This is a genomic window from Agrobacterium sp. NPDC089420 (assembly GCF_044900305.1).
In the GTDB taxonomy this organism is placed as follows: Bacteria; Pseudomonadota; Alphaproteobacteria; order Rhizobiales; family Rhizobiaceae; genus Agrobacterium.
Window position 1 is genome coordinate 114,393 of the sequence record NZ_JBJDMY010000009.1, and the last position, 56,885, is coordinate 171,277.

At 61.8% G+C, this 56,885-nt stretch carries 52 protein-coding genes (2 of these 52 cut by a window edge); 29 read left to right on the forward strand and 23 right to left on the reverse strand.

Annotated elements, in window-relative coordinates; genetic code table 11:
- Positions 1-291 carry the final stretch of a metallophosphoesterase family protein gene (locus ACI2KA_RS15670; RefSeq protein ID WP_404503393.1) on the forward strand. It extends 1,395 nt beyond the left edge of the window, so the window shows 291 of its 1,686 coding nt (coding positions 1,396-1,686); its start codon lies off the left edge, out of view; the stop codon is at positions 289-291.
- Between the two features lie 49 nt (positions 292-340).
- Entirely contained in the window at positions 341-1,984 is a 1,644-nt protein-coding gene (locus tag ACI2KA_RS15675) for a Na/Pi cotransporter family protein (protein ID WP_404503394.1), read from the forward strand.
- Here ACI2KA_RS15675 and ACI2KA_RS15680 read toward each other — a convergent pair.
- Complete coding sequence (locus ACI2KA_RS15680; RefSeq protein ID WP_404503395.1) at positions 1,981-2,967, reverse strand: LacI family DNA-binding transcriptional regulator; 987 nt, start codon at positions 2,965-2,967, stop codon at positions 1,981-1,983. The two genes, ACI2KA_RS15675 and ACI2KA_RS15680, sit on opposite strands and share 4 nt — an antisense overlap.
- Positions 2,968-3,484: 517 nt before the next feature.
- On the opposite strand from ACI2KA_RS15680, the gene ACI2KA_RS15685 reads away from it, so the two are divergent.
- The 7 genes from ACI2KA_RS15685 (at position 3,485) to ACI2KA_RS15715 (ending at position 11,618) form a co-directional block, all read left to right on the forward strand.
- On the forward strand, positions 3,485-5,338 hold the full coding sequence (locus ACI2KA_RS15685; protein WP_404503396.1) for an ABC transporter permease: 1,854 nt from the start codon (positions 3,485-3,487) through the stop codon (positions 5,336-5,338).
- A complete protein-coding gene (locus ACI2KA_RS15690; protein WP_404503397.1) occupies positions 5,338-6,471 on the forward strand; it encodes an ABC transporter ATP-binding protein in 1,134 nt (377 codons plus the stop codon). The genes ACI2KA_RS15685 and ACI2KA_RS15690 overlap by 1 nt, the downstream gene beginning before the upstream one ends.
- A 33-nt stretch (positions 6,472-6,504) precedes the next feature.
- On the forward strand, positions 6,505-7,632 hold the full coding sequence (locus ACI2KA_RS15695) for an ABC transporter substrate-binding protein (RefSeq protein WP_404503398.1): 1,128 nt from the start codon (positions 6,505-6,507) through the stop codon (positions 7,630-7,632).
- Between the two features lie 15 nt (positions 7,633-7,647).
- Positions 7,648-8,796, forward strand: a complete 1,149-nt coding sequence (locus ACI2KA_RS15700; RefSeq protein WP_404503399.1) for an ABC transporter substrate-binding protein — start codon at positions 7,648-7,650, stop codon at positions 8,794-8,796.
- A gap of 50 nt (positions 8,797-8,846) precedes the next feature.
- Positions 8,847-9,962 carry an ABC transporter substrate-binding protein gene (locus ACI2KA_RS15705; RefSeq protein ID WP_404503400.1) on the forward strand — a complete coding sequence of 372 codons (1,116 nt, stop codon included), beginning with the start codon at positions 8,847-8,849 and terminating at the stop codon, positions 9,960-9,962.
- 69 nt (positions 9,963-10,031) lie between these two features.
- Positions 10,032-10,943, forward strand: coding sequence for an inositol monophosphatase family protein (locus ACI2KA_RS15710; RefSeq protein WP_404503401.1), 912 nt, complete (start codon positions 10,032-10,034; stop codon positions 10,941-10,943).
- Positions 10,944-10,991: 48 nt separating this feature from the next.
- Positions 10,992-11,618 (forward strand): dual specificity protein phosphatase family protein, encoded by a 627-nt coding sequence (locus ACI2KA_RS15715; RefSeq protein ID WP_404503402.1) that lies wholly within the window; start codon positions 10,992-10,994, stop codon positions 11,616-11,618.
- 125 nt (positions 11,619-11,743) lie between these two features.
- Here the strand turns inward: ACI2KA_RS15715 and ACI2KA_RS15720 are convergent, their stop codons facing one another.
- From ACI2KA_RS15720 to ACI2KA_RS15730, 3 genes are all read right to left on the reverse strand, one after another.
- Positions 11,744-13,300, reverse strand: a complete 1,557-nt coding sequence (locus ACI2KA_RS15720; protein WP_404503403.1) for a TerC family protein — start codon at positions 13,298-13,300, stop codon at positions 11,744-11,746.
- Between the two features lie 318 nt (positions 13,301-13,618).
- On the reverse strand, positions 13,619-14,272 hold the full coding sequence (locus ACI2KA_RS15725; protein ID WP_404503404.1) for a DedA family protein: 654 nt from the start codon (positions 14,270-14,272) through the stop codon (positions 13,619-13,621).
- A gap of 112 nt (positions 14,273-14,384) precedes the next feature.
- Positions 14,385-15,401, reverse strand: coding sequence for a DUF1402 family protein (locus ACI2KA_RS15730; protein ID WP_404503405.1), 1,017 nt, complete (start codon positions 15,399-15,401; stop codon positions 14,385-14,387).
- A gap of 181 nt (positions 15,402-15,582) precedes the next feature.
- Here ACI2KA_RS15730 and ACI2KA_RS15735 point away from each other — a divergent pair, with 181 nt between their 5' ends.
- The gene (locus ACI2KA_RS15735; RefSeq protein WP_404503406.1) at positions 15,583-16,251 is read left to right on the forward strand and encodes a transglutaminase-like cysteine peptidase; all 669 of its coding nucleotides are present in this window, start codon (positions 15,583-15,585) and stop codon (positions 16,249-16,251) included.
- A gap of 29 nt (positions 16,252-16,280) precedes the next feature.
- Here the strand turns inward: ACI2KA_RS15735 and ACI2KA_RS15740 are convergent, their stop codons facing one another.
- Both ACI2KA_RS15740 and phnF read right to left on the reverse strand, forming a co-directional pair.
- Entirely contained in the window at positions 16,281-16,520 is a 240-nt protein-coding gene (locus tag ACI2KA_RS15740) for a hypothetical protein (RefSeq protein ID WP_404503407.1), read from the reverse strand.
- A 17-nt stretch (positions 16,521-16,537) separates the two neighbouring features.
- Entirely contained in the window at positions 16,538-17,260 is a 723-nt protein-coding gene (gene phnF, locus ACI2KA_RS15745) for a phosphonate metabolism transcriptional regulator PhnF (protein ID WP_404503408.1), read from the reverse strand.
- Between the two features lie 106 nt (positions 17,261-17,366).
- Between phnF and ACI2KA_RS15750 the strand changes: the two genes are divergently transcribed.
- Both ACI2KA_RS15750 and ACI2KA_RS15755 read left to right on the forward strand, forming a co-directional pair.
- Positions 17,367-18,086, forward strand: a complete 720-nt coding sequence (locus tag ACI2KA_RS15750) for an HAD family hydrolase (protein WP_404503409.1) — start codon at positions 17,367-17,369, stop codon at positions 18,084-18,086.
- Positions 18,083-18,763: a pyridoxal 5'-phosphate synthase gene (locus tag ACI2KA_RS15755; protein WP_404503410.1), complete on the forward strand. Its 681-nt coding sequence runs from the start codon at positions 18,083-18,085 to the stop codon at positions 18,761-18,763. Before ACI2KA_RS15750 ends, ACI2KA_RS15755 begins: the two co-directional genes overlap by 4 nt.
- A gap of 76 nt (positions 18,764-18,839) precedes the next feature.
- Here the strand turns inward: ACI2KA_RS15755 and ACI2KA_RS15760 are convergent, their stop codons facing one another.
- From ACI2KA_RS15760 to ACI2KA_RS15785, 6 genes are all read right to left on the reverse strand, one after another.
- The gene (locus ACI2KA_RS15760; RefSeq protein ID WP_404503411.1) at positions 18,840-19,916 is read right to left on the reverse strand and encodes an ABC transporter ATP-binding protein; all 1,077 of its coding nucleotides are present in this window, start codon (positions 19,914-19,916) and stop codon (positions 18,840-18,842) included.
- Positions 19,913-20,740 carry a carbohydrate ABC transporter permease gene (locus tag ACI2KA_RS15765; protein ID WP_404503412.1) on the reverse strand — a complete coding sequence of 276 codons (828 nt, stop codon included), beginning with the start codon at positions 20,738-20,740 and terminating at the stop codon, positions 19,913-19,915. The genes ACI2KA_RS15760 and ACI2KA_RS15765 overlap by 4 nt, the downstream gene beginning before the upstream one ends.
- Positions 20,737-21,639, reverse strand: a complete 903-nt coding sequence (locus ACI2KA_RS15770) for a carbohydrate ABC transporter permease (protein ID WP_404503413.1) — start codon at positions 21,637-21,639, stop codon at positions 20,737-20,739. Before ACI2KA_RS15770 ends, ACI2KA_RS15765 begins: the two co-directional genes overlap by 4 nt.
- Before the next feature lie 113 nt (positions 21,640-21,752).
- Positions 21,753-22,985, reverse strand: a complete 1,233-nt coding sequence (locus ACI2KA_RS15775) for an ABC transporter substrate-binding protein (protein WP_404503414.1) — start codon at positions 22,983-22,985, stop codon at positions 21,753-21,755.
- A gap of 62 nt (positions 22,986-23,047) precedes the next feature.
- Entirely contained in the window at positions 23,048-23,950 is a 903-nt protein-coding gene (locus ACI2KA_RS15780; protein WP_404503415.1) for a sugar phosphate isomerase/epimerase family protein, read from the reverse strand.
- Positions 23,951-23,962: 12 nt separating this feature from the next.
- The gene (locus ACI2KA_RS15785) at positions 23,963-24,997 is read right to left on the reverse strand and encodes a Gfo/Idh/MocA family protein (RefSeq protein ID WP_404503416.1); all 1,035 of its coding nucleotides are present in this window, start codon (positions 24,995-24,997) and stop codon (positions 23,963-23,965) included.
- Between the two features lie 138 nt (positions 24,998-25,135).
- Here ACI2KA_RS15785 and ACI2KA_RS15790 point away from each other — a divergent pair, with 138 nt between their 5' ends.
- Positions 25,136-26,170 (forward strand): LacI family DNA-binding transcriptional regulator, encoded by a 1,035-nt coding sequence (locus tag ACI2KA_RS15790; RefSeq protein WP_404503417.1) that lies wholly within the window; start codon positions 25,136-25,138, stop codon positions 26,168-26,170.
- 3 nt (positions 26,171-26,173) lie between these two features.
- Here the strand turns inward: ACI2KA_RS15790 and ACI2KA_RS15795 are convergent, their stop codons facing one another.
- Entirely contained in the window at positions 26,174-27,220 is a 1,047-nt protein-coding gene (locus tag ACI2KA_RS15795; protein ID WP_404503418.1) for a GlxA family transcriptional regulator, read from the reverse strand.
- Positions 27,221-27,305: 85 nt separating this feature from the next.
- Between ACI2KA_RS15795 and ACI2KA_RS15800 the strand changes: the two genes are divergently transcribed.
- The 5 genes from ACI2KA_RS15800 to purU all read left to right on the forward strand — a co-directional run bounded on the left by ACI2KA_RS15800 (position 27,306) and on the right by purU (position 33,443).
- Entirely contained in the window at positions 27,306-28,559 is a 1,254-nt protein-coding gene (locus ACI2KA_RS15800) for a sarcosine oxidase subunit beta family protein (RefSeq protein WP_404503419.1), read from the forward strand.
- 67 nt (positions 28,560-28,626) lie between these two features.
- Positions 28,627-28,947, forward strand: coding sequence for a sarcosine oxidase subunit delta (locus ACI2KA_RS15805; protein WP_404503420.1), 321 nt, complete (start codon positions 28,627-28,629; stop codon positions 28,945-28,947).
- Positions 28,944-31,934 (forward strand): sarcosine oxidase subunit alpha, encoded by a 2,991-nt coding sequence (locus tag ACI2KA_RS15810; protein WP_404503421.1) that lies wholly within the window; start codon positions 28,944-28,946, stop codon positions 31,932-31,934. Before ACI2KA_RS15805 ends, ACI2KA_RS15810 begins: the two co-directional genes overlap by 4 nt.
- Positions 31,935-31,947: 13 nt before the next feature.
- Complete coding sequence (gene soxG, locus ACI2KA_RS15815) at positions 31,948-32,502, forward strand: sarcosine oxidase subunit gamma family protein (protein WP_404503422.1); 555 nt, start codon at positions 31,948-31,950, stop codon at positions 32,500-32,502.
- Between the two features lie 56 nt (positions 32,503-32,558).
- Positions 32,559-33,443, forward strand: coding sequence for a formyltetrahydrofolate deformylase (purU, locus tag ACI2KA_RS15820; protein WP_404503423.1), 885 nt, complete (start codon positions 32,559-32,561; stop codon positions 33,441-33,443).
- Positions 33,444-33,470: 27 nt separating this feature from the next.
- Here the strand turns inward: purU and ACI2KA_RS15825 are convergent, their stop codons facing one another.
- The 4 genes from ACI2KA_RS15825 to ACI2KA_RS15840 all read right to left on the reverse strand — a co-directional run bounded on the left by ACI2KA_RS15825 (position 33,471) and on the right by ACI2KA_RS15840 (position 38,408).
- Positions 33,471-35,564 carry a mechanosensitive ion channel family protein gene (locus ACI2KA_RS15825; protein ID WP_404503424.1) on the reverse strand — a complete coding sequence of 698 codons (2,094 nt, stop codon included), beginning with the start codon at positions 35,562-35,564 and terminating at the stop codon, positions 33,471-33,473.
- The gene (locus ACI2KA_RS15830) at positions 35,561-36,178 is read right to left on the reverse strand and encodes a ParB-like protein (protein WP_404503425.1); all 618 of its coding nucleotides are present in this window, start codon (positions 36,176-36,178) and stop codon (positions 35,561-35,563) included. The genes ACI2KA_RS15825 and ACI2KA_RS15830 overlap by 4 nt, the downstream gene beginning before the upstream one ends.
- Positions 36,162-37,793, reverse strand: a complete 1,632-nt coding sequence (locus ACI2KA_RS15835) for a SulP family inorganic anion transporter (RefSeq protein WP_404503426.1) — start codon at positions 37,791-37,793, stop codon at positions 36,162-36,164. Before ACI2KA_RS15835 ends, ACI2KA_RS15830 begins: the two co-directional genes overlap by 17 nt.
- Before the next feature lie 219 nt (positions 37,794-38,012).
- Positions 38,013-38,408, reverse strand: coding sequence for a cupin domain-containing protein (locus tag ACI2KA_RS15840; RefSeq protein WP_404503427.1), 396 nt, complete (start codon positions 38,406-38,408; stop codon positions 38,013-38,015).
- Positions 38,409-38,714: 306 nt separating this feature from the next.
- Between ACI2KA_RS15840 and ACI2KA_RS15845 the strand changes: the two genes are divergently transcribed.
- The 11 genes from ACI2KA_RS15845 (at position 38,715) to ACI2KA_RS15895 (ending at position 50,377) form a co-directional block, all read left to right on the forward strand.
- Positions 38,715-39,737 carry a substrate-binding domain-containing protein gene (locus ACI2KA_RS15845; RefSeq protein WP_404503428.1) on the forward strand — a complete coding sequence of 341 codons (1,023 nt, stop codon included), beginning with the start codon at positions 38,715-38,717 and terminating at the stop codon, positions 39,735-39,737.
- Between the two features lie 103 nt (positions 39,738-39,840).
- The gene (locus tag ACI2KA_RS15850) at positions 39,841-41,334 is read left to right on the forward strand and encodes a sugar ABC transporter ATP-binding protein (protein WP_404503429.1); all 1,494 of its coding nucleotides are present in this window, start codon (positions 39,841-39,843) and stop codon (positions 41,332-41,334) included.
- Positions 41,331-42,275 (forward strand): ABC transporter permease, encoded by a 945-nt coding sequence (locus ACI2KA_RS15855; protein ID WP_404503430.1) that lies wholly within the window; start codon positions 41,331-41,333, stop codon positions 42,273-42,275. Before ACI2KA_RS15850 ends, ACI2KA_RS15855 begins: the two co-directional genes overlap by 4 nt.
- A 1-nt stretch (position 42,276) precedes the next feature.
- Positions 42,277-43,245, forward strand: coding sequence for an ABC transporter permease (locus tag ACI2KA_RS15860; RefSeq protein WP_404503431.1), 969 nt, complete (start codon positions 42,277-42,279; stop codon positions 43,243-43,245).
- A gap of 3 nt (positions 43,246-43,248) precedes the next feature.
- Positions 43,249-44,271: a LacI family DNA-binding transcriptional regulator gene (locus ACI2KA_RS15865; RefSeq protein WP_404503432.1), complete on the forward strand. Its 1,023-nt coding sequence runs from the start codon at positions 43,249-43,251 to the stop codon at positions 44,269-44,271.
- Positions 44,272-44,304: 33 nt separating this feature from the next.
- Positions 44,305-45,354 carry a sugar phosphate isomerase/epimerase family protein gene (locus ACI2KA_RS15870; protein ID WP_404503433.1) on the forward strand — a complete coding sequence of 350 codons (1,050 nt, stop codon included), beginning with the start codon at positions 44,305-44,307 and terminating at the stop codon, positions 45,352-45,354.
- An 11-nt stretch (positions 45,355-45,365) separates the two neighbouring features.
- Positions 45,366-46,535, forward strand: coding sequence for a Gfo/Idh/MocA family protein (locus ACI2KA_RS15875; protein ID WP_404503434.1), 1,170 nt, complete (start codon positions 45,366-45,368; stop codon positions 46,533-46,535).
- Positions 46,536-46,664: 129 nt separating this feature from the next.
- Positions 46,665-47,519, forward strand: coding sequence for a sugar phosphate isomerase/epimerase family protein (locus ACI2KA_RS15880; protein WP_404503435.1), 855 nt, complete (start codon positions 46,665-46,667; stop codon positions 47,517-47,519).
- A 147-nt stretch (positions 47,520-47,666) separates the two neighbouring features.
- Entirely contained in the window at positions 47,667-49,352 is a 1,686-nt protein-coding gene (locus ACI2KA_RS15885) for a GMC oxidoreductase (protein WP_404503436.1), read from the forward strand.
- Positions 49,352-49,912: a gluconate 2-dehydrogenase subunit 3 family protein gene (locus ACI2KA_RS15890; protein ID WP_404503437.1), complete on the forward strand. Its 561-nt coding sequence runs from the start codon at positions 49,352-49,354 to the stop codon at positions 49,910-49,912. The genes ACI2KA_RS15885 and ACI2KA_RS15890 overlap by 1 nt, the downstream gene beginning before the upstream one ends.
- 69 nt (positions 49,913-49,981) lie before the next feature.
- A complete protein-coding gene (locus tag ACI2KA_RS15895; RefSeq protein WP_404503438.1) occupies positions 49,982-50,377 on the forward strand; it encodes a c-type cytochrome in 396 nt (131 codons plus the stop codon).
- Positions 50,378-50,496: 119 nt separating this feature from the next.
- Here ACI2KA_RS15895 and ACI2KA_RS15900 read toward each other — a convergent pair whose 3' ends face one another.
- The 6 genes from ACI2KA_RS15900 to ACI2KA_RS15925 form a co-directional block, all read right to left on the reverse strand.
- Positions 50,497-52,410 carry a PhoX family protein gene (locus tag ACI2KA_RS15900; protein ID WP_404503439.1) on the reverse strand — a complete coding sequence of 638 codons (1,914 nt, stop codon included), beginning with the start codon at positions 52,408-52,410 and terminating at the stop codon, positions 50,497-50,499.
- A 129-nt stretch (positions 52,411-52,539) separates the two neighbouring features.
- A complete protein-coding gene (locus tag ACI2KA_RS15905) occupies positions 52,540-53,253 on the reverse strand; it encodes a 4'-phosphopantetheinyl transferase (protein WP_404503440.1) in 714 nt (237 codons plus the stop codon).
- 28 nt (positions 53,254-53,281) lie between these two features.
- On the reverse strand, positions 53,282-54,037 hold the full coding sequence (gene dhbA / locus ACI2KA_RS15910; protein ID WP_404503441.1) for a 2,3-dihydro-2,3-dihydroxybenzoate dehydrogenase: 756 nt from the start codon (positions 54,035-54,037) through the stop codon (positions 53,282-53,284).
- A gap of 13 nt (positions 54,038-54,050) precedes the next feature.
- Positions 54,051-54,920, reverse strand: coding sequence for an isochorismatase family protein (locus ACI2KA_RS15915; RefSeq protein WP_404503442.1), 870 nt, complete (start codon positions 54,918-54,920; stop codon positions 54,051-54,053).
- A gap of 89 nt (positions 54,921-55,009) precedes the next feature.
- The gene (locus ACI2KA_RS15920) at positions 55,010-56,635 is read right to left on the reverse strand and encodes a (2,3-dihydroxybenzoyl)adenylate synthase (protein ID WP_404503443.1); all 1,626 of its coding nucleotides are present in this window, start codon (positions 56,633-56,635) and stop codon (positions 55,010-55,012) included.
- 19 nt (positions 56,636-56,654) lie between these two features.
- On the reverse strand, positions 56,655-56,885 hold the final stretch of the coding sequence (locus ACI2KA_RS15925; protein WP_404503444.1) for an isochorismate synthase MenF. Its footprint extends 945 nt past the window's final position; the window shows 231 of its 1,176 coding nt (coding positions 946-1,176); its start codon lies beyond the right edge, outside the window; its stop codon occupies positions 56,655-56,657.

The following is a 56,885-nucleotide window of genomic DNA, read 5'->3' on the forward strand; positions in this document are numbered from 1 at the left end:
GATGATATCGCAGCATGTTCCGAATTGCCGATGTTCGAGCTGATTGCCGACTGGTATTGCCTGCGTCAGGGCGCGGGTCTGGCGCTGACGCACATCCGGCCGGAACGGCTTTGCCTCTATCGGGCGCTGGCGGCGCGTTTCGGTCGTGAGGCGCATCATCATGATGGGTCCGTCGAAAGTTTTGTCGAAATCTTCTTCGGTGCGCTTGGCCTGTTTCTCGATCGTGCCGAAGGCAGTCCGCGTGATCTCACGCTTCGGCTCGCGCCGCGGCATGAGCATGTAGCGGTCTGATCCGAGATCTCGCGACGGCCGGTGGCAGGGCCGGCAAATGGGGGAGCCGATGGAATCTGTGGTGGTCAGCATCAATCTGTTCGGCGCCGTGGCGCTGCTGCTTTTCGGCCTTGCCCAGATCAAGGACGGCATGTCGCGCGCCTTCGGCGCCAGGCTTCGCACCGGTCTTGCCGCCGGCACGCGCGGCGGGCTTCGCTCCTTCCTTGCCGGTCTCGCGGCGACAATCGCCCTGCAGAGCTCGACCGCGACCGCGCTGATGGTCGCCTCCTTCGTTGAAAAGGACCTGATCGCCCCGGCCATGGCACAGATCGTGCTGCTTGGCGCCAATGTCGGCACCGCGATGACGGCGTGGATCGTCGCGCTCGGGCTTGGCTGGCTGTCGCCTATGCTCATTCTCGCCGGTGTCATCCTGCTGCGGGGAAGATCGGCTGCCCGGCAGGGAGCCGGTGCGGCCCTTGCCGGGGTCGGCCTGATGCTGCTGTCCCTGCATCTTCTTTCGGCCGCGACCGATCCCATCAGGCAATCGCCGGCGCTCAATCTCTTCATCACCATGCTCGGCGATGCCTGGCCGGTGGCGCTGGTGTTTTCCGCCGTATTGGCGGTGCTGGCATCCTCCAGCCTCGCCATTGTCGTTCTGATCCTGTCGCTGGCCGCCGGCGGCGGCATCGAAACGAGCCTCGTCATCGTGCTGGTGCTCGGCGCCAATCTCGGTGGTGCGGTGCCGCCGGTACTCGCCACCCTGAAGGCGCCCGTCGCGGCGCGCCGGGTCGCCCTCGGCAACCTCATTGTCAGGGCCGCGGGCTGTCTTCTTGCCCTGCCTCTTGCCGGATATGGCGCGGCGCTTCTGGATATGTCGCCCGTCTCACACGCCAATCTCGCAGTCGACGCCCATCTGTTGTTCAATCTGGCCGTTGCCGCCATCGCATGGCCGCTTTCGCCGTTGCTTTTGCGGCTCACGACGGCGCTGCTGCCGGAAAAACAGGGGGCTGACAGCGGCCACAGCTATCTCGACAGCCACGATCTCGATCGCCCGGTTGCAGCGCTTGCCGGCGCGAGCCGCGAGGTCCTGCTGGTCGGCGACCTGATCGAGCGCATGTTGCGGCAGGCGAGCGAAGCCATGCGCGACGGCGATGTCGCGAAACTCAACGAGATCAGCACACTCGAAGGCCGGGTCGATCGCATCCAGCATGACATCAAGGTCTATGTCTCGAAGGTGGGACAGGAGGGCCTCGGCCGCAAAGACCAGCGCCGCGCGATGGATATCGTCGAATATGCCATCAATCTCGAACATATCGGCGATATTATCGAGAAGGGCATTCGACCGGAAATCGCCAAGAAGATCGATCTTGGCCTCACGTTTTCCGCTGACGGCAAGAGCGAGCTGGAGCGTCTTTTCGCCGTCACGCTCGACAATATCCGCATGGCGCAATCGGTTTTTTCCACCCGCAATGCCGGTCTTGCCCGGCGGCTGGTGGAGGTGAAGGAAGATGTGCGCCGCCTCGAAAAACAGTCATCGGAGCGCCATCTGCAACGCCTGCGCGATGGCCGGGCCGACAGTATCCAGACCAGCTCCGTGCATCTCGACATGTTGCGTGATCTCAAACGCATCAACGCCCATATCGCCGCCGTCGCTCATCCTATCCTCGATGAAAACGGTCTCCTGATCGAAAGCCGCATCAAACAGGCAGGTTAGCGCGCCGTGATGCGCTCGACCATGGAAACCGGCACGACCTGAAGCCGGGTTTCCGGCTCGTCACTGTCGAGCGCGGTCAGGACCTTCTCGGTCAGCGCATCGAAGGATTGGGCAACGGTGGTCAGCTGATAACTCTTCCATCCGGCCTGCGGAATATCGTCGAAACCGACAATCGAGAGATCTTCCGGCACCCGGCGGCCCATTTCCAGCCGCGCGGCGTCCATGAAGCCGAGCGCGAGAAGATCGGTCACGCAGAAGGCGCCATCGATTGTCTTGTCCACCAGCAGTTCACGACCGGCCAGATAACCGCTGTCATAGCTGGTCGGCCCGCCGGACCAGGGAACGACCTCGATCCCCTCCACCGTCATGCGCTGGGTGAAGGCGCCGGCGCGGCGCAGCTGCGCCGGGGTCTGGCTGCCGCTGGAAATGACCGCGACCTTCCGGCATTTCGCCGCCACAAGCCGCATGGCGGCCAGATCGGCGCCGTGGGAATCGTCGCTCAGCACCATGTTCGTATCGGTGCGGTCGAGACGCTGGTTGATGAGGATGAGGCGCACGCCGTTGGCGATGCATTCGTCGACGATCGAGGCCGGCGGTTCGCCGGAGAGGACGACGATCGCCTGGGCGCGGAACTCGAAGAGAAGTTCGATCAGCGGTGCGATGTCCTTGCGGGCATCCGCCGCATTCAGCAACAGGCATTGCAGGCCACGACGCAGAAGGCCGATACTGAGCAGATCGAGCTGCTTTGAAATGAAGGGCGAACTCAGATTGGCGCCGACGACCCCGATGAGGTTGGAGCGATCATTATTGAGGCCCTGGGCCAGACGGTTGACGCGATAACCAAGTTCCTGCGCGGCTTTCAGCACCTTGCGCCGGACTGCTTTTGAAACGCTGCCGCCGGGAGTGAACGTGCGCGAAACGGCGGAGCGCGAAACCCCGGCTTTTTTCGCCACCTCTTCGGCCGTCACGAACCCTCTCGCCATTCAACTCCCCCGTTGCGAAATCCTATGCCTGATACCACAGGCCATATGGCATCGGCTATTCCAAACGAAATTTTTCGGTTGCACGCCGCTCCTTCACGCAGCGCCGATCATGCCTTGCCTGTGAAAACGCCTCATCCATTCCATTATCTTCGTGCGAGGTAAAACATTCCTCTCGGCAGCCGTGTTCAAAAGTTACAGTTTTGTGACAAAAAACCATTTTAAAACAAATAAATAAGTTAGTGATCACGTGTGCATTTTTTCGTTGACAAAATGCCTTTTAAGACTGATCATGCATTCCAAGGTCGAGCAGGATATGGAATTTTTATTCCACATCCGTTTTGCCGGCGATGTTTTCGGGAGGAGCTGGGATCATCGTTATTGGCGGGTTCGGCACCCGCTTCAGAAGCATTGATGCATTGCTGAAGGTCAACGCACGCGCCGCCTGTTTTGCAGGTTGCGCGAAGGCAGATGCTTGCCGGCGTGCCGGGGCAATGGCGTGGCCATATGGGGAGAGATAATGGCTCTTTTAAGTGAAACAACGAAGACGGAGGCGCTGGGGAGACCCCCGGCGACCGCGCCTTCGGCATGGCAGGCATGGCGATACCGCCTCAAGGTCGCGCTCCGGGAGCCGACGACGCTGATTGGCGTTTTGACGGCTTTGCTTTTTACCTATCTGATCGTCGTTCCGATCATTTCGATCGTTCTTGACGCCGTCCGCGTCCAGTTCGGCCACGAACGGCGTCTCGGCAAGGATGTTGGCGACCTCACGCTTTATTATCTCGACAGGGCGTTTTTCTCGCCGGTCGCGACGGATCTTTTCTGGCGGCCGCTCTTCAACACGCTGACGGTGGCTTTCGGGGCGATTGCGCTTTCACTGGTCATCGGCACCGTGCTCGCCTGGCTTATCAGCCGGACGGACATGTTCGGCCGCCGCTGGTTCGCCACTGCGCTGATCGTGCCCTATATGCTGCCGGCCTGGACCTTTGCGCTGGCCTGGACGACCCTGTTCAAGAACCGCACCGTTGGCGGTCAGCCCGGCTGGTTCGAGGCTATCGGCCTCACACCACCGGACTGGGTTGCCTATGGGCGTTTCCCGATCACCATCATCCTTGCGCTGCATTACACGCCTTTCGTCATCCTGCTGTTCGGTTCGGCGCTTCGCCGCTTCGATTCGCAGCTTGAAGATTCCGCCCGCATTCTCGGCGCCCACCGTTATCAGGTGGCCCTGCAGGTCATCCTGCCGCTGATGCGCCCGGCGCTGCTGTCTTCCATGGTGCTGATCTTTGCAAAATGCCTCGGCGAGTTCGGCGTGCCTTATGTTCTCGGACTTCCCGTGAAGTTCGAAGTCCTGTCCACCTCGCTGTTCCGCAGCATCGCTTCGCGCCAGACCGGTGTTGCCGGTGTCGTTGCGGCCTCCATCATGCTCATCGGCATCATCACGCTGATGATCGATGCCCGCCTCGTTCGCGAAGCGCGCCGGTTCGTAACCATCGGTTCGAAGGGCTCGATGAACCGGCAGAGCCGCCTCGGCAGAATGCGGCTGCCGGCAACCGGCTTTGCCGCCGCCATCTTCATCCTGAGTGTCGGTCTGCCGCTTCTGACGCTGGCGCTTTCGACCATCATGAAAATGCCGGCCAGATTCACGCTCGACAACTTCACGCTCGATTACTGGATCGGCAGCAATCTCAACACCGTGGCTTTGCAGACCGGCGTGCTCCTAAGCCCCGATCTCTGGGCGGCGGCGAAAAACACGATGATGATCGTCGGGCTTGCCTCGCTCACATCGGGTATTCTCGGCCTGCTCGTCGGTTATGTCGTCATCCGCACGCCGGTGCGCGCCCTGTCGGTCTATCTGCGCCAGGTGACGTTCCTGCCTTACCTCGTGCCCGGCATTGCCTTTGCCGCCGCCTATCTGTCGCTGTTTGCCGTTCCGCGCGGGCCGATGCCGGCGCTTTATGGTACGGTGACGATCCTTATCCTGGCGCTGATCGCCGACCAGATGCCCTACGCCTCGCGCGCCGGCATCTCGGCCATGACGCAGCTTGGAAAGGACCCGGAAGAGGCGGCGCAGATTGCCGGCGCCGGCTGGTTCCGCCGCATGATCTCCATCGTCATCCCGATCCAGAAGGGATCGCTGGTGACAGGGGTTCTGCTGCCCTTCATCTCGGGCATCAAGGGCTTGAGCCTCTTCGTGATCCTCGCGGTGCCGAGCACCGATGTTCTGACCACCTATTCGCTGCGACTGGTCGATTACCACTATACGCAGGCCGCCAACGCCGTGGTGCTGATCATCGCCGCCATCGCCTATTTCGGCACGCTGTTGGCCCAGAAGCTGACCCGCACAAATCTTGCAGAAGGACTTGGAAGCTGATGCCTACCATCAACCTGCGCGGTGCGCAGAAAAACTACGGTGTGAATTCCGCAAATGCGGTCTCCGATCTTGATCTTGAAATCCGCGACGGCGAATTCATGTGCCTGCTCGGTCCTTCCGGCTGCGGCAAGACCACGACGCTGCGCATGATCGCCGGTCTCGAAAACCTCTCCGGCGGGGAAATCCGCGTCGGCGACCGGGTGATCGATTCCGTTACCGATGGCATCTTCGTGCCGCCGGAAAAGCGCGAGATGGGCCTCGTCTTCCAGAGCTACGCGCTGTGGCCGCATTTGACCATCGAGCGCAACACGGATTTCGGCCTGCGCCTGCGCAAGCTGCCGAAGGCGGAGCGCGAAGCGCGTGTCGAGCGCGTCATGCAGGCGCTCGACATCGCCAAATATCGCGATCGTTACCCATCGCAGCTTTCCGGCGGCCAGCAGCAGCGCGTGGCGCTTGCCCGCATGCTTGCCGTCAATCCGGGCGTTCTGCTTCTGGACGAGCCGCTTTCCAATCTGGATGCACGGCTGCGGCTGGAAATGCGCGCCGAGCTGAAGCGGCTGCACAAGGAGTTCAAGACTACCATCGTCTTCGTGACGCATGACCAGTGGGAGGCCATGACGCTGGCCACCACCATCGCCGTCATGAACGAAGGCACGCTACAGCAGATGGGCACGCCGAACGATATCTACGACCGTCCGGCCAATCGCTTCGTCGCCGAATTCGTCGGCAGCCCGCCCATCAATATCCTGACCTTCGGCCAGCCCGGCGTCTCTGATATTGCCGACAAGGCGGAAGCCTATTTTGCGGCGCGTTATCCGCAGCTGCGCGGCATCGCCTCGATCGGCATGCGGCCGGAGGCGATGGGGTATGCAATGAAGCCCGAAGATGTGCCGCAGGGCAGCTTTGCCGGCGAAATGACGGTGACGGGCGTGCTGCCGACCGGCGGCAGCTGGATTCTCGAACTGAGAAGCGAAAACCACACGCTGTTCCTGACCACCCATTCGCTGCCGCGTATCGACAGCGGCGACCGCGTGTTTTTCCACGTGCCGCCCGAGGCCCTGCACGCCTTTGACGCCAGGGGTCAGCGGATCACAGAGGCGGACGCCGTTCTGCGCAACAGCACCTACAACTGAATACGCCGGAAAGACGGCTGAAGGAGAAACAGGATGAAGCGGATTATGACGGGCGGTCTGGGCCGGCTGCTATGTGCAACGGCAATCGCCGCAACGCTTGGCGGTGCGGCGAGAGCGGAAGAGCCCTTCGACCTCAATGCCCTGATCGAGGCGGCGAAAAAGGAAAAGCCGATCACCGTCTATGACAGCACGGGCAAGATCGTCGAAATGGCGAAGAACTTCGCCGCAAAATACGGCGTCGGCGCCGAGGGCGCGAAGGTCAAGGCCTCGGCCCAGCTGGAAATGATCATCCGCGAGGCGCGCGCCAACAATATTCAGGGCGACGTTTCGATCATCAGCGACGCGCCCGCAGCGATGGCGCAGCTCATTCCGCTCGGTTTTGTCGAAAGCTGGCTGCCGCCGGATATGGCCGGCAATATTCCGCCGGAATATCAGGACCCGCTTACCGTCGTCACCAGCGCCAATGTCTGGGCCTATAATAGCGAGCTTTTCGACAAATGCCCTGTTTCCAACATCTGGGAGCTGACCGACCCGAAGTGGAAGGGCAAGGTGGCGATGCAGGATCCGCTCGGCAAGGCGTCCTATGTCGACTGGTTCAACCAGATGGCCAGCCACGGCGACGGCGAGGTGAAGGCAGCCTATAAGGCGCTTTACGGCAAGGATCTCGAAACCGGGGAAAAGAGCGCAACTGCGGCCTGGGTGAAGGCGCTTGCCGCCAACGCGCCGCTGTTGACCGATGCCGATGCGGCCGCTGCCGAAGCCGTTGGCGCTCCCGGCCAGAAGGAGCCCTTCATGGGCCTCGTCAGCTCGGCGAAGTTCCGCGACAACGCCGAAAAGGGCATGAAACTCGGCCTCTGCAAGGAGCTGAAACCCTGGGTCGGCTGGCTTTATCCGGGCGTCGGGCTGATCACCAAGGGCACGAACAGCCCGAATGCGGCAAAGCTCTTCATCCATTACGTCATGACGGCCGAAGGCATCGCGCCGCAGGCGATCGACGGCAAGATGTCGACCAACAAGGAAGTGAGCCTGCCCGCCGACGAGCCTTCGGGTATCGGCGCCGTTCTTGATGACATTCTGCCCTACAGCATGGCGACCAGCCTCGACGACTGGGATGCGCGTGAAACCTGGCAGGACTTCTGGCGCGTGAACTACAAAAAATAACGGGGGGACCACTTGGTGACGATCACTACTCAGAACAAGAATGGCGATGAGCGCAGGCGGCGGGGGACCGCCTCCGCACTTTGCCTTTGCTTCTCGCTGGCACTCAGCGGAGCCGCCCATGCGCAGGACGCCTTTAATCTCGAGGCGCTCATCGAAGCCGCGAAGAAGGAAAAGCCGATCACCGTTTATGCGGTGACCGGCAAGATCGTCGATACCGCACAGGCCTTCACCGCCAAATACGGTGTACAGGCGAGCGGCAAGAAAGTGAACGAGGCGACGCAGGTCGAGCTGATGATCCGCGAGCACCGCGCCGGCAATGTCGTCGGCGATGTAAGCGTGGCAACCGATTTCGCCTCCGCCATGGGCGAGCTTCTGCCGGAAGGCATCGCCACCAGCTGGACGCCGCCGGATATCGAAGGCGATATTCCGCAAAGACTGCGCGACCCGCTCGTGGTCGTCTCGGACCCGCATGTCTGGACCTACAATACCGAGAAATACGAGACATGCCCGGTCACCAACATCTGGCAGCTGACGGAGCCGAAGTGGAAGGGCAAGCTCGCCATGCTCGATCTCTTCGACAAGCCGCTTTATGCCGACTGGTTCAACCAGATCGAAACCCACCACGATGCCGATGTCGCCAGGGCCTATGAGGATCTCTACGGCAAGAAGCTGGAAACGGGCGAAAAAAGCGCGACGGCGGCCTGGGTGAAGGCCTTTGCCGAAAACGGCCCGCTGCTGACGGATTCGAGTTCGGTGGCGGATGCGGCCGGCGCGCCGGGGCAGGCCGATCCCTTCTTCGTCATCACCTCGGTGGCGAAATATCGGGACAATGAGGCCAAGGGGCTGAAGCTCGGTCTTTGCAGCGGCGTAAAGCCTTTTTCCGGGTTCCTCTATCCCGGTTTCGGCCTGATTGCCGGGCAGACCAAAAGCCCGAATGCGGCAAAGCTTTTCCTGCATTACCTGATGACGCAAGAGGGCATCGCGCCGCAGATCGCGGACGGCAAACTCTCGGGCAATACAAAAATCGCCCTGCCGGCGGATGAGCCCTCGAAGGTCGCCGATCATCTCGATGAGCTGATGGCGTTCGACGCCGCAACGGCGGCCGACGACCTCGACAAGCGCGAAGGTTGGCAGGATTTCTGGCGGGTGAACTACAAAAAATAAACGGAAGGCGGGCGCCAAGCCCGCCTGTCTTTTCCTTGGGAGGGGAAACGATGGAAAGAACAAACCTGAGAGCGGCGTCAGTCATTGCGGCGGCAATGATCGGATTGTCTGCCATGACTGCTGCGGCCGAAGAGGCCTTCGATCTGGATAAGATCCTGGCGGCGGCCAAGCAGGAAAAGCCGATCAATATCTATGACAGCACCGGCAAGATCGTCGAGATGGCCGATAAGTTCAGCGCCAAATACGGGTTGAAGGCGACGGGGGTGAAGGTTTCGGCCAATAGCCAGCTGGAAATGATCATCCGCGAAAGCCAGTCCGGCAACGTGCAGGGCGATGTGGTCCTGATCACCGATGCGCCCTCGGCGCTCGCCCAGCTTCTGCCGGCGGGTTTTGTCGAGAATTACCTGCCGAGCGACATGGCCGCGAAAATCCCGGCGCAGTTTCAGAACCCGCTGGCGATTTCCACTAACGCCAATGTCTGGGCCTATAATACCGAAGCCTATGACAAATGCCCGGTGACGAATATCTGGGAACTGACCGAGCCGCAATGGAAAGGCAAGGTCGCCATGGTCGATCCCTTGAGCAAGAGCACCTATACGGATTGGTTCAACCAGCTCGAAGCCCATGGCAATGCAAAGGTGGCGGCGGCCTACAAGGCCCATTCCGGCAAGGAAATGGCGGAAAAGGGGGCGGCAGCCGCCTGGATCGGGGCGATGGCCGCAAACGGCCCGCTTGCCACCGAAGGTGATGATCCGGTGGCGGAGGCCGTCGGCGCGCCCGGCCAGAAACAGCCGTTTTTCGGCCTTCTGAGCTCCGCCAAGTTCCGTGACAATGCCGACAAGGGTTACAAGCTCGGCCTCTGCGCCGGCCTCGATCCCTGGGTCGGCTGGACCTACATCAAGCTGGGGCTGATTGCCTCCAGGACCAAAAGCCCGAACGCCGCCAAGCTCTTCATTCACTACGTCCTGACGGAAGAGGGCATCGCCCCGCAGATGAAGGACGGCAAGCTGCCGACCAATATCGACATCCGGATGCCGGCTGACGAGCCTTCGGGGCTGATGAAGGTCGCCGACAGGCTGATGGGCTACGATTCCGCCACCGGCCTCGATGATTTCGACCGGCGTGAGGAGTGGCAGGATTTCTGGCGCGTCCATTACAGGAAATAACCCCCGGCTGGCGCGGCCCGTGCCGCGCCGCCTCCTCTTTTCATGCGAAGAAACAGACTGGATATGCCGATGCAGACATCACGCCCGACCGAACGGAAACCTGAAAATGAGGAGGCGCTTGCCCATTCCGTGCGGCTGATGGAAATCGCCGAGACTGCTGCGCGGGCGGTGCGTGATCCGCTGCTGGCCGCGTTTCGCGCCGATATGGCCGTGGACTACAAGGTCGACCTCCACGATATCGTCACCATTCACGACAAACGGGCCGAAGCCGCCATCCGTGCCGTCATTCTCGAAAGGGAGCCCAATTCGGCGATCATGGGTGAAGAAGGCGGCCAGATCGGCAACGGCGCGGTGCAATGGTATGTCGACCCCATCGACGGGACGGCGAATTTTGCCCGCGGCCTTGCCTTCTGGTGTGTCTCCATTGCCGCCGTCATCGACGGTAAAACCGTGGCCGGCGTGGTCTATGATCCCGTGGCGGATCAGATGTTCTCCGCCGACCTCAGGGCTTCCCATCTAAACGGCGAAAGGCTGCAATCCCGTAGCGTTGCGGAGGAGACCCGCGCGACGCTGATCACCGGCTATCCCGTCTCGCGCGATTTCCGGCTGGATGGGCGGGATGTGGCGCTCGCCAATTTCGGCACTCTTGCCGAGACCTTTTCGACAGTGCGCCGGCCCGGCAGCGCCGCGCTCAGCATCGCCCATGTCGCGGCCGGCTGGACGGATGCGGCGGCCGGTTTCGGCGTCAATGCCTGGGATGTGGCGGCCGCCATTCTCATCCTCAGGAATGCCGGCGGAACCTATCAGCCGCTGACCCTCGGAAAGGTGGCGGAGGGTTCCGCCGATTTCCTCTGCCCCGGCTATATCGCCACGGGCGAGGGGGCCAGCTATCCGACATTGAACCGGGTGGCGCGATCCATATCCGAAGGCCGCATCGCCAATGCCGCGATACGGCTGGACCAAATGACCGCGAAGTTCTGAAGACGTTATAAATGACGGCGGCCATATCGGCGCCGATGGAGAGATGACATGCCGCAACCGCAACAGACCCCAGCCCGAGAGCCGGAAACCGGCGAATTGCCGAAGCTCAGCCGCATCTATGAGCGGCATCCGCTTTACGGCGTCGATCTGTTCATTTCCGGCAAGGAGGGTGCGAGCGACCTTACTCTTCTGCGCCAGAACGGCATCACCACCGTCGTCAATTGCGCGGTCAATCTCGACTTCAATTTCGTGGAGCAGTCACAGGTCGTTTCCGATCATGAAGGCAGCGTCTATGGGCCGGGCGAAATCCGCTATTACAAGATCGGCCTGATCGATGGCGCCGGAAACCCCGATACCCAGATGGTGGCGGCCCATTATATCCTGCGAGCGGCGCTGGAGCAGGTTTTGCCCGACAAGCCGTCCTATCCGCGGCGGGAACGCGGCAACGTGCTCATCAATTGCCGGGGTGGCCGTTCGCGCTCTGTCGCCGTCGTCGCGCTTTTTCTGCATCTGACGCTGCCGGCGGAGTTTCCGACGCTGGATGATGCCATCGGTTTCGTGCGCGTGAAGCGCGAACTGCCGGAAAACGAATGGTACAAGGCGCCGAAACCCGTGCTTGCGGATGCCGCCCGCCGTGCCGCTGGCTGGATCGCGATGATCGACGCCGCGCATTGACGCAAGGTCGCCCCTGGTGCGGACCGACTGGTGCGGGCCGATTTCGTCATGCGCTGAAATATCCATCGGCAAGAAGCCGGGAATGGCGGGAGGTTGCTAAAATCGCATCCTCCCGCCGTTCGGGCTTACACGTCGCCCGCCACATTGTTCCACGCCCGGACCTTTTCGATGTTCCGGTCGGAGCGTGATACGATCTCGAATACGAAGCCGTCGCCGGAGACGCGCTCGCCCACCTCGGGAAGGCGGTTGAGACGCCACAGGATGTAGCCCGCGACGGTGGAGTAGCGGTCGGCGTCATCCACCAGATCGATGTCGAGAAGGTAGGATGCCCTTCTGACATCGACGGCGCCGTCGATAAGCCAGGAACCGTCTTCGGCCTTTTCCGAAATCAGCAATTCTTCGCCCTCGTCCGGGAATTCGCCGGCGATCGCCTCAAGAATATCCGTCGGCGTGGCGATACCCTGCAGCGTGCCGTATTCATCGATGATGACGGCCATCTGCAACGGAGATTTGCGCAGCTGTTCCATGACCTGCAGGGCGGTGGCGCTCTCATGCACCACAAGCGGCTGCCGCAGCGAGCTTTCGAGGTTCAGGCTGCCGTCGCGCAGAAGATCGCGCAGCAGGTCCTTGGTGGCGGCGACGCCGAGGAAGGAATCGAGCCTGCCCTGGGCGAGCATCAGCCGGGAATGATCGAGCGCCAGCAGGCGGTGGCGCAGCGTCTCGGGATCGGCGTCGACATCCAGCCAGTCGATCTCGGTGCGTGGCGTCATGATCGACACGACGGGCCGCTCGGCGAGTGTCAGCACGCCGCGGATCATGTCCTTTTCCTCGGATTTGAACAGGTCGCCGCGCGCGGCCTGTTCCGCGATGACATCGGCCGTCTCGCCAAGCGGCTGTTCGCCGACCCGGCCACCCAGAAGGCGCAGAATGGCGTCGGAGGTGCGCTCGCGCATGTCGCCGGCGGTGATGCGCCTTTCGCGGTTGCGCCTGCCCAGCTGGTTCGCCGCCTCAATGAGAACGGAAAAGCCGATGGCCGCGTAAAGGTAACCCTTCGGCAGATGGAAGCCGAAACCTTCGACGATCAGGCTGAAGCCGATCATCAACAGGAAGCCAAGGCACAGAATGACCACGGTCGGATGTTTCGACACGAAGGTCATCAGCGGTTTCGATGCCGCCATCATCACGGCCATGGCCACGCAGACGGCGGTAATCATCACCCAGAGATTATTGACCATGCCGACGGCGGTGATGACGCTGTCGAGCGAGAACACGGCGTCGAGCACGACGATCTGCACGATGACCTGCCAGAAGACGGCATGAACCACCTTGCCTTCTTTGGGCTTATGCCCGCCCTCCAGCCGCTCGTGCAGTTCCAGGGTTCCCTTGGCAAGCAGGAACGCACCGCCGAGGATGAGGATGAGATCGCGCCCGGAGAAGGAGAAGTCCGCGACGGTGAACAGCGGCCTTGTCAGCGTGACGATCCATGAGATCGAAAACAGCAGCAGGATGCGCATGACAAGCGCCAGCGACAGACCGATGACGCGTGCCCTGTGGCGTTGGTGTGGTGGCAGCTTGTCGGCAAGGATCGCGATGAAGACGAGATTGTCGATGCCGAGGACGACTTCGAGAACGATAAGGGTGACGAGGCCGATCCAGATGTTCGGATCTGCGAGGAATTCCATGTTCAGGAGCCTTTATGGGAATGGGTGCGAACGCGCAAAGCCCCGGACCGAACATCCGAGGCTGAAAGCTGTCGCGTTGAGGGAAACAAGAAAATCCGAGGCTGGCTGCGCGTGACGCGAGCCAGCCTCATTCGGTGTCGACTACTGTCGGTACTGTCGCCTTCGTCAGGCATAGGGTGAATTTATCCCGCTATCCGTGAATTCTTGTGTTGGCCGAACTAGCAGATTTCCGCCGGACAGGAAAGCACTTTCATTCATTATGTGCCGACCCCCGCCACCGTTGCCGCTTCGGGAATGGCCGGTTTGGCCTTCGCGGCATCATTGTCGCGCGCGGTTCGGCCTCTTTCTGGCGGGCGTTGCGCGTCGCGCGATAAAGCCTCCGGCCAATACGATCAGAATGGCAATTGCCGTCGCAAGAACAGCCAGGCCGAGCCAGTGGACCTCGGTGAGTTCGCCAAATTGCCCGGCTCCCTTCGCCGCGATCCAGCCGGGGGCAAGCAGCACCGGCACCCAGAGAATGGCGGACGCGATGTTCGCGGCCTGGAAGCGGCGCTGATCCATCCCGATCATGCCGGCGACGAGGGGAACGGTGCAACGCAGCGGCCCGAAGAACCGGCCGAAAAACACCGCGAGGAAGCCGTATTTCCGGAAAAACAGCCGCACCCGCGCCACGCGTTCGCGATAGTGCCGCAACGGCCATCGATGAACCACGCTCGGCCCCAGCCACTTGCCCATCATGTAGGATACGATGTCGCCGAGCACCGCGCCGATGATCGCCCCGGTAACCACGGGAAAGGGGTCGATGATTCCGCTGCCGACCAGGCCGCCGATCAGAAGCATCAGCGCCGTGGCCGGAATGATCAAGCCCAGAATGACGATCGATTCCCCGAAGGCAATGAAGCCGACAATCGCGCCCGCCCATGTCTGATGTGTGCGAATGAAGGTTTCCGTCGCTTCAAGAAGACTGTCCAAATCGAACTCCGCAGATGTTCACGATGACGACATTGTTATCGCCGGCGAGATTACGGCCAGCAATGTGGCCGGATCAGTCGAATGTTTGACGAGGTCGCGCCATGACGGGCTGCTAGCGCGTTTTCCCGCCTATGTCCGATGTCGTCCGCTGGTCTACGGCCTTGCCGTCGAGAATGCTCTTCAGGATGTCGAGCCGGTCGTTGATCAGCCATCCATAGTAGTTTTCGACCGGCAGGCGGGTTGTTGCGCCGGCATCCACGGCTGCCCGCAGGCGTTCGGCGCGCCGTCGCGGCTGACCGACATTGTACAGCGTGGCGGTAATGCCGGGATTGCCGGAAATGTCGAAGCCTTTTTCCCTGTAGGCATCGATGGAATCCCGGAGGATGGCGGCGATGTAGATGATGCTGCGGTCTGGATCCATGACGTCGCGGTAGATTTCTTTCGGCCTGTCCGCAGAAAGTTTCGGCAGGCCGCTCGTCCTGTTCACGAGATCGGTGACCTGCAGGGCGGTCAAGGGGCTGATCTGGCCAAGCCCGAAGGTCTGGCCGGCATAGAAGGGCTGGAAGAAGGCGCGCTGGAACGAGATGGCCTCGTAGCTCGCGCCATCCACCACCTTGCCGCGGAAGCTCTTGTCCCAGACGGTATCGCGGCAGCTCCATTGTTCGGAGGTGGTGGCAAGCGTCTCGCAGGCGCGGAATTCCGGCCGCTGGAGGAATGTCTTCAGGGAAACGCCATTATAGCTGAACCTGATATCGAGTTCGGCGTAGGAAATGGCTTTGACGTAATAGGTCTGCAGGCGATCGACGGCCGAGACGTTGAAGGTGTGTTCCCCGACGATGGCGCCGACGATGTGGATCGGGTCGATGCCATAGGCGGCGGCGGCTTTCCTGATCTTGCCGACGAGGCCGGGCTCGCTGTTCAGGAGGTCGATCGTCTTGCGGAACTTTTCCTCGTAGGTCGTGTAGAAGGCCTTGGTCCGGATCGCCGACGCTCTCGGTATTTCCGGCTGCTCGGCGGAGCGGTTTCCGGGAGGAACGACAGTCATCTGCTGCGCCGCCGCATGACTGGGAAGGCAGGCCAATGTCAGAATGACGGTGGCTGCGCGGGTGATCTTCGCAAACAGGCTCATGCGGCGTTCTCTGTAATGTCGGTTTATTGCGGAAGGCTCCTTCATAGGCAGGCCTTCCATGCATGGCAAGTTGCCGCCGCTCACATTCCCGTTGCCGGATTATCGGGGTCGTTAAAAGTCGAACGGTTTGTTTTATGTGAAGTCAAGCCGGCAGCGATAGGCATGTCATCAGGAGATGAACATGACCTGGTTCAAAAAAATACTGCAAGCATGTTTTCTGCTGACCGTTGCGGGTCTGCTTTCGCCGGCGGAGGCTTCGCCTTCGATGTCGACGGGTGCGATCACCTCGCAACCGGTGGGGCATTATGAATTCTGCCAGCGGCATTCGGCCGAATGCCAGCCGGTGAAGGCCATGCCGCCGCTTCATCTCACACCCGACAACTGGAAGACCATCGTTTCCGTCAACGGCGCCGTCAATGTCGAGATCGACCAGCGCTCCGACATGGAAGTGTGGGGTTACGAGGATTATTGGGAATATCCCTACAAGGGGGCGGGGGATTGCGACGACATCGTGCTGGAAAAGCGCAAGCGGCTGATGGATATCGGTTTGCCGGCCTCCAACCTGCTGATCACCGTCGTCCGTGACGAGCGGGGAGATGGCCATGCCGTCCTCACCGTCAGGACGGATCGCGGCGATTTCATTCTCGACAATATGAAGCCGCAGATCCTTCGCTGGGACGAAACGCCCTATCGCTATCTCAAGCGTCAATCCACCAACCATGCCGGTCGCTGGGTGGATATTGATGGCTCCGGTTCGCCGGCCATCGCCGCACGGGAGGCAGATCGCGGCACCGCCGTGCCTGCGACCACCACGCGCCGCAACGTCATCGACCTGCTCATGAACCGTTGATCCCGGCGGCTTCAGCGCGAAGCCGCGGCTCAATGCTGCAAAGGTCGGTCCCGGTGTTTCAGGGCGTCGACCGCTGCTTCGGCACGCGCGGCCGCCTCCCTTGCCTCACGGGCCGCGTCGGAGCTTGCCGCAGCATCGGTGGGGGAGCCGTCATAACCGCCCGTGCCGCGTTCCCCTATGCCGATGTGAACATCCTTCAGCTTGAAAACGGCAAAGGCCAGAAGGGCGGCGGCGCCCATGAAAAGGCAGGTCTTTACGTTGAGCCTCACTGGCGTTTCCCTGATGGTCAGTCGGTGATGTGCAATTCGATTGCCTGTGACGAGAAGCAGCCGATGAAGCAGGATATCGGCGCGCCGTCGGCGGCATGGTCGATTGCGGTATAGGCCAGCACCGGCAGCGATTTCGACGATTTGAGGAAATGATGTTCGTGCGGGGCGGGCAGCCTTGCGACGACGATCGTTTTTGCGCGATGATGGTCTTCCACGCCGAACCGTTTCAGCGTCTCGCTGATCGATCCGAGCTCTTCGAAAATTTCCGGAAAACCGGAAAATCGTGTCGCACAACAAAAGCGTGTGCCGATGCCGATGGGGCGGCCGTTGGCGTAAGCGCCGATTTCGAGGGCGATCAGCGGCGCTTTCGCGCCAAGACCAAGGGCCGCCGCGACGTCCTCCGTCGCCGGTTGCAGCCACCAGCGCAGCAGTTTTCGTTCCGGGCGCAGATTCACGGCTTCAAGATTGCGGTCGAAATGGACCCGGCGGCCAACGACGTAAGGGATCGGCGCTTCGCTGACGAAAGTGCCGCTGCCATGCAGAATGCGCAGCAGCCCTTCTTCTTCCAGTGAGGCCAGCGCCCGGCGGGCAGTCATCCGGTTGACGTTGAATTCCCGGGCAATGTCCTGGGCGGAGGGAATTTTTTCGCCGGGCTTCAACTGTCCCTGTTCGATCCTTTGCCGCAGCGCCGCGGCCACCTGTCGCCAGAGCGATTGTGTTTCCGATGTTCCATTGTCCATGCCCGATGTCCGATTGTCTTGCAGATGTCACATTAATGAGATTAAAGGTATATACTTCTTGTGAGAGATTTATATCATATAGAGCTCATCCATACCGGTTGTCCGCATGAATACCAGTATTTCGCCTGATCGCTACATTGTTTGGGATTTTGAGGGCACCCTTGCCGTGCGCAGGGGGCGTTATACCGGCGCTCTGGAGACCGCAGCAGGGATGGCCGATCCCGCCTTCCTCGGCATGGCCGACACTATCCGTCCGTTTCTGTCCGGCACTTTTCCCTGGCATCGGGCGGAACTTGCGCATTCCTTTGCGGGAGATGCGGAAGGGTGGTGGTGCGCCATTCTCACCGCAGCCGAAGGGGCGCTCGTCGCATTGGGCATGGACCGAAGCACAGCCGCCGAGGTCGCGACGCGCTCGCGCGAGATCTATCTCGATCCCGCCGGATGGGAGGTCGATCCGCAGGCCATGCCGGCGCTGGTGCAATTATCCGCCGCAGGCTGGCGCCACGTCATCCTTTCCAATTTTGCGCCGGAACTACCGGCGCTGGTGAATAAAATCGGGCTTTGCGATTGCGTGGATCATGTTTTTTCCTCCGGGCTGATCGGGCTTGAGAAACCCTCGGCCGCGCTTTTTCGTCATGTGGCCAGGGTTCTGGCGCCGCACCGTGCTTGCTGGATGATTGGCGACAACCCCCATGCCGACATCGCCGGCGGCCGGGCCGCCGGTCTTTCGACCATCCTGCTGAGGCCTGACAGCCCAAAGCACGGGCTTTCGGTTCCATGTCTTTCCGCCATTCCACCCCTTATTCTAGAGGAAAACCGACCATGATACGTTCCAACGTCAGTACCCTGCCGATGAAAGACAGGCTGCGCCAGATCCCATCGCTGAAGGCGCCGCTTCCGGATTGTGATCCGCTTGCGCTGCCCGACACCCCGCAGGATGCTTTCGCCCTGTGGCTGGACGATGCCCTGGAAGCGGGCGTCCGCGAGCCGCATGCCATGACCCTATCCACGGTGGATGAGAATGGCTGGCCCGACGCCCGGGTGCTGATCCTGAAAAATGTCGATCATCGTGGCTGGCATTTCGCCGTGAAGGCGGAAAGCCCGAAGGGACGGCAGCTCGACAATGAACCGCAGGTGGCGTTGACCTTCTACTGGCCGGCGCTTGGACGGCAGGTTCGCCTGCGTGGCCCGGCAATCGTGCTTTCCGTTAAAGACTGTGCGGATGATTTCCTCGGACGTCCCGTCAGCTCACGGGTCAGCGCCATCGCGTCGAGGCAGAGCGAGGTCCTTGAAGAAGGCGAGGGCCTCGAAAGCCGCATCGCCGAGGCGCAGGCCCTCATCGCGGCCAATCCGGGCTATGTTTCGCCCGGATGGCGGGTCTATGCGGTTGCGCCGACGGTGGCGGAGTTCTGGCAGGGGGCGTCCGACCGCAATCACAAGCGGCTGCGATATGTTGTCTGCGGGGACGGCAGCGCGTGGGAAAGGTCTGTTCTCTGGCCCTGAAACCGATCCTCCCCCTTGGAAAACCTCCTGGTCCGGCACATAGTCCGGATGTCTCTCTGGCTGAGGTTCACAGGCTTCACAGGCGGGTGCCGGTTTCTTCATCGAAGAGGTGCATGTCGGGCGGGTTGATATCGAGGCCGATGAAGTCGCCGGCCTTGACGGCGCTGCGTCCCTGTACCGCGATGACCAGTTCCGGTGCGGTGCCAAGCGTGAGAAAGGTGGCCGAACCGGTGGTCTCCACGGCGGACACCGGCAGCGTCAATGCCGCCCCATTTGCCGCTGCGGGCCTTATGTGTTCCGGCCTGATGCCGACGGTCACGTGTCGGCCCGGCGGCAGGTCAGCCGGATTTCCGATCGGCTGCCGTGGCTCACCGTCGCCGAACCGCAGCAGAAGCGAAGCGCCGTCGGGGCTGACCACGGCCGGAATGAAGTTCATCGCCGGCGAGCCGATGAAGCCGGCAACGAAGCGATTGACGGGGCGATCGTATAATTCCAGCGGCGTTCCCTGCTGTTCGATGACGCCATCGCGCATGACGACGACATGATCGGCCATGGTCATAGCCTCGATCTGATCGTGGGTGACATAGACCGAGGTGGCATGCAGGCGATCGTGCAGCGCGCGGATTTCCTTGCGCATGTGGACGCGCAGTGCCGCGTCGAGATTGGAAAGCGGCTCATCGAACAGGAAGGCCTGCGGATTGCGGATGATCGCCCGGCTCATGGCCACGCGCTGGCGCTGGCCGCCGGAGAGTTCGCGCGGATAACGTTTCATCAGCGTTGAAAGTCCGGTCGTGGCCGCAACCTCTTGCGCCGCCTTGCGGGCCTCGGCCTTCGCCACGCCGCGCATGCGCAGCGAATAGGTGAGGTTTTCCTCGACCGTCATATGCGGGTAGAGCGCATAGGACTGGAAGACCATGGCCACATCGCGCTTGCGCGGCGGCACGCCGTTCATGAGCGTGCCGGCAATGCGCATGTCACCCGCCGATATGGTCTCCAGCCCGGCGAGCGAGCGCAGAAGGGTGGACTTGCCGCAGCCCGACGGGCCGACAAGTGCGACGAAGGTGCCCTTCTCGATGGAAAGGTTGATGTTCTTCAGCGCATGGAAGGCGCCGTAATATTTGTTGACGCCGGAAAGTTCGATCTGAAGTGTCATTTGAGCGCTCCTGAGGTCAGGCCGGAAACGATGCGGCGCTGCAAGAGAATGAAGAGAGCGAGAATGGGCGTCACATACATGGTCGCATAGGCCATGATATTGTTCCATTCGCTGGTATTGGGACCCATGAAGGAATTGAGGCCGACGCTGGCGGGCTGCAGTTCCGCCGCCTGGATCATCGATTTCGAATAGACGAATTCGCCGAAGGCCTGCATGAAGATGAGGATGGCGCTGACGAGAATGCCGTTTCTGGCGAGCGGCAGCACGATGTTGAAAAACGCGCCGACCCGGGAGTTGCCATCCACCAGCGCGGCCTCTTCCAGCTCCTGCGGCACGGCCATGAAGGTGGCGCGCACCAGCACGACGAAGAAGGGCATGCTTTTCGCCGCAATGGCGAGGATGACCGACAGGCGCGGATAGTCCAGCAACCCGAACTGCGAGAAACCGACGAAGATCGGCGTGATCATCAGCGATGCCGGCAGAACCTGCAGCATGAGGATGAGGAACAGGCCGATATCCACCCAGACATTGCGATAGCGCGCCAGAACATAGGCGCAGCCGACGCCGAGAATGGTGATCAGAAATACCGCGCTCGACGCGATCAGCACCGAATTCCACAGGTAGCGCCCCATGTTGCGGCTTTGCCAGACATAGGCATAGGTCTGCCATTGCGGATCGCCGGGCCAGAAGGCGGGCGGATTGGCGAACATTTCCGAACCGCTTTTGAGCGATGTCAGATACATCCAGTAAAGCGGGAAGAGGTAGATGATGGCGAGCACGATGGCGATGGCCAGCATCAGGCGATTGCGGCTGGTGATGCTCATCCGCGCACCTCATGCCGTGTGGAACGCACATAAACCACGGAAGCCAGCATGACGAAAACGATCATGATGACGGAGATCGTCGCGCCCTTGCCGAAATCATATTGCCGGAACGACAGATCCCAAGCCCAATATTGCGCCACGTTGGAGCTGTTGTTGGGGCCGCCATCGGTAATGGCGGCAAAAAGATCGAATTGCTGCAGCGTGAAGATGAGGCCGAGAGAGACGATCGCGCCGATGGTGGAGCGCATCATCGGCAGGGTGATGGTGTAGAAGCGCTGCCAGGCGTTCGCCCCGTCCAGCTCCGCCGCTTCGTAGAGATCACCCGGAATGGCGGCGAGGCCGACGGAAAGCAGGATCATGTTGAAGGAGGTGCCGAGCCAGATATTGGCGATGACAACGGCCCAGAGCGAAAAATTCGCATCCGAACGCCAGAAGATATTGCCGGATATCAGGCCGCTCTCCCGTAGGAAGAAATTCAGGACGCCGAAATCGCCCGACAGGATCCAGTTCCAGATGGCGCCGACGACGAGGCCGGGCATGACCCATGAGACGAGGAACAGGCCGCGCAGCCAGGTGGCGCCGGGAAAATTCACCCAGAAGAACAGCGCCAGACCGAAGCCGATGGCGAATTGCCCGGCAATGGAGGCGACAACGAAGGTGACAGTGTTCATCAGGATCGGCAATGTTTCCGGCTGCCGGAACAGATCGACATAATTCCTGAAGCCGACGAAGGGGCGCACGAAGGTGCCCAGGCTGAACATGTCGACTTCCTGAAAGCTCATGACGATGTTGTAAATGAGCGGCAGGCCCGCCATGACGAACAGGAAACCTAACGGCAGGGCGACAAGGACGATGTCGAAACCGCGACCGTCACTGACGCTGGAAAACAGTCTTTTCATGAAACATCCTCGCAAGCTCCGCTTGGGGCCGCCGCCGCATTTAGCGACAGGCGACCCCACCGGGAGGAACCCTGCGGAGGGGCGAGTCACATTCCGCTCGCCCCTCCATCCAATCAGCCTTCGACCAGCTTTATCTTTTCAGCGGCCTGGTCGAGCGCGGCTTTCGGCGTCATCTGTCCCGACAGGGCGCCCTGGATCGCGTCCTGGATCGCCTTGGAAATCTTCGGCCATTCGGGTGAGGGGCCGCGCGGCTGTGCATATTTCAGCTGTTCCACGAAGGTTTTCAGCGCCTCGTCCTTCAGCGCATTGCCGGTGGGCGGAACCGGAATATCCGAGCGCGCCGGCAACTGGCCGAAATTCTTGAACATGTCCTTGTCCTGCGAGGCGAAGAACTCGATTGCCTTGAAGGCTTCTTCAGGATGTTTGGTCTTGGAGAAGATCGCCCAGTTATAATCGCCCATGGCCGAAGACCGGGGGGCGTCGGGCGTGGGCACAGGCAGCAGGGCAACACCCCAGTCGAATTTGGCGTCCTTCAGCATGCGGTCGATTTCCCATGGGCCGGAAATGACCATGGCGGCATTGCCGGCATTGAAGGTGGCGGTCGAATCCCACTGGCTGCGCGTCAGCGTGTCCGGTGACGCAAGCTTTTCGTCCAGCATCAGCTTCCAGGTTTCAAGCGCCTTCACCGCGCCGTCGGTATTGATGTTCTTGTAGGTGGCGCCCGCCATCTGCGCCCAGGGCAGGAACTGGAAGGTGCCTTCCTCGTTCGCCTTGGCGCTGAAGCTGATACCATAGACGTTCTTCGAAGGGTCGGTCAGCTTGCGCGCCGCCTCCACCAGCTCGTCCCAGGTCTGCGGCGGTTTTGTCGCATCGAGCCCTGCGGCCTTGAACAGGTCCTTGTTGTAATAAAGCGCAATGGTGTTTGTCGCCTTCGGCACGCCGAAATATTTGCCGTCCCACATCACCGATTTCAGCGGCCCGGGAAAATAGTTTTCCGTCTTGATGACATCCGATTTGGCGATCATGTCGGTCACGTCCAGAAAGGCGCCGCGGGCGGCGAACATGGCGTGGTTGGGATTGTCGATGGCGATGATGTCGGGCGCATTGCCGGTCGAATAGGCGCGCATGGCTTCGCTCACCACATCGTCGAACTGCAATTGCCGGTACTCGATCTTGATGCCGTTATTGAGTTTGTTGAACTCGTTTATGAGGTTCGGTGCCGGCTGGATATCTCGATCCAGCGACCACAGGGTCAATGTTACGTCCTCCGCATGGGCGGCAATTGCGCCGGCGGATACGCCCGCCAGCACAAATGCGCCGGCCATCATGCATTTCGCGATACCCATAATCTCCTCCTCTTGGTTATCGTCGCTGCAATTTTCGGCAACCTTCTCCCCAAAGGTTGCCGTTATGTCGGGTCGACGACGAAATCGCCGCCGCGGCATTTTTTCAGATAGTTGAGGCCATGCACCTGGCCGGTCATTTCCAGCGCGTCACGATAGACGGGGTCATGCCAGCCTTCGATGTCGATCGAGCCGGACCAGCCGGCAAGACGCAGTTCGGAAATAATGTCCGTCCAGTTGCTGTCGCCGAAACCCGGCGTACGCATGAAGACGAATTTTTCCCTGCCGAAAATGCCGTGTTCGCGGATGACGTCCCAGCGGATGGTCGCGTCCTTGCCGTGCACGTGGAAAATCCTGCCCGCCCATTTGCGGATCTGCGGCAGCGGGTCGATGAGATAGACCATCTGGTGGCAGGGTTCCCATTCGATGCCGATATGCTCGTCCGGCGTTTCGTTGAAGATCAGTTCCCAGGCGTCGGGATTGTGCGCGATGTTCCAGTCGCCGGTCTGCCAGTTGCCGTCCATGGCGCAGTTTTCAAAGGCGATCTTCACGCCCTTGTCGGCGGCGCGCCTGGCAAGCTCGCTCCAGATTTCCTTATATCGGGGCAGGCTTTCCGGCAGCGGCCTGCCGCGCAGCCGGCCGGTGAAGCCCGCCACGCAAGTGGCGCCGAAATGATGGGCGTTGTCGATGCAGTCCTTCCAGCCCTGCAATGTCTCAAGGTCGATCCCGGTTTCTTCCAGCGGATTGCCGAACATGCCGAGCGTGCCGATGGTGATGTCACGGTCACCGATCGCGTCAAGGCAGCGTTTGCCCAGTTCGGCAAGGTCCTGGCCGTTGGTCGTCTGCCAGAAGAACGGCTCGAAGCTTTCGAAGCCGAGATCGGCGATCTGGCCGATGCGCTCAGCCGCCTGCCCCTTGGTGGCGCTGACCATGGTGCCGATGCGGATGGATTTTGCCGGATTGCTCACGTCTTTCAGTCCTTATGCTGCAATGGAAACACGCTGGCCGAGGCGGGCGCTTTCGATCGCGCCGATCACCATGGCAAGGCTGTTGATGTTGTCGAAGGAAGCCGTTTCCGGCATCTCACCCGTGCGGATGGATTGAAGGAACGAGAGAATGACGCTGGCGTGGCCGCGTGTATCCCTTTCGGAAATCGCATCGGAAACGTTTACGGTTCTAAATCCCCGTAACAGACCTTGGTCGTCCCCGGCGACGGAGGCGGAGAAATTGTCCTCTCCGTCCCAGAGGATCATGCCCCTGGAGCCGATCAGCCGCCAGCGCGCTTCCCAGCTGGTCCGCTCGCCTTCGGCGCACCACGAGCCGCGATAGGTGAAGACGACATCGTTGGAAAACTCGAAAATGGCGTTGGCGCTTGCTCCATGCGCATACCAGGAGCCGGACGGGTTCTTTTCCAGGCAGAAGACGGAGAGGGGCTTTTCATTGGCAACGAAACGGGCTGCATCGAAGGTATGGATCGCCATGTCAAGCAGCAGGACGTTTTTCATCTCCTCGCGGAAGCCGCCGAAATGAGGCCCGAGGAAAAAATCGCAATGGATGGCGGTCAGATCGCCGATGACGCCGTCTTCCACGGCACGGCGCAGACGCCGGATACCGGCGACAAACCGCCTGTTTTGCACCACGGCATGGACTTTCCCGGCCTTTTGGGCCAGTTCCACCAGGCTGGTGGCCTCTTCCATCGAGGCGGCCAGCGGTTTTTCGCTGAGCACGTGGCACCCGGCCTCAAGCCCGGCGGCGACCACGGCAAAGCGTGCCTGCGGGATGACGATGTCAAAAAGGATGTCGGCCCTGGTTTGTGCGAGGACATCGCGAAGATCGGTGCCGATGACCGCGCCGGAGAGCGCGAATTCTTCGGCAAGCGCGCGGGCGGCGCCCGCGTTCAGATCGACAAGCCCGGCGATCCTGATCGCGCCGGCGATATCCGGCGTGGATTGAATGGCGCGCAGCCAGCCTTTGGCCATGGCTCCGCACCCGCATAAAACGGCGTTGAATGTCATCTCATCTCCCCGGACTCTTTGCAAACTCCTCTTTGCGCAGAGCGTCGTAAACGTTTACGAGACTATGACGATGATGTTAGATATGTCAAGACCGTTAAGGGGCGCGTTGATGGCGCGCCGGGCTTTGGAGGGGAGTGCATGAAAGGAATTCGCCAGCTTGCCGATTATCTGGAGATATCGATAGGCACCGTTTCCCGTGCCCTGAACGGCAAGCCCGACGTGAACGACGAAACGCGCCGCCGTGTTCTGGAAGCGGCGGAAAAGCTTGGTTATGTCGCCAATCAGTCGGGCCGCAGCCTGCGGCAGGGCACCACCAATGTCATCGGCCTGATGACCGGCAGCGATGCGCAGACGGTGGAGAATTCCGACAACTTCTTCATGGGCGTGACGGATGGCCTGCAAAGCGTGTTTTCCGGCCACAATCTCGACCTCATCGTTCTTCCCTGTCCGGGGGAGGAGGATCCGGACGAATATCTGAAGCGCATGGTGGCGCGCCGCATGGTCGATGCGATGATCATTTCCTCGACCCGACGGATCGACCGGCGTTTCGATTTCCTGAAACAGACACGTCTGCCCTTTGTGGCGCTCGGCCGCACCTCGTCCAGCACGGACCATGCCTGGATCGATCTCGATTTCGAGGGCGTGGCGAAAAGCGCCGTCGACCGGCTGGTGGCCGCGGGCCATCGTTCCATTGCGGTGGCCGCGCCCGATAACGACATCAATCTCGGTTACGTCTTTCTGGATGCCTATAAGCGTGCCCTTGAGGAAAACGGCATCGCTTACGATCCTTCTCTGGTCATCCGGGCAAAATCGAGCGAGCAGGGCGGATATCATGCCGCCAGCGAATGGCTGCAGATGCGGCCCCGGCCAACGGCCATCGTGCTGATCTATGAGCTGATGGCGGTCGGTCTTTACCGCCGGCTTGCGGAAGTGGGCCTCAAGCCGGGGCGGGATCTCGCCGTCATCGGTTTCCGTGATGGTCCGCGCGGCCAGTTTCTGGAACCGCGCCTGACCAGTTTCCGCATGTCGCTGCACGATCTCGGCGTAACGGTCGCCCAGACATTGTTGTCGACCATGCCGGCCTATGCGCCCTTTTATCCCGACCAGGCCCGCCACTGCATCTGGCCGATGCTGCTCGTACCGGGGGAGAGCGACCTGGCGCCCGCCGAATGATCGCTACGGCTGCGGCAGGAGCACGCCGACGGCAAATTCCTCGTCCGTCGCCACGTGGCCGATCTGCGTCTTGCGGTATTCGCTGGGGCTGAAACCGCGCTCGGCCCGCAAGCTGCGCGAAAGATGCGGGGCATCGCAAAACCCGGTGGCAAGCGCGATCTGGGTGATCGTGTCTTCCGTTTTGCGTAACAGGGAAAGCGCGCGGTCCAGCCGCAGTTCGAGATAGACTTTCGACGGCGTCGCCTTCAGGTCGCCCAGGAAACGCCGCTCGAGGCTGCGGCGGCCAAGGCCGAGGTCGCGGGCAAGGTCCAGCACGCTTCTCGGCACCTCGATATTCTGCTGCATGCGCAGCAGCGCCTTCTTGACCACCGGGTCGCTGGCTCTGCGTGCGCTTTGCTGGCCGGGTTGGGGCTTTTCGCCGCTCAGGGCGCTGTCGATCATCATGATGTTGAGGCTCTTGATGGCGGCGGACTGGCCGACATGGCGCTCCACCAGGAAGGCCGCCAGATGCGCGGAGCCGTGGCCGCCCGAACAGGTCAGCCGGTCGCGATCGATCACGAAAATCTGGTCGGAGATCATCTGCACCGTGTCGAAACGGTCGAGAAAATCCTGATGGTGGAACCAGCTCACGCAGCAGCGATAACCATCGAGCAGGCCCGCTTCGTGCAGGATGAAAACGCCGGTGCAGAGCCCGATAATGGGGGTGCCGGCCGCGGCGCGCTGTTTGAGGAACCGCAACGCGTCCGGCGGCAGGGCGCTGTGATCGCTGATCAACCCGCCGGCAACGACGATATAGTCGTAATGCCCGGCGTCGATCAGCCGCGTATCGGGCTGCACCTTCACACCGCAGCTCGATTGTACGCTGCCCATGGTCGCCGACAGCACCGACCATTCGCAGAGAATTGGCCGCGAACGGTCGGCCTCGTCGGCGGCAAGGCGCAGCACATCGACGAAATTGGCGAAGGCCGACAATGTGAAACGGTCGGCGAGCAGGAAAGCGACGCTGAGGCGTTTCTTGGCGCGGGGAGAGCTCATGGCGCAAATATTCATGCAAAGAGACGCGATTGTCCAGCCGTCGCAACGCAAATCTTCATAGCCTTTGCGACACGAGATTGTCCAACCATCGGGTCCGCTCATGACGCGTTTTAATGCCTTCAACCTTTTGCGGAACGCCCTGACCGGCCACAAGAACTGGGATGAGCAATGGCCCGACAGCCAGCCTAAGGCCGAATATGACGTGGTTATCGTCGGGGCCGGCGGCCATGGCCTGGGTGCGGCCTATTATCTGGCCAGCCAGCACGGCATCACCAATGTCGCCGTCATCGACAAGGGCTGGCTCGGCGGCGGCAATACCGGCCGCAACACCACCATCATCCGCTCCAACTATCTCTATAACGAAAGCGCCCGTCTTTACGATCACGCCGTGGATCTGTGGGAAAACTTGAGCCAGGAGCTGAACTACAACGTCATGTATTCAAGGCGCGGCGTGCTGATGCTGGCCCACAACGTGCATGACGTGCAGAGCTTCAAGCGCCACATCCATTCCAACCGCCTGAACGGGGTCGACAATCGCTGGCTGACGCCCGAGGAATGCAAGGACTATTGTCCGCCGCTCAGCATTTCCGCCAATGCCCGCTATCCGGTCATGGGCGGCGCATTGCAGGAGCGGGCCGGCACGGCCCGCCACGATGCGGTCGCCTGGGGTTATGCGCGCGGCGCGGCCGCCCGCGGCGTTGATATCATCCAGAACTGCCCCGTTACCGCCATTCGCCGCAATGCCGACGGTTCCGTTGCCGGCGTCGAAACCGCGCGCGGCTTCATCAAGGCGAAGAAGGTGGCCGTTTCCGCCGCCGGCCACACATCTGTCGTGATGGACACGGCCGGTGTCCGCCTGCCGCTCGAAAGTTATCCGTTGCAGGCGCTGGTATCGGAACCGGTCAAGCCGATCTTCCCCTGTGTGGTCATGTCCAACGCCGTCCACGCCTATATCAGCCAGTCCGACAAGGGCGAACTGGTGATCGGCTCGGGCACCGACCAATATACCTCCTATTCGCAGCGCGGCGGCCTGCCGCTGATCGAACATACGATCGCGGCCATTGTCGAAATCTTCCCGATCTTCAACCGCATGCGCATGCTGCGCAAATGGGGCGGCATCGTCGATGTCACGCCGGATCGTTCGGCCATTCTGGGTAAAACGCCCGTTTCCGGTCTTTACGTCAATTGCGGCTGGGGCACGGGTGGTTTCAAGGCGACGCCGGGCGCGGCCCATACCTTCGCCTGGACCATCGCCAAAAACGAACCGCATCCGATCAACGCGCCGTTCACGCTGGACCGCTTCCGCTCCGGCCGCCTGATCGACGAGGCCGCCGCCGCTGCCGTGGCGCATTAATTCACGCATTGCCCGGACGAAAAACCGCTTCGCACTTTTACTGGAAATGCTCCGAGGAGCCGACCCCATGCTTTTGATCCGCTGCCCCTATTGCAACGAAACGCTGCCCGAAGCCGAATTCACCTATGCCGGACAGGCCCATATTGTCCGCGCCGCCGACCCGTCGTCGCAGACGGATGAGCAATGGGAAGAGTTCCTGTTCATCCGCGAAAACGTGAAGGGTCCGCATTTCGAGCGCTGGCGGCACCTGCATGGCTGCGGCCGCTTCTTCAACGCCGTGCGTGACACGGTGAGCGACCGGTTCCTCACGACCTATCGTGCGGGCGAGCCGCGTCCCGACCTGTCTTCGCTGACCCGTGCACCAGTAAGCTCAAAGGTGTCGAAATGAATTCCTATCGCGTTTCCGGCCGTGGCCGCGTGGATGCCGCAAAACCGGTGAGCTTCACTTTCGACGGCAAGACCTATCGCGGCGTGAAAGGCGATACGGTCGCCTCGGCACTTCTTGCCAATGGCGTACATCTCATGGGCCGCTCGTTCAAATACCACCGCCCGCGCGGCCCGGTGGCGGCGGGTTCCGAGGAGCCGAATGCGCTGATCGGCACCCGCCGCGGCGGCGGTCAGTTCGAGCCGAACACCCGCGCCACGGTGCAGGAGATCTGGAACGGGCTGCAAACCACCTCGCAGAACAGATATCCGAGCCTGAAATTCGATATCGGCGCGGTCAACGACGTGGCCTATATGCTGTTTTCGGCCGGCTTTTATTACAAGACCTTCATGTGGCCGAAGAGCTTCTGGAACAAGGTCTATGAGCCCTTCATCCGCGCGGCGGCTGGTCTCGGTGTTTCGCCGACGGAGGAAGATCCCGACATCTACGCCTCGCGCAACCTGCATTGCGATGTGCTGATTGTCGGCGCGGGTCCTGCCGGCCTCGCAGCCGCGCGGGCGGCGGCGGTCGATGGTCTGAAGGTCGTGCTGGTCGATGAGAATGCCGAAGCCGGCGGCACGCTGCTGTCCGAGCCGCAGGCGAAAATCGACGGCAAACCCGCATGGGATTGGCTAGCGGATGAATTGAAGGCGTTGAAGCAGCGTGGCGTCAGAATCATGACCCGCACGACGGCGATAGCCTATTACCACCAGAACATGATCGGCCTTTGCGAAAAGCTGACAGACCATCTCGAAACCGTACCGAAGGACACGCCGCGCGAACGGCTTTGGCGGGTCAGGGCGCGTCAGGTGGTGCTGGCGCAGGGCGCGCTGGAAAAGCCGCTGGTGTTTCACGGCAACGACCGGCCGGGCGTGATGCTGGCGGGTGCGGCCCAGACCTATCTCAACCGCTATGGTGTCAGGGTCGGCGACAACCCGGTGGTGGTGACGAGCCATGACAGCGCCTGGTATGCGGCCTTCGATCTTCACGGCGCGGGCGCTCGTGTTCAGGCCATTGTCGATACGCGCGCGACGGTGCGGGAAGAGCTGGTGAATGAGGCGCGTGCGCTCGGCATTCCCGTCAAGCTGTCGCATACGGTGACGGCGACCTCCGGGCGGCTGCGGGTCAAGTCCGCCCGTGTCAACCCGGTGAATAGTTCGACAGTCGCTGCGGGACAGGAGATCGCCTGTGACGCGGTGCTGATGTCCGGTGGCTGGACGCCGTCGCTGCATCTCTTCTCCCATACGCAGGGCAAGCTTGCCTGGGACGATGAGCGCACCACCTTTCTGCCCGCCCTCACCAATGAGGATTGTGTGATTGCCGGTGCCGGACGCGGGCTGTGGGGCATCGAGGCCGCGTTGAAGGATGGCGCGGAGCGCGGTCGCGAAGTCGCCGCGGCACTCGGCAAGGCTGCCAGTGCCTCCAGCCATGCGGTGGAGCATGACCGCACCGGCAGCGGCGTCTCGCATACGGAGCTGCCGAGCGACCGCGAGGCCGGCAAGGCCAAGGCCTTTGTCGACTACCAGAACGATGTGACGGCCAAGGATCTGCGGCTTGCCGTGCGCGAGGGCATGCGCTCCATCGAGCACGTCAAGCGTTATACGACCAACGGCATGGCCACCGATCAGGGCAAGATGTCCAACATCAACGGGCTGAACATCGCGGCGGAGGCGCTTGGCAAGCCCCAGCCGCAGGTGGGGCTGACCACCTTCCGGCCGCCCTATACGCCAACGACCTTTGGAGCCTTTGCCGGCTATCATCGCGGCGCGCATTTCGAAGTGACGCGCAAGACGCAGATCGACGGCTGGGCCGAAGCCCATGGCGCGGTCTATGAGCCGGTCGGCCAATGGCGCCGTGCCTGGTATTTCCCCAAACCGGGCGAAGACATGGATACGGCCGTCGGGCGTGAATGCCGTGCGGTGCGCCAGAGTGTGGGCATTTTCGATGCCTCGACGCTCGGCAAGATCGAAGTGGTCGGGCCGGATGCGGTCGAGTTCATGAACCGCATGTATACCAATCCCTGGACGAAGCTCGCCCCCGGCCGCTGCCGTTACGGCCTGCTGCTCGGCGATGACGGCTTCATCCGCGACGACGGTGTCATCGGCCGCATGACGGAGGACCGTTTCCACGTTACTACTACCACCGGCGGCGCCGCCCGGGTGCTGAACATGATGGAGGACTACCTCCAGACGGAATGGCCGGACCTCAAAGTCTGGCTGACCTCGATCACCGAACAATGGTCCACCATTGCGCTGAACGGGCCGAATGCGGCGAAGTTGCTCACACCGCTTGTCGAAGGCATAGAACTGACGGAAGAGGCCTTCCCGCATATGTCCTGCGTGGAATGCAGGGTCGCAGGCATGCCGGCGCGCCTGTTCCGCGTCAGTTTCACCGGCGAGATCGGCTTCGAGGTCAATGTGCCGGCCCCGCTCGGTCGCAAGCTGTGGGAAATCCTGTGGGAGGCGGGCCAGCTATACGGCATCACGCCTTATGGCACGGAAACCATGCATGTGCTGCGCGCCGAAAAGGGTTACATCATCGTCGGCCAGGATACTGACGGCACGGTGACGCCCTATGATGCCGCGATGGGCTGGGCCGTCGGCAAGGCGAAGCCAGATTTCGTCGGCAAGCGCGGCCTTGCGCGCCCCGATCTTGTCGCCAGCGGCCGCCGCCAGCTCGTTGGCCTCCTCACCGAAGACCGTTCGAAGCTGGAAGAGGGCGCGCAGATTGTCTTCGACCCGAAACAGCCGATCCCGATGACGATGGTGGGGCATGTGACCTCCTCCTATCATTCGGATGCGGTCGGCCAGCCGATTGCGCTGGCGCTGGTCGAGGGCGGACATGAGCGGATGGGCGAGACCGTCTATATTCCGATGCCGGACCGCACCATTGCCGCGAAAATCACCGGGATGGTGTTTGTCGATCCCGAAAACACCCGCCTGAAAATCTGATCCGGAGATGACAATGAACATGCGTGTTTCTTCCCCCATGTCCGGCACCCTGGCCGAAAGCAAGGCGGCGCGGGTCAGCATCCTGCCGGAGCAGGCGCGCCTGTCGCTGCGCGCGCGTGGTGATGTAACGCCACTCAGCGCGGCACTCGGCCTCACCCTGCCGGAGCGGATCGGCGCCCGCGTCACCGCCGGCCAAAGGCAGGCCGTGCGCCTTGGTCCCGATGAATGGACGATCCTTGCCCCTGCGGGCGACGTCGGCGAACTGACCGCGGCCTGCGCCGGCATTTATGCCGGCCATCCGCACAGCCTCGTCGATATTTCCGGCCGGGAGGTGACGCTGCTGATCGAGGGGCCGCGAGCCGGCGAACTTCTGACGCTCGGCTGCGCCCGCGATATCGACACGATTGCGGTGGGCGAGGCACGCCGGACGATCTTTGACGGCGCGACCGTGGTGCTGTGGCGCGATGCGGAGGACCGTTTCCGCATGGATGTCTGGAACAGTTTCGCATCGCATCTCGGCCATTTGCTTGAAACCGGCTGCAGGGAACTTGCCGCCGAAATCGCCTGAACTCGCCACGGTTTCAAAACTGTCCGAGTGCCGATCCATCAAGGGGGAGCAGGATTTTGACCATCTATGTCATGACAGTCTCGTGCCCGGCGCGGAGCGGCATCGTTGCCGCCGTCTCCGGATATCTCGCGCGGTCCGGCTGCAACATCAACGACAGTTCGCAGTTCACCGACCAGGAGACCGGCCGTTTTTTCATGCGGCTGAGCTTCGTTTCGGAACAGGGGCTGGAGCGGGATGCTCTTTTCGACGGCTTCGCTGCGATCGCGGCCGATTTCGACATGGATTACGATTTCCATGATCTCTCCCGCAAAACCAGGGTGGTGATCATGGTCTCCCGCTTCGGCCATTGCCTCAACGATCTGCTGTATCGCTCCCGCATCGGTGCCCTGCCGGTGAAGATCGTGGCGGTGATCTCCAATCATCTCGACTACCAGAAGCAGGTTGTGAACGACGACATTCCCTTCCACCATATCCGCGTCACCGCCGAAACCAAGCCGGAGGCCGAGGCGGAGATCCTGCAGGTGGTGCAGGATACCGGTGCGGAACTCGTGGTTCTGGCGCGCTACATGCAGGTTCTGTCGGACCGGCTCTGCCAGGAGATGTCGGGCCGCATCATCAACATCCATCATTCCTTCCTGCCGTCCTTCAAGGGCGCCAACCCCTACAAGCAGGCCTATGAGCGCGGTGTGCGGCTGATCGGTGCGACGGCGCATTACGTCACCGCCGATCTCGATGAGGGGCCGATCATCGAGCAGGATACGATACGGGTGACCCATGCCCAGAGCGGTCTCGATTATGTCTCGCTTGGCCGCGATGTCGAAAGCCAGGTGCTGGCCCGCGCCATCCACGCCCATATTCACCATCGGGTTTTCCTCAACGGCAACAAAACCGTTGTTTTTCCGGCATCGCCGGGGGAGCACGTGTCCGAACGCATGGGGTAAGCGCAGCGGAGCGGGAAGGCCGAACTCCTACTCTTCGGGCGGCGGTCCCGTCTCGCCGTCTTTTTCATGTTCCGGCGGCCGCGGGGATCGTGCGGATGCGGGATAGGCGCCGGCCATGCTGGCGAACTGGATGTCGTTTTGCGCAAAGGCGTCCTTCAGCATCGAATAGGCCTTGCGCCGTACCATCGAGGATTGTCCGCCGGCGCGCAGCATCATGCCGAAGCCGAGCGTCATGCCATATTCGCCAAATTGCTCGACGCCCTTCAGCTTGACCGTTTCGATCAGGAACGGCCCGAATTCCGGATCCTCCTTCAGCGCCTTGCCGATCTCCTTGGTGATGGCCTTGACCTTGGCGATATCCGTATCGAAGGCGACGGTGACCGTGAACTTGTCGATCGACCAGTCGCGGCTCATGTTTTCGACGGCGCCGAGCGAACCGAACGGCACGGTGAAGATCGGCCCGCGATGGTGACGCAGCTTGACCGAGCGGATGCTGAAGGATTCCACCGTGCCGCGATAGGAGCCGCTCTGAATATATTCGCCGACACGGAAGGCGTCGTCGATCATGTAAAACACGCCGCTGATGATATCTTTCACCAGCGTCTGCGAGCCGAAACCGATGGCGATGCCGAAAATGCCGGCGCTTGCCAGCAGCGGCCCGATATTGACGCCGAGTTCCGAAAGCGCCGTCATGACGGCGACGGCGGCGATGATGATGCCGAGCATGTTGCGCAGGATCGGCAGGATGGTCAAAAGCCGGTCGTCCTGTGGCTGGCCGCCGGCGTGACCCATGATCGGGTCGCTCGCAGGGGCGCTCAGTTCCAGCCGCCGGGCGATCATCGACTTGATGGCGATCCATATGAGATCGGCAAGCAGCAGGATGAGCGCACCGTGCAGGATGCCGACGACAACGGAGGTGAGCAGGGCGCCGTCGGGCAGGGAATCCGGATGGGCGCGGACGAGGAAGATCAGCCACACGATGGCGGTCCCGACGATGGCGAGCCGCACCCCGCGCTCGGCGAGAACCGGGCGAAGGTCGCTTTCGCCATACCCGCCCATTTCGGTTGCGAGCTTTCGCGCGGCGATGCCGAGGGTCGAGGCAAGGCCGGGCAGGACAAGTGCATAAAGCCCGATCCAGAACAGCACGCCGGCGCCCGCGAGCCGCAGCCCGAAGAGGATGATGAGGCAGAAGATCAGCGCGACATCGATCGCCCGCGTCCGTTCGGAACCCGGATCGCCGCCGGGCCGCTGCCATATCCAGAGGCCGGCGAGCAGAAACAGGAGGCCGACCATGCCGGTGGAGAGCAGCCCGAGCGTATCGCGCGGGACGCCGAGATTTTCGAATGTCCGAAGCAAGGCCCAGAAAATGCCGGCAAGCGTGCCGAACCACGTCCAGCGGACGATCCAGAAATCGCGCCGTGCGCTGGCTTCCCGGCCGACGACCTGCCGCAACAGGCCGCAAACGGCAAAAAGCACCGGCAGGAGAATGCTCATAACAAGCCAGGGCAGCAGAACGGCGCTCAGGAGGGGCGGCCACTGGATGCTGAGGAACATGGCGGTTGCGACAAGGCCGTATCCGAAAAGGGGCAGGAGCCGCCGTGAGACGACCGCCGAGGCATATTTGCCGATATCGCCGCCGTTCCTGCGGGATGCGTGCATGACGATGATGCGGTTGGTGATGATGCCGCCGGCAAGGCCAGCGCCGAACAGGACGAGCACATGCAGCAGGAAAAGAGCGGGGCCATAGGCGCGGACGGCATCGCAGAGCCTTGCCGATGCGGCGGCAATCTGCGCGGACATGGTCGGCAGGTCGGCCATGATGCGGGCAAGATGCTCGCGCCGCTTGCTTGCCCATTGGTCGAGATCGCCCAGCTGACTTTGCGGGGTCAGCTGCGGCGCCGGCTGCGCGCCGGTTGTCGCAAGTTTCTGTGCCAGCAGGGCGCGAACGTCGTCCTGCCCGAGAAGTTGCAGCAACTGGTCGACCTTTTCTTCCGTCGTCTGCCCGGGGGAGGCTGCCTTCGCCGGCGGTAGCTCCTGTGCGGAAAGGCCTGCCGCCCCGAGTGCGACAAGCGCGATGGCGACGGCTGAAATCCTTCTGAAAAGGCGTTGAAGGCTGGTCATACGGCTCTCCCGCACCAGCCGGGAAGATGCCGCGCTTCATGCGAGCGCGCCAGTTCCACGGCTTTTTCTATCGTCTCGTCAAAGGAATGGCGCAGGTCCTTGCCGCTCACCCGGCGGCGGAAAAAATCCGCCCAGAGAAATTCGGTGAAAGGCGCGTCGATCTTGGCGAAGCCGCCGGCATCGCGAACCGCGCCGGCCAGCGAGCGGAAGGGATCGTCCTCGAGATCGACGATCCGCTTTGGCAGCGCATCGATCGGACAACGTTTGCCGTCCGCATTGAAAGGATAGACGAGACTGCGGTGATCCATCACCGACCAGAATTCCTGCCGGCCAAGATGGGAGAGATCGGCAACGATGCTGGTCAGGACGTGTTTCACGCCCTCGTCATGCAAAGCCAGTGCAAGATGGTGATGGTCGACCAGATAGAGGCGCTGCTTGTAGCCGATGACGACGGGCACCATGTGGTGGCCGAGAAAATCCGGGCCTTTTTCATCGCGGATGGCGGCCCATTGTTTGCGCTTGTTTTCCACCTCGCGCAGGCCGACCGTCATCTGGGTCGGTCTGAGCGCGGTGATCGCAATCGGGCTGAGGTGCGGTTCAAGAGACTGTGGCATGGCTGTTCTCCCGGCCCATGGCCGTGGTTACGGCATCATCGACGCTGAAACTGCTGCGCGCCACCAGATTGTCTCCGCCGCCGGCGAGCAGCAGGTCCCGGACATGGTCGTGCATGCGGGCATAATAGACCGTGGTGCCGCCGCGCCGCATGGCCGCGTCGAATTCCAGCAGCGCATCGAGCGCCGTCGAATCCAGTTCGAAGCTTTCCTCAAGGCTGATGATCGCGACATGCAGTTCCGGCCTTGCGGCGATGCGTTTGCTGACGGCGGCAAGGATCGGTTCGGCATTGCCGAAAAACAGCGGCTGCGCCGGGCGCAGAATGATCATGCCCGATACGTCCTTCGCATCCGGGTGGCGCTCCATGTCGACGAAATCGTGGCTGTCGCCCAGCCGGCCGAGATGCATCACATGCGGCAAGGAGAGCCGGCGGACAAAGACGGCAAAGGAGAGCGCCACGGCAACGAGCATGCCGTTCAGCACGCCGAATGCCAGCACGCTTGCGGCGGCGGCAAGTGCCAGCCAGGCGTCGTTGCCAAGCCGCCACAGGCGGATGATCGGTGTCGGATCGAGCGCGTGCAGCAGCGCCACGGCGATGACGGCCGCCAGCACCGCCTGCGGAATGAAGGCGAACCAGCCGGAGGCAAGCAGGCTGAAGACCGCAAGGCCGATGGCGGCGATTGCCGAGGCGAACCGGCTCTGCGGCCCGACCGCCTCGCTTGCCGCGCCGGCGGAAAACCCGGCGCCGACAGGCATGCCCTGCACCGCGGCGCTGGCGATATTGGCAAGCCCGAATGCCCGCAATTCGCGATTGGAATCGACGTTTTCGCCATGGCGCAGCGAAAAGCTGCGGATCGTGCCCCAGGATTCCGCAAAGAGAATGAGAACCAGCGGCGGCGCGAAGCGGGCGACATGGGCGACGTCGTCGAGCGATAGCGAAAACGGCCCGGCCCATATTCCGGCAAGGTCGATCGGGCCGACAATGGCGACGCCGCGACTTTGAAGGTCGAGCAGTATAGAGGCGCAAATACCCGCCAGGATGACGACAAGGCTGCCGGGAATGGCCGGGCGTCTGCGCAGGACGAGGAGGACGGCAAGCGCCGTGAGGCCGACGGCGATGCTTGCAAGGCTCCAGTCCCGTGGATGGGACAGGACCTGCAAGAGGATCGCCAGGGGTTCTCCGCTCGCTTCCCTTACTCCAAAAAGGCTCGGCAATTGCTTGATCGTGATCAGGATGGCGAGGCCGAACGCAAAACCCCGCAATACCGGTCGTGAAATGACGCTCGACAGCGCCCCGAGCCGCATGGCGGCCGCCAGGACAAACAGCAGGCCCACCAGCGCGACCGAAATGGCGACGAGCAGAATCTTCTGCGCCGGTGTGACGGAAAGCGTGGCGAGCATGGCCGCCAAGATTGCGGCCGAGGACGATGTGGGTGACACCACCGCAAACCGGCTCTGGCCGAAAACGGCGTAAACGATGCAGCCCATCACGGCCGCGAGAATGGCGTGCTGGGCCGGAACGCCGGCAATGCCGGAATAGGCTATGGCTTCCGGCAGCATCAGGCCGGCGATCGACAATCCCGCAATCACGTCACGCCGGTTCAATGTCACTGACATGCGGTTTCGGCCGCATTGGCGCCACTGGAGGCGATAGAAATTTCACCCGGCAAGATCACGATTCTCCACCCTGTTACCGCGATGATATCAAGGTTTCACCCATTGCGGATACAAGTCAAAGTTTAAATGACGCGGCTGAAATATTTCCGCCTGTCCGCCTCCGGCCATCGGGGGAATACCGGCTTCCCGGCGGGCAGAAAGGCGAGCGGAAGGGCGATTTCAGCTGCCATATTGCTCGTCGGTAACATGCTCCAGCCAGTCCACCACCTTGCCGTCCTTGACCTCCTGAAGCGCGATATGGGTCATGGCGACATTGGGTGCCGCGCCGTGCCAGTGCCTTTCGCCGGGCGCGAACCACACGACGTCTCCGGGGCGGATGTCCTCCACCGGGCCACCCTCGCGCTGCACGCGGCCGAAGCCGGAGACGACGATCAGCGTCTGGCCGAGCGGGTGGGTGTGCCAGGCTGTGCGGGCGCCGGGCTCGAAGGTGACCTGGGCGCCCTGCACCCGTTCCGCATCAAAGGGGTTGAACAGAGGATCGAGGCGGACCGTGCCGGTGAACCAGGCTTCGGGGCCTTTCGTCGAGGCTCGGGTTCCTGCGCGCAATATTTCCATGGTCATTCTCCTGTCTGGTGTCGTGCCGCGATTGGACGCGGGAATTTGTGTGTTGTCCACCTGGGGCGTGAAAATCCGATCAGGCGACAGGCTCCGAAGCATTTTCCAAAGCCCGGCATTTTCCTGTTTCTCAAGGTTATCCCATTCTTTCGCGAGCATTTTTCGACACCGGAAACGGTCGTTCCATGCCCTTTCAATCGTCGTGACAAAAATTATTCTCAGGATTGACTCAGCAATGAAAACGGTTACATTCGCCGATGTAAACGGTTTCATCGTTGAAAACCGTGCTTGGAGGAGCAAATTTTCATGTTTAGACATTTGATGGCTGCCGCTGCGATGGTGCTGGCGGCCGGCACGTCCGTGCACGCGCAGGAGCATAGCTTCAAGATCGGTCTCTCCAATTCATTCGTCGGTAGCGAATGGCGCACGCAGATGATCGAAGAGGCTCAGGCTGCGGCGAAGGCATGGGGCGAAAAGGGCGTCAAGGTCGAGGTTGTTGTCCAGAGCGGCAATGTTGATGTGCAGGGTCAGATCGGCCATATCCGCAATTTCATGAACCAGGGCGTTGACGCGATCCTCATCAATCCCGGCAGTCCGACCGCTTTCGATCCGATCTTCGCGCAGGCAAAGGCGCGCAACATTCTCGTCATCGCCACCGATGCGGAAGTGTCCTCCAAGGACGCGATCTATGTCGGCATCGACCAGAAGGCCTGGGCGGCGCAGTCGGCGCAATGGCTTGCCGATGCGCTGAAGGGCAAGGGAAGCGTCATCGCCATCAATGGCATCGCCGGCAACCCGGCAAACGAAGCCCGCGTCGCCGGTTACCGCGAAGTGTTCAAGAAATATCCCGATATCAAGGTGCTGAATGAAGCCAATGCAAGCTGGGATCAGGCGCAGGGCCAGCAGGCCATGCAGAACCTGCTCGCCACCTATCCCGATATCAGCGGCGTCTGGGTGCAGGACGGCATGGCGGACGGTGCATGGCGCGCCATCGAGGCGGCCGGCAAGACCAAGGACATTGCCGCAACGGGTGAGATCCGCAAGGACTTCATGACCCGCTGGGAAAAGGAAAAGTTCAATTCCGGCGCTTCTGTCAACCCTCCGGGCGTCATGGCCAGCGCACTCAACGTCGCGGTCTTGAAGCTGCAGGGCAAGGAATTCAAGGACGGCGTCTTCGGCGGCACCTATGGCAACGCCATCTATATTCCGATCCCCTTCGTCAGCAACGACAACCTTGCCGACAATATCAAGGCCGCCGATGGCAAACCGGGCTACTGGTCCGTCACGGCAGCGGTGACGCCGGAGCAGGCCGGCGAGTTCTTCAAGTAAGGCCGGTCCCGGGCTGGCGGCGAACGCCGGCCCGAACCACAATTTCGAGTGCGGAGAGGGCCTTGGCCATCCGCCTGTGACAAGCATTATTCGGGGACATGCGATGGCGAACGCTTTGGAAGCGGCCGGCATAACGAAGAATTTTGGCGCCGTGCGCGCGCTTTCCGCTGGCAGGCTGACCGTCGGCCGCGGTGAAATTCATGCGCTGCTGGGCGCCAATGGCTGCGGCAAGAGCACGCTTTGCAAGATCGTTGCGGGCGCGGTCGCGCCGACCAGCGGTACTATCAGGTTCAATGGCGAAGATGTGCGCTTCAAAAGCCCGCGTGACGCCGAAAATGCCGGCATTGCCCTGTTTTATCAGGAGCTGAGCCTCATTCCGCAGCTTTCCGTCGCCGATAATATCTTTCTCGGCCGCGAACCGAAACGCGGCATCTTTGTTGACGGCAAAGCCCTGAAAGCCGAAGCGGCCAGGCTGATCGCGCTGTTTGACGGCGTGGCCGGCGAGGGGCTGGAGCCGGATGCGATCGTCGGCAATCTGCCGCCCGATCAGCGCCAGCTGGTCGAAATCCTCAAGGTCTTCGCCCAGAATGCCAGCCTGATGATCATGGACGAGGCGACTGCGGCGCTCGATGGCCGCCAGTCCCAGCGCTTTTTCGAGATACTCCGGGCCAAGAAGGCCGACGGTGTCTCCACCATCATGATTTCCCACCGTCTCGACGAGGTCTTTGCCGTCTGCGACCGCATCACCGTCATGCGCAACGGCGCGACCATTTCCGAACTCGATACGGCAGCCACCACCCGTGAAGCAGTCGTGCACGACATGGTCGGCGATGTCCGCGCCGCACCCGCCCGCCAGCAGGGACGCGCCGCCGCAGTCCCCAGCCTCAAGGTGACGGATGTTGCGGGTGATGGCGTTCGTGGCGTTACCCTGGAAGCCTATCCGGGCGAAATTGTCGGTCTGGCAGGCTTGCAGGGGCAGGGGCAATCGGCCTTGCTGAAGGGTCTCTTTGGTGCGATGCCCTTTGCGACAGGCCAAGTCCGGTTTGAGGGCCGTGAAATCACCATCGGCAAGCCTTCGCAGGCGGTTCACAACGGTTTTGCCTATGTCTCGGGTGACCGTGGGCGCGACGCCTCCCTTCAGGGCCGGTCGATCTTCGAAAATCTCGTTGCCGCGCTGATGGTGCGCGAAAAGATGCGGCTGGTTCGGCCCGCAACTTTGAAGCCGCGGGTGCAGAAGGTCGCGGATGACATGAAGACGAAGTTTGCCGGCATGGACATGCCGATCGGCACGCTTTCGGGCGGCAACCAGCAGAAGATCTTCATTTCCCGCTGGCTTGCGACATCGCCGAAACTGCTTCTGCTTGATGATCCGACCAAGGGTATCGATCTCGGCGCCAAGGCCGATCTTTTTGCGCTGATGCGGCAACAGGCCGACGCCGGCGCGACCATTCTTCTCTATTCCTCCGAAGATGCGGAAATCCTCGAATATGCCGACCGCATTCTCGTCTTCAATGGCGGACGCATCGCTGCGGAACTGACCGGAGCCGAGATGACGTCCGTCAACATGACCCGCGCCGCCTATGGAGACGCCGCATGAGTTCGTCCGGTTTTCTGCGCAGGCAACCCTGGATCATCACCCTCGTCGTTCTGGCCGTTCTCGTCGCCGTGAACACGTTTCTGCAGCCGTCCTTCGTCCAGCCCTCCGTGCTGCAATCGAACCTGACGACGTTTCTGCCGCTGATCCTGGTCGCCATCGGCCAGACCTATGTCATTCTGGCCGGAGATATCGATCTGTCGGTCGGCAGCATCGTGGCGCTCGCCAATGTCGTCACAGTCAGCGTCATCGCCGCGCTCGGCGGCACGCCGGGCGCTGTCTTCGCCGGCATGGCGGCGGGTGCGGCTGTCGGGCTGCTGTGTGGACTGGTCAATGGTCTCTTCATTTCCGGCCTGCGCTTCCAGCCCATCGTCACCACCTTCGCAACCGGCATCGTCTTTGCCGGGCTGGCGATCTGGGTACTGCCGCAGGCAGGTCTTCCGGTACCGGAAGCCTATTGGCAGACCTATTCCGGCAGCTTCATCGGCTTGCCCTTCGTGCTGTGGGTGCTGATTGGGGGCATCGCTTTCACGCTCATCGTGTCGCGCATTCCTTTCCACACCCATCTGCTTGCCGTGGGTGGCAATCGCACCGGAGCGTTCCAGACGGGCCTGCGCCTCTCCGGCATCCGCATCGGCGCCTACATGATCTCCGGCCTGTTCTCGGCGCTGGCGGCGCTGTGCCTGACCGGCGAAACCGCCTCGGGCGACCCGCTGCTCGGCGCAAGTCTGGCGTTGTCTTCCATCTCGGCGGTGGTTCTGGGCGGCACCGCACTTTCGGGCGGTTTCGGCAGCTCGACCGGGTCGATTGCCGGCGCGCTGGTGCTCGGCATGATCGGCAACGTGATTTTCTTTGCGGGCCTGCCCTTCGAGTACCAGACGCTGGTGCAGGGTTTGATCGTGCTGACGGCGCTGGCCGGCGGCGTTCTGGTGACGAGGCGTTGATATGACCAATCCCGGCTTGCAAATCAAAACCCTCCTTACCGATCCGCTCACCATCGCCATTGGCGCATCGGCCTTCCTGCTGCTGGTCGGCGAATTATTGTCGCCCGGCTTCGCGCAAGGCTCGCAGATCGTGCGGCTGCTGACGATTGCCGCCATTCTCGGCATCGTCGCGGCGGGCCAGAACCTCGTCATCCTCGGCGGCCGTGAAGGCATCGACCTTTCCGTCGGCGCGATGATCTCGCTCGGCGCGGTGCTCGCCGGCAACATGATGAACGGCCAGAATGCCGGCATTCCGCTTGCCATTCTCGTTGCGGGCGGCATCCCCTTCCTGATCGGCCTCATCAACGGCCTCGGCATCACCTTCGTGCGCATTCCGCCGCTGGTCATGACGCTCGGCATGACGGCCGTCATTCAGGGCGGGCTGGTCGTTTATTCGCAGGGCGTTCCGTCCGGTGCGGCGGCCCCGCTGCTGGCGGGTTTCATCAACCGTCCGCTTTTCTTCGGCATTCCGGGCGTCTTGTTCGTCTGGCTGGGCATCGCCGCGGTCATGCTCTTCGTCCTGCGCCGCACGGCCTTCGGTTTCGCCATCTATGCCATCGGCTCCAACGAGCGGGCGGCGACGCTCACCGGTTTGCCGGTCTCTTTGATCCGCACGCTGCTTTACGGCCTTTCCGGCCTGTTTGCCGGGCTCACCGGGGTGTGCGTCATCGGTTACACCGGCACCTCCTTCATCTCCGTCGGCGACCAATATGTGCTTCCGTCGATCATTGCGGTCGTCATCGGCGGCACCTCGCTTGCCGGCGGTGCGGGCGGATATGTCGGAACCATGGCCGGGGCAGTTGCGCTCACCATTCTGCAAAGCGTACTGATAACGCTCAACCTCGATGTATGGGCACGGCAGATCATATTCGGTGTCACGTTGCTAGCGCTGATGCTGCTTTATGGCCGCCAAAAGCAGTTGCGTGTGTGACAGATGAGCAAAGACCAAGGTTCGAATATCAGGGAAGTTGCAGCTCTCGCGGGCGTTTCCATCGCGACCGTATCGCGGGCGCTGCAGCAACCCGACAAGGTTCGCCCGGAAACCCGAAAGAAGGTTTTCGACGCGGTGCGGCAGGCGAACTTCGTTCCCAATGCGCAGGCGGCAAGCTTCCGCCGCCAATCCAACAACACCGTCATTCTTCTCGTTCGCGATATCGGCAACCCGTTTTATCTCGAAATCTACAAGGGTGTGGAGGAAGCGGCGGGCGAAGCGGGCTTCAAGGTGCTGATGGGCGACGCCCGCAACGACGAAAACCGCGTGGCGACCCATATCGACATGGTGCGGCAGAAACATGCCGACGGCCTGATCCTGATGACCGGCCAGTTCCCGTCCGAGCTTCTCGATCAGGGCGACGCGCTGCCGCCGATTGTCATCGCGTCGGAGATCATCGCCGGCATCGCGCTGCCGACGGTCAAGGTCGATAACCGCGCCGCATCCAAAGACGCTGTCCGCCACCTCATTGAGGCGGGGCACCGGAAAATCGTGCATCTCGCTGGTCCCTTTCCCGAAAGCCTGGCGCAGGAGCGTTTCGACGGTTATCGCGCGGCACTTGCCGAGGCCGGCATTTCTTACGCCGACGAACTGGTGGTGACGGGCGATTACAGCATCGAGGCCGGTCGTCAGGCAATTACAGGTCTTCTCGAAGATGGCATCGCCTTCACCGCGATCTTCGCATCGAGCGACCAGATGGCGATTGGCGCGATCAGCGAATTGCGGGCGCGGGGGCTTTCTGTTCCGGCCGACGTGTCCGTCATCGGCTTCGACGACATCATCTTCGCCAATGCGTTTGAACCGCCGCTGACGACGGTGCGCCAGCCCCGGCAGGAAATGGGCCGCAGGGCCATGGCGCTGATGGTGGACCGGCTGAACGGCAAACGCACGGCCGAGACCATCGTGCTGGATACGGAACTGGTGCAACGCGGCTCGGTCGCGCCCTGCCGCCCGCCGCATCGCTAGCGGCCAGACTGTGAATGCAAGGAGTGTAAGGACATGAAGACGATCAAAGGCCCGGCGATTTTCCTCGCGCAATTTGCCGGAGACGAGGCCCCTTTCGACACGCTCGACAATCTCGGCCAATGGGCGGCTTCGCTCGGTTACAAGGGCATTCAGGTGCCGACCGATCCCAAACTCTTCGATCTGGAAAAGGCCGCCGCCTCCAAGACCTATTGCGACGAGATCAAGGGTCGTCTGGCTGAAATCGGCATCGAGATCACCGAGCTTTCGACGCATATTCAGGGCCAGCTTGTTGCCGTTCACCCTGTCTATGACGAGATGTTCGACGGTTTCGCACCGGCCGAACTGCGCGGAAAACCGCAGGCGCGGCAGGAATGGGCGGTCAATCAGCTGAAATATGCGGCGAAGGCGTCGCAGCATCTCGGCCTCAAGAGCCATGCGACTTTCTCCGGCGCGCTTGCCTGGCCGTTCGTTTACCCATGGCCGCAGCGGCCGGCCGGCCTTGTCGACATGGCCTTTGCCGAACTTGGCAAGCGCTGGACGCCCATTCTCGATATCTTCGAGGAGAATGGCGTCGATCTCTGCTACGAGCTGCATCCGGGCGAAGACCTGCATGACGGCGTCACTTTCGAGCGTTTCCTTGACGCCACCGGTCATCATGCACGCGCCAACCTTCTCTACGATCCCTCGCATTTCGTGCTGCAGGCGATGGATTATCTCGATTTCATCGATATCTACCACGAGCGCATCCGTGCCTTTCACGTCAAGGATGCCGAGTTCAATCCGACCGGCCGTTCCGGCGTTTATGGCGGTTATCAGAGCTGGGTCGACCGGCCGGGACGTTTCCGCTCGCTGGGCGACGGGCATGTCGATTTCGGCGCGGTGTTTTCCAGGCTCACCCAATATGATTTCGACGGCTGGGCGGTGCTGGAGTGGGAATGCGCGCTGAAACACCCGGAAGACGGCGCGCGTGAGGGCGCGGGCTTCATTGAAAACCACATCATCCGCGTGACCGAGCGGGCTTTCGACGATTTCGCCAAAAGCGGCGTTGATGATGCCGCCAATCGCCGCCTTCTCGGACTTTGAAAGGAATAGCCATGTCCTCCGCTGCAAAAAAATTCGATAGCCACCGCATCCGTCTCGGCATGGTCGGCGGCGGTCAGGGCGCCTTTATCGGTGCGGTGCACCGCATCGCGGCCCGGCTGGATGACCGTTACGAGCTGGTGGCCGGTGCGCTTTCCTCCGATCCCGCGCGCGCGGCCGCTTCGGCAACCCTGCTCGGCATTGCGCCGGAGCGCTCCTATGCTTCGTTCGAGGAAATGGCGGCCGCTGAGGCCGGTCGGGAAGGCGGTATCGAGGCAGTCGCCATCGTCACCCCCAACCATCTGCATTTTACGCCTTCCAAGGCATTTCTCGACGCCGGCATCCACGTCATCTGCGACAAGCCTGTGACCGCGACGCTGGAGGAAGCGAAGGCGCTGGCCGAGATCGTCAGGGCATCCGACAGGCTGTTCATCCTGACGCATAACTACACCGGCTATGCCATGCTGCGGCAGATGCGCGAGATGATCGCTGATGGAGCCATCGGCAAGCTGCGGCATGTCCAAGCCGAATATGCGCAGGACTGGTTGACGGAAGCCGTTGAAAAGACGGGTGCAAAGGGTGCGGAATGGCGCACCGACCCCAGCCGCTCCGGCGCGGGCGGTGCAATCGGCGATATCGGCACCCATGCCTTCAACGCCGCTGCCTTCGTCACCGGCGAAATTCCGACAAGCCTTTATGCCGATCTGACGTCCTTCGTCCCGGGCCGGCAGCTGGATGACAGCGCCAATATTCTTTTGCGTTATGACAGCGGCGCCAAGGGCATGCTCTGGGCGAGCCAGATCGCCGTCGGCAATGAAAACGAGCTGTCGCTCAGGGTCTATGGCGATAAAGGCGGGCTGGAATGGCATCACCGTGTGCCGGACGAGTTGTGGTTCACGCCTTATGGCGAACCGAAGCGGCTCATCACCCGCAACGGTGCAGGCGCGGGTGCTGCCGCCAACCGCGTCAGCCGTGTGCCATCCGGGCACCCGGAAGGATATCTCGAGGGTTTTGCGACGATCTACCGCGAAGCCGCAGATGCAATCATCGCAAAGAGGGAGGGAAAGACAGCAGCCGGGGAGGTGATTTACCCCGGCATCGAGGACGGCCTTGCGGGTCTCGCATTCATCGATGCGGCCGTCCGGTCCAGCCGGACCTCGTCCTGGGTCGGGATCGACATCTAGCTCGCCCATATCGAGGACGGACGACGCAGGGCATTGGAGGCGGTGCCCCGGCATGACCCGGCCAGAGGGCCGGGAAAGGCGAGGGCATGCGTGTCGTCATATTGATCAAACGGAAAGGGAGTTACGCGTTTGAAAACGTTGAAGTCAAAATTCGCAGGCATGGCATTTGTCGTCGCATTGGCGGCCGGTTTTGCAAATCCGGTTTTTGCCGAGGACAGCAAGACGCTGCCGATCGCCGCGCAGATGTTCACGCTGCGCAATTCCGGAACGCTGGAGGAGCAGCTCGCGATCCTCAACCGCGCCGGCGTTTCGGCCGTGGAAACGGTGGACATGCAGAAGGTCAGCGCCAGCGAGCTGAACGCGCTCTTGGAAAAGCACAAGATCAAGGTCATTTCCTCGCATGTGCCGATCGACAAGCTGCGCGGCAACCTCGATGAGGTCATCACCGAGCAGAAGGCCGTCGGCAATCCTGTCGTGACCGTGCCGTTCCTTAAACCCGAAGACCGCCCGAAGGACGCCACCGGCTGGACCGCCTTCGGCAAGGAACTCGGCGGTTATGCCGACAAGCTATCGGCCGCAGGCCTCTCGATGGCCTATCACAACCACGACTTTGAAATGGTCAAGTTCGACGGCAAGACGGCGCTTGAGCTGCTGCTCGATGCCGCCGGTCCGAAGCTGCAGGCCGAAGTCGATGTCGCCTGGGTGGCGCGCAGCGGCAATGATCCGGCCGAATTCCTCGGCACCTTGAAGGGCAAGGTTTTTGCCATCCACGCCAAGGACAACGCACCTGCCGGCACGGCGGAAAACGAGCGCGGTTTTGCCACACTCGGCGCCGGCACGCTCGATTGGAAAACGATCCTGCCGGCGGCCAAACAGGCCGGCGTAAAATGGTTCATCCTTGAGCACGATCTTCCGCTCGATGCCGAAGCGGTGCTGACCAAGGGCAATGCGTTCCTCAATGAGCACCTGCCGACCATTCAGTAAACACTGCCAGTAAAACCAGAACCGCTCCCCGGCGGCCGGTTTCGCCGGGGCGCATGAGGTTCGACGGACGCATATGCATTTTCCGCCGCATCGCGACGGGAAGCGCCTTGTCTCGTCGTTTTTCCACGTCACTTCGGAGGAGTTATCATGGCAAACAATCATTATGATGCGATTGTTGTCGGCTCGGGCATCAGCGGCGGCTGGGCCGCAAAGGAACTCACGCAAAAGGGCCTGAAGGTCCTGATGCTGGAGCGCGGCCGCAATATCGAGCACGTCACCGACTATCAGAATGCCGACAAGGAAGCTTGGGATTACCCCCATCGCAACCGCGCCACGCAGGAGATGAAGGCGAAATATCCTGTCCTCAGCCGCGATTACCTGCTGGAAGAGGCAACGCTCGGCATGTGGGCGGATGAGCAGGAAACGCCCTATGTCGAGGAAAAGCGCTTCGACTGGTTCCGCGGTTATCATGTCGGTGGCCGCTCATTGCTATGGGGGCGCCAGACTTATCGCTGGTCGCAGACCGATTTCGAGGCCAATGCGAAAGACGGCATCGCTGTCGACTGGCCGATCCGCTATGAAGACGTCTCCCCCTGGTATGACTACGTGGAGCGTTTCGCCGGTATTTCCGGCAGCCGCGAGGGGCTGGACATTCTTCCCGACGGCGAATTCCTGCCGCCGATTCCGCTTAATTTCGTGGAACAGGATGTCGCCGGCCGGTTGAAGAAAGCCTTCAATGGTACGCGCCACCTCATCAATTCGCGCTGCGCCAACATTACCCAGGAACTCCCCGATCAGGACCGCACCCGCTGTCAATTCCGCAACAAGTGTCGGCTGGGCTGTCCCTTCGGCGGCTATTTCAGCACGCAGGCCTCGACCCTGCCTGCGGCAGTCGCCACCGGCAATCTCACCCTTCGGCCTTTCTCCATCGTCAAGGAAATCCTCTACGACAAGGACAAGAAGAAGGCGCGGGGCGTCGAGATCATCGATGCCGAGACGAACCTGACTTATGAATATACCGCCGACATTATCTTCCTGAACGCCTCGACGCTGAACTCGACCTGGGTGCTGATGAATTCGGCCACCGATGTCTGGGAAGGCGGGCTTGGCAGCAGCTCCGGCGAACTCGGCCACAACGTGATGGATCACCATTTCCGCATGGGCGCCACCGGCGAGGTGGAAGGTTTCGAGGACTTCTATTTCAAGGGCCGCCGTCCGGCCGGTTTCTACATTCCAAGGTTCCGCAATACCGGCGACGACAAGCGCAAATATCTGCGCGGTTTCGGCTATCAGGGCTCGGCCAGCCGTTCGCGCTGGGAGCGGGAGATCGCCGAACTCAATATCGGCGCCGATTACAAGGAAGCCCTGACCGAGCCCGGCGGCTGGACCATCGGCATGACTGCCTTCGGCGAAATGCTGCCCTATCATGACAACCGCGTGAAGCTGGACCATGAAAAGAAGGACAAATGGGGCCTGCCGGTGCTCTCCATGAATGTCGAGATGAAGCAGAACGAACTCGACATGCGCGAGGACATGGTCAATGACGCCGTCGAGATGTTCGAGGCGGTCGGTATCAAGAACGTCAAGCCGTCGCGGGGCAGTTACGCCCCCGGCATGGGCATTCACGAAATGGGAACGGCCCGCATGGGCCGCGACCCGAAAACCTCCGTCATCAACGGCAACAACCAGGTCTGGGATGCGCCGAACGTCTTCGTGACGGATGGCGCCTGCATGACCTCGGCCTCCTGCGTCAACCCGTCCTTGACCTACATGGCGCTGACGGCGCGTGCAGCCGATTTTGCCGTTTCCGAACGCAAGAAGGGGAACCTGTGATGAACAGACGCGAACTCTTGAAACTGATAGCCGTAGCCACGGGCCTTCCGCTGATCGGGGCGGATGTTCTCACGGCCGCGGAAAACGCTGCCAGGCCCGCCGGGGATGCGCATGTCTTCACGCCGGAGGAAATCCGGTTTCTGGACGAGGTGGCGGAGACCATCATTCCGCGCACCTCCACGCCGGGTGCGAAAGATGCTGAAGTGGGTGCATTCATGGCCGTCTATGCGACGGATTGTTACACCGACGAACAGCGGACGCTCTTTCTCTCGGCAATTTCCGACATCGAGAAGCGCAGCCAGGCCGAATACAAAAAGGGCTTTCTGGATCTGACGGCGGAGCAAAAGCAGGCGCTGCTTTCCGCGCTGGACAAGCAGGCCAGGGCGGAGCAGACGCCGGCAAAGCCGCATGCCTTCACGCTCGTCAAGCAGCTGACGCTGCTCGGCTTCTTCACCTCGAAGATCGGCGCGACGGAAGTGCTCGTCTACGACGAGATTCCCGGCGGTTTCGAAGATCGTGTGCCCTACAAGAAGGGCACGCCAGCCTGGGGCACGACCTGAAGAGAGAACTGTCGGCCCGTCCGCATTTGCGGGCGGGCCGTATCTGTGCGGCAAGACAAGGATGACATGATGCGCAATATATCGATCATCGCGGCGGCAATGCTGACCGCAAGCGCCATTCCCGCTCTCTCGGAGGGCGATGTCGCCAAGGGGGAGGCGGTCTTCAAGCGCTGTTCCGCCTGCCACGCCATAGGCGAGGGCGCGAAAAACAGGGTCGGCCCGCAACTTAACGGCATCATCGGCCGTGCGGCAGGCGGTGTGCCTGACTATACTTATTCGGCTGCGATGAAAAAAGCGGGTGAGGACGGTCTTGTCTGGACGCCGGAAGAATTGCGGGATTTCATGAGTACGCCAAAAAAGAAAATACCCGGAAACAAGATGGCGCTGGCCGGCATCAGCAAGCCGGAAGATCTGGACAATCTCATCGCCTATATCGAGAGCGCGGCTTCCAAGCCGGCTGAATGAAGGCGGGGATCGGCGTTTCCTACCGGTAAGGGCAGCCCCGAAAAGCGTCGGGACTGCCGATATTCAACCGTGGAACCGGGTCCGCTTCAACAGAGAGCGGTTCCATTCATGCCGTTACCTCAGCCGATCTGCGCGTTGTCATCGCGCTTGATGGCGATGAGGGCCGATCGTGGCAACTTGCCTTCGCCGTCCGGGAAGGGAGCGTCGGGGTGCTGGATGCCGACGAAGTGGGTGCGCTTGTCGCCGGACCAGGTCTGGCCGGTGACTTCGGAACCCTTCGGCGCGGTGAGGAAACGCTCGATACGGCCGGTGGCCGGATCTCCCGCCAGCATCTGGTTGTTGCCCTGGCCGGCGAAGGCGCCTTCATTGCTGTCCTCGCCGTCGGTCTGGATCCACAGGAGGCCGGTACTGTCGAACATCATGCCGTCGGGCGAGTTGAACATGTTGCCTTCGTTGATGTTCGAAGAGCCGGCATAGGTGTCTTTGTGAACCTTGGGGTTGCCGGCCATGCAGAACAGGTCCCACTTGAACTTGCCGTCCGCATGGTCGTCATTTTCCGGATACCAGCGCACGATCTGGCCGTATTCGTTCTTTTCACGCGGGTTGGCGGCATTGACCGCCATGGCGTCGCCGCCGGCATTGGCGCGCAGCTTGCCATCCTTGACTTCGCCACGGCGGCTGTTGTTGGTCAGCGCGCAATAGGCTTCGATGGCGACCGGGTTGATGGCGACCCATTCCGGGCGATCCATGGTCGTCGCGCCCACCTTGGAAGCGGCCTGACGGGTGAAGACGCAGATTTCGTCGATCTTCATGCCGGTCGTTTCCGGCGTCAGGGCCACCCATTCGCCGGCGCCGTCATCGGCGAACTTGGCGACGGAAAGCGTGCCTTCGTCGAGCAGCTTGGAGGTGTCGCCGCCCGGCACGTAAATGCCGTTGGAGACGAATTTATAGAGGAATTCGCCACGCTCGTCGTCGCCCATGTAAACGACGACGCGGCCGTCACGGGCAATCACCACGGCGGCGTTTTCGTGCTTGATGCGGCCGAGCGCGGTGCGCTTGACCGGCGTGGAGGAGGCGTCCGAAGGATCGATCTCGACCACGTAGCCGGCGCGGCGCGGTTCGTTCGGGTTCTTGGCGACGTCGAAACGCTCGTCGAACTTCTCGTAGGCGTAGCGCGTTTCGGCAACGATGCCGTAACGCTTGTAGTCGTCCGGCAGTTTGAAGGCGGCGTCGGTGGTGCCGAAATAGCCGTTGAAGTTTTCCTCGCAGGTGAGGTAGGTGCCCCAGGGCGTGCGGCCGGCGCCGCAATTGTTGAAGGTTCCGAGACAGTCGATACCTTTCGGATCGGCGGCGGTCTTGACGAGATCGGAGCCGGCGGCAGGGCCGGAAAGCTTCATCGGCGTGTTGTTGTGGATACGGCGGTTGAACGGGCTGTCGAGAACGATTTCCCAGCCCTCGTTGCCTTCGGCCACTTCCATGACGGTGACGCCCTGCATGTTCTGCAGGATCTTCACGTCGTCGGCCGTCTTCGGAACGCCCTTTTCGGTATGCGGCAGGTTGATTTCCGGGTTCACATATTCATGGTTGACGGCGATCAGCTGGTGGCTGCCGACCATGAACAGTTCCATGCCGTCGGTGTTTTCGCCGAAGACCTTGTCGGAATGTTCGACGCTGACGGCCTTGGCGTGGTCGAGATCGGGAATGTTGGAAAACAGCGGCTGGCCCCACTTGGCGACCGGCTTCCAGCTATACCCTTCCGGAACGTGGATGGTGTGGTCTGTCTTCGCCGCGACGGGCTTGAAGGGGAAACGGCCGGCTGCGGCTTCCTGCGCCTCGGCCGAGGTGCTGCTCATCAGGCTGCCGAGCGTGCCCATGGCGGCCGCGGCCGAACCGAAGGCAAGCACGCCGCCGAGAAAGCCGCGGCGGGAAATCGCGCTTTCGACCACGCGGTCGAAATCGGTTTCGGCCGGCGGCGGGTTTTGCAGCTCGTCCCATTCGTCCCAGGACAGCTTGCTCGTATCGATGTCGGTCATGTCGTGTCTCCACCGTTCAATGTTTGGAATCATTCCAGCAAGCTGCGTATCGCCCGAGTGTTTCACACGGATGACGGGAGGAGAGCCTTAAAATATGAGTATATCAGGACAGAATTTGCCCTTTTTCCCTCAATACGGGAGAAGGATGCGCGTGAGCAGGAAATCTTCAAAGCGGCAGACGCGGAGGGGAATTTCCGTTCCCCTGCGCCACCTGCCGCCGAGGTCCTCGGTCAGCCGCAACGAGGCCGAACCGTCTTCGCTGTAATCGGATAATTCCGCCGCCTCGAAAAAGAAGAAACGTCTCACGCTCGGATAAAGCGCCTTGAACAGGCTTTCCTTGGCCGAAAAGATCAGCCCGGTCATGAAGGGATCGATGGCGTTTCCAAGGCTGTGGCGTTCGCTTGCCGTCAGTGCCTGCGAGGCGATATCGCGGGCTTCCTCCTCGTTCAGAACTTTTTCGATATCGATGCCGATGCCGCAAAATTGCTGGTTCGAGCCGGCAAGGGCGATGGCCCGGTCGCGGCTGTGGGAAATCGCGCCGACCACGCCTGCGGGCCAGATCGGGGCGCGGTCCTCCCCCATGCCGGGAAAGGCGGTGCGGGCGGTGAGACGGCGGATGGCTTCAGCAGCGCATCGGCGTCCCGCGATGAATTCCGCCTTGCGTCTGGGCGTGGCGCGTAGAAGCTGCGGCGGCAAGGGAGGGACCTTGCCGCCGCAGCCTTCGTCGGCGCTGTAACGAAGGGTGACGCAATGGCAATCGCGCACGTCGTCCGGCCAGGGCCAGATGGCCACAGGTGGATCGTCGGAGACGGGTTCGTAGTGAAACGCCGGTGCAACTGCCATATCCGTCACTCTCATCAGGCGGCCGAAGTCATGCCGCAAGCGTGGCGCCGCCGTCGACCACGATCTGCTGCATCGTCACATGGCCGGCCTGGTCGGAGGCGAGAAACAGCACGGTGTCGGCAATATCGTCCGGCCTTGCGATCTTGCCGAGCGGAATGCCGAGCTTGAACTGCTCGGGCAGGCCGGCGACCAGCCGCTCCCTGCCGGCGGGATCGTTCAGCATGCCGGCCAGCATCGGCGTATCGGTGGAGCCGGGTGAGACCACGTTGCAGCGCACGCCGTGGGGCGCAAGTTCAAGCGCGGCGCAATGGCTGAAACTGACCAGCGCCGCCTTGGACGCGCAATAGGCCATCATGCCGATGCGCGGCACGACGGCGGCGTTGGAGGCGACATTGACGATGGCGCCGTGCCGCTGCCGCTTGAAGACGCCGCTCCACTGCCGCAACAGGTAGAACGGTCCTGCGGCATTGACATCCATGCAGGCTTTCCAGTCGTCCGGCGTCAGGCTTTCGCTGTCGCCGAGCCGCAATATGCCGGCGGCGTTGACCAGAATGTCGAGCCCGCCCCATTCGCTTTCGATTGCCTTGCACACCCGCTCCACCGCCGTCGCATCGGTAATGTCGAGGGCGATCTGGCGGAAGGGGGCGGTTGCCGTATCGGCCAGCAGGTCGAGGCCGATGACCTCGGCCCCTTCCTCGATGAAACGTTCGGCGATGCGGCGGCCGATGCCCTGGGCCGTTCCCGTCACCAGCACGCGCCGTCCGGTAAATCTCTGTTGCGTCATCGTTTCCGTCCGCTCAGGCTGCCAGCCGCTTTTCTTCGATCAGCGCCCACCAGGCGGAGAGCGTGGGCACACGTGCAAGCTCGTCGAAGCCGACGGTGACGCCGCGTTCCTTCAACTCGCCGGCAAGCTTCATTACCTGCAGGGAATCCAGCCCGTAGAAGATCAGGTTTTCATCGGGGTCGATGTCGCTTTCGTCCTCCACCATTTGCAGGACGCGGGCCTTCAGCCATTCGCGGGTGCCGGTGGCCTGTTCGCGGCCCGCAAGGCTTGCCGTGTCGATCACCACGCCGCAGCGCGTCGCCACATATTGCAGCGCCATGCGATGTTCGCCTTCCGAAAAATCGGCGACGGCATCCCCGACCATGAAGGGCTGGATATCCTTCATGAAGGCTTCCACCGCCGTCATCATGCAGCCGATATGGGCGTAGACGCCGCCAATGATGATCTGGTCGCGGCCCCAGCCCTTCATGCGGTCGGCAAGATCGGAGCGCTGGAAGGCGCTGTAGCGCCACTTGGTCAGCACCACGTCGTCAGGCGTCGGCGCAAGCTTGTCCACCACCTTCTGCAGTTCCGGGTCAACGACGGTGAGGCCCGGTCCCCACATGTCGTTCAGGAGCGCCCGGTCACCCGGCGGCTGGTCATGCGGCTGGGCGGTATAGATAACGGGGACGCCGTTCTCAACGGCCCATGCCTTCACCTTGGCGAGATTGTCGATGAGGGTTGTCATCAGCTTGCCGTCGGCCTCGTAGAACCGCAGGAAATAACGCTGCATGTCGTGGATGAGCAGCACGGCGCGCTTTGCGTCTGGCTGCCATTTTGTCTTGTTGGCCGGGAAGCTTGCGGCAACCGGCATCGGATAGTCGGAAATGGCGGGGATTGTCATGATGACCTCGGTGTTTGCTGCGCCGCATGGCGCGTAATCCTGGAGTTCGGGACGCTCCTTCAAGCGTCTCTTTCGATCTGGAGCCTATCTCAGGCGCTGATGGCGACGGGTGCCGTCAAAAGGTCGCGCAGCCGTTTCTTGTCGATCTTGCCGACGGCGGTGAGTGGCATGGCGTCGATGAAGCGCACGCGGTCCGGCAGCTTGTAATCCGCGACGCCGAGACCGGCGAGATGCTGACGGATTGCGGGCGCCTTGAGCGCCGGATTGCGGGAGACGACGAAGACGCAGCTTTTTTCGCCGAGCAGCTCGTCCTGCATCGCCACCAGCGCGGCATGCGTCACATCCGGATGCCGCAGGATCAGGTTTTCGACCTCTTCCGAGGCGACCTTTTCGCCGCCGCGGTTGATCTGGTCCTTCACCCGGCCGACGACGCGGAGATAACCTTCCGGCGTGCGCTGCACCACGTCGCCGGAATAATAGAACCCATCCTTGTCGAAGACCCGGGCGCTGTGTTCAGGCGCACGGTAATAACCCCGGAACGTATAGGGGCCGCGGGTGGCCAGCATGCCGGCTTCGCCCTCGGGCACGTCGTTGCCGTCCTCGTCGACGATGCGGATTTCGTCGTCGGGGCTGATCGGCCGTCCCTGCGTGGTGAAGACGATATGGTCCGGGTCCCCGGCGCGGGTATAGTTGACCAGGCCTTCCGCCATGCCGAACACCTGCTGCAGGCCGCAGCCCAGCACTTCCGGCACCTGGCGGGCCAGCGCTTCGGCAAAGCTTGCACCGCCGACCTGCAGGAGCTTGAGGGATTTCAGCCTTTCACGATGCGCAGGGGCCACCTGCAGCCACAGCGCCACCGCCGGCGGCACCAGCGGCACGATATCGACGCCGTGTTTTTCGATGAGGTCGAAGCAGGCGAGCGGCTCCGGGTTGGCGGCCATGACCACCGTTCCGCCGGCATGGAACACGCCAAGCGCGCCGGGTGAACTCATCGGGTAATTATGCGCCACCGGAATGGCGCAGAGAAAACGGGTTTCAGGCGAAAGTTCGCAAATCTCCGCGCTGGCCCGGGCGCTGTAATCATAGTCGTTATGCGTCCGGGGAATCAGTTTCGGCGTGCCGGTGCTGCCGCCGGAAAGCTGGAACAGGGCCACCTCGTCGGCTGCCGAGGGGGCGTAAGCCGGTGGATTTTCGGCCGGGACCGCCAGCTGCTGTTCCAGGCTGCGCTGCGGATCGGTTTCGCCGAGCAGCAGGGTCACGGCAAGCCCTGGAGAGGCCGCCTTCAGCGCGTCGACAAATGCGTCATCGGCGAAAAGCTCGTGGCTGCGCGAGGCAATCACCAGTTTCGGTGCGATCTGCTCGGCATAGGAGGTCATTTCCAGCCGGCGGTGGCTGAAAAGGGCGTTGACGGGTGCCGCGCCGATCTTGATGAGCGCGAAAAAGACGAGATAGAACTCGGCAATATTCGGCAATTGCACCAGCGCGGTATCGCCTTTGCCGATGCCGGCGGCGGCGAGATGGCCGGCAAGATTGGAAGACTGCCGGTCGAGATCGGCATAGGTGAAGCGGCGGTCGCCGCAGATCAGCGCCGTCGCATCCGGCCGGCGCGCCACCTGTTCGGCGAGAATGCCGCTCAGCGGCCTGTCGATCCAGTAGCCGCGCTCGCGGTATCGGCGCGCCAGATCGTCGGGCCAGCGTTCAAATTCGATTGTCATGGTTTATCCCCGGGGAAATTTAGGCTGCAAGACCGCAGGCGTTCAGCATGGTCTTGAGCTTGGTCTGCACCTCGGCCCATTCGGATTCGGGCTCCGAGGCCTCCACGATGCCGGCGCCCGCAAAGAGCCGCACGGTTTCCCGCTGCACGGTGCCGCAACGGATTGTCACCACCCATTCGCCATTCCCCTGCGCATCCGTCCAGCCGACCATGCCGGTGAACAGGCCGCGCTCGAAGGGTTCGACGAAACG

Excerpts from the sequence above, each read along its gene's own strand:
- ACI2KA_RS15675 (WP_404503394.1), top strand. The coding sequence starts at position 341 with ATGGAATCTGTGGTGGTCAGCATCAATCTGTTCGGCGCCGTGGCGCTG.
- ACI2KA_RS15680 (WP_404503395.1), bottom strand. The coding sequence starts at position 2,967 with ATGGCGAGAGGGTTCGTGACGGCCGAAGAGGTGGCGAAAAAAGCCGGG.
- ACI2KA_RS15685 (WP_404503396.1), top strand. The coding sequence starts at position 3,485 with ATGGCTCTTTTAAGTGAAACAACGAAGACGGAGGCGCTGGGGAGACCC.
- ACI2KA_RS15690 (WP_404503397.1), top strand. The coding sequence starts at position 5,338 with ATGCCTACCATCAACCTGCGCGGTGCGCAGAAAAACTACGGTGTGAAT.
- ACI2KA_RS15695 (WP_404503398.1), top strand. The coding sequence starts at position 6,505 with ATGAAGCGGATTATGACGGGCGGTCTGGGCCGGCTGCTATGTGCAACG.
- ACI2KA_RS15705 (WP_404503400.1), top strand. The coding sequence starts at position 8,847 with ATGGAAAGAACAAACCTGAGAGCGGCGTCAGTCATTGCGGCGGCAATG.
- ACI2KA_RS15710 (WP_404503401.1), top strand. The coding sequence starts at position 10,032 with ATGCAGACATCACGCCCGACCGAACGGAAACCTGAAAATGAGGAGGCG.
- ACI2KA_RS15715 (WP_404503402.1), top strand. The coding sequence starts at position 10,992 with ATGCCGCAACCGCAACAGACCCCAGCCCGAGAGCCGGAAACCGGCGAA.
- ACI2KA_RS15720 (WP_404503403.1), bottom strand. The coding sequence starts at position 13,300 with ATGGAATTCCTCGCAGATCCGAACATCTGGATCGGCCTCGTCACCCTT.
- ACI2KA_RS15730 (WP_404503405.1), bottom strand. The coding sequence starts at position 15,401 with ATGAGCCTGTTTGCGAAGATCACCCGCGCAGCCACCGTCATTCTGACA.
- ACI2KA_RS15735 (WP_404503406.1), top strand. The coding sequence starts at position 15,583 with ATGACCTGGTTCAAAAAAATACTGCAAGCATGTTTTCTGCTGACCGTT.
- phnF (WP_404503408.1), bottom strand. The coding sequence starts at position 17,260 with ATGGACAATGGAACATCGGAAACACAATCGCTCTGGCGACAGGTGGCC.
- ACI2KA_RS15750 (WP_404503409.1), top strand. The coding sequence starts at position 17,367 with ATGAATACCAGTATTTCGCCTGATCGCTACATTGTTTGGGATTTTGAG.
- ACI2KA_RS15755 (WP_404503410.1), top strand. The coding sequence starts at position 18,083 with ATGATACGTTCCAACGTCAGTACCCTGCCGATGAAAGACAGGCTGCGC.
- ACI2KA_RS15760 (WP_404503411.1), bottom strand. The coding sequence starts at position 19,916 with ATGACACTTCAGATCGAACTTTCCGGCGTCAACAAATATTACGGCGCC.
- ACI2KA_RS15765 (WP_404503412.1), bottom strand. The coding sequence starts at position 20,740 with ATGAGCATCACCAGCCGCAATCGCCTGATGCTGGCCATCGCCATCGTG.
- ACI2KA_RS15770 (WP_404503413.1), bottom strand. The coding sequence starts at position 21,639 with ATGAAAAGACTGTTTTCCAGCGTCAGTGACGGTCGCGGTTTCGACATC.
- ACI2KA_RS15775 (WP_404503414.1), bottom strand. The coding sequence starts at position 22,985 with ATGGGTATCGCGAAATGCATGATGGCCGGCGCATTTGTGCTGGCGGGC.
- ACI2KA_RS15785 (WP_404503416.1), bottom strand. The coding sequence starts at position 24,997 with ATGACATTCAACGCCGTTTTATGCGGGTGCGGAGCCATGGCCAAAGGC.
- ACI2KA_RS15790 (WP_404503417.1), top strand. The coding sequence starts at position 25,136 with ATGAAAGGAATTCGCCAGCTTGCCGATTATCTGGAGATATCGATAGGC.
- ACI2KA_RS15795 (WP_404503418.1), bottom strand. The coding sequence starts at position 27,220 with ATGAATATTTGCGCCATGAGCTCTCCCCGCGCCAAGAAACGCCTCAGC.
- ACI2KA_RS15800 (WP_404503419.1), top strand. The coding sequence starts at position 27,306 with ATGACGCGTTTTAATGCCTTCAACCTTTTGCGGAACGCCCTGACCGGC.
- ACI2KA_RS15805 (WP_404503420.1), top strand. The coding sequence starts at position 28,627 with ATGCTTTTGATCCGCTGCCCCTATTGCAACGAAACGCTGCCCGAAGCC.
- ACI2KA_RS15810 (WP_404503421.1), top strand. The coding sequence starts at position 28,944 with ATGAATTCCTATCGCGTTTCCGGCCGTGGCCGCGTGGATGCCGCAAAA.
- soxG (WP_404503422.1), top strand. The coding sequence starts at position 31,948 with ATGAACATGCGTGTTTCTTCCCCCATGTCCGGCACCCTGGCCGAAAGC.
- ACI2KA_RS15825 (WP_404503424.1), bottom strand. The coding sequence starts at position 35,564 with ATGACCAGCCTTCAACGCCTTTTCAGAAGGATTTCAGCCGTCGCCATC.
- ACI2KA_RS15830 (WP_404503425.1), bottom strand. The coding sequence starts at position 36,178 with ATGCCACAGTCTCTTGAACCGCACCTCAGCCCGATTGCGATCACCGCG.
- ACI2KA_RS15835 (WP_404503426.1), bottom strand. The coding sequence starts at position 37,793 with ATGTCAGTGACATTGAACCGGCGTGACGTGATTGCGGGATTGTCGATC.
- ACI2KA_RS15840 (WP_404503427.1), bottom strand. The coding sequence starts at position 38,408 with ATGGAAATATTGCGCGCAGGAACCCGAGCCTCGACGAAAGGCCCCGAA.
- ACI2KA_RS15845 (WP_404503428.1), top strand. The coding sequence starts at position 38,715 with ATGTTTAGACATTTGATGGCTGCCGCTGCGATGGTGCTGGCGGCCGGC.
- ACI2KA_RS15850 (WP_404503429.1), top strand. The coding sequence starts at position 39,841 with ATGGCGAACGCTTTGGAAGCGGCCGGCATAACGAAGAATTTTGGCGCC.
- ACI2KA_RS15855 (WP_404503430.1), top strand. The coding sequence starts at position 41,331 with ATGAGTTCGTCCGGTTTTCTGCGCAGGCAACCCTGGATCATCACCCTC.
- ACI2KA_RS15860 (WP_404503431.1), top strand. The coding sequence starts at position 42,277 with ATGACCAATCCCGGCTTGCAAATCAAAACCCTCCTTACCGATCCGCTC.
- ACI2KA_RS15865 (WP_404503432.1), top strand. The coding sequence starts at position 43,249 with ATGAGCAAAGACCAAGGTTCGAATATCAGGGAAGTTGCAGCTCTCGCG.
- ACI2KA_RS15870 (WP_404503433.1), top strand. The coding sequence starts at position 44,305 with ATGAAGACGATCAAAGGCCCGGCGATTTTCCTCGCGCAATTTGCCGGA.
- ACI2KA_RS15875 (WP_404503434.1), top strand. The coding sequence starts at position 45,366 with ATGTCCTCCGCTGCAAAAAAATTCGATAGCCACCGCATCCGTCTCGGC.
- ACI2KA_RS15885 (WP_404503436.1), top strand. The coding sequence starts at position 47,667 with ATGGCAAACAATCATTATGATGCGATTGTTGTCGGCTCGGGCATCAGC.
- ACI2KA_RS15890 (WP_404503437.1), top strand. The coding sequence starts at position 49,352 with ATGAACAGACGCGAACTCTTGAAACTGATAGCCGTAGCCACGGGCCTT.
- ACI2KA_RS15895 (WP_404503438.1), top strand. The coding sequence starts at position 49,982 with ATGCGCAATATATCGATCATCGCGGCGGCAATGCTGACCGCAAGCGCC.
- ACI2KA_RS15900 (WP_404503439.1), bottom strand. The coding sequence starts at position 52,410 with ATGACCGACATCGATACGAGCAAGCTGTCCTGGGACGAATGGGACGAG.
- ACI2KA_RS15905 (WP_404503440.1), bottom strand. The coding sequence starts at position 53,253 with ATGGCAGTTGCACCGGCGTTTCACTACGAACCCGTCTCCGACGATCCA.
- dhbA (WP_404503441.1), bottom strand. The coding sequence starts at position 54,037 with ATGACGCAACAGAGATTTACCGGACGGCGCGTGCTGGTGACGGGAACG.
- ACI2KA_RS15915 (WP_404503442.1), bottom strand. The coding sequence starts at position 54,920 with ATGACAATCCCCGCCATTTCCGACTATCCGATGCCGGTTGCCGCAAGC.
- ACI2KA_RS15920 (WP_404503443.1), bottom strand. The coding sequence starts at position 56,635 with ATGACAATCGAATTTGAACGCTGGCCCGACGATCTGGCGCGCCGATAC.